Origin of the sequence: Pedobacter segetis, assembly GCF_016623585.1 — a bacterium.
Taxonomy (GTDB): Bacteria; Bacteroidota; Bacteroidia; order Sphingobacteriales; family Sphingobacteriaceae; genus Pseudopedobacter; species Pseudopedobacter segetis.
This window is the reverse complement of record NZ_JAEHFY010000013.1, coordinates 57,672-115,342: the sequence shown is the minus strand read 5'-3', so window position 1 is coordinate 115,342 and position 57,671 is coordinate 57,672. Positions and strand designations below refer to the sequence as shown.

The following is a 57,671-nucleotide window of genomic DNA, read 5'->3' as shown; positions in this document are numbered from 1 at the left end:
GAGGTAAAAAACGTATTTGATATTGCCCCTTATCAGGATTTTAATGGTAGTACCTGGAAACTTTATGGTGGTTACAGCGGGATGATTACTTTGCCCAACGGAGTAAACCAAGAGATTTATTGGTCTTTGATCAATGACGGAATAACTCCGATATTCCAATTTAAAAAGATTGATGCTGGCGAGAAAGCTAAAAATGTTTCAGAGGGCTATCAATTACAAATAGCAAGTGCTTCTAAAACAAATTTGGTTTTAAAAACGCCCTTTAAATTATTGAACGGGAATATGGCCTACATCGTTTATAATTTTAGCCCTCAATAATTATAAATAACTTATTGCATTTTAGAGACCGTTTGAAAAAACGGTCTTTTTTGTTTTAAATGAATTTTCAGAATAGATTACAATCAATCGTTTCAAAATTTTTCACATAAAAAAAGCATCATAAAAATTACGATGCTAAAAGTTTTTAAACTTAACCTATACTAAAGATGAAAATATTTACACAGGTTCTGATAAAAAATTGATGATCAAGGCAAAAATTGCTAATATCAAAAATATATGAATTAAAAATCCTGCACTAAAAACAAAGAATCCTAATATCCAACCAAGTATAAATGAAATCGCCAAAATATTCAATATCACTCTCATTCTTACTTCGTTTATAACCATTATACAAACGATATGCCATTATCTTTTATTTGTTTATTGCTTAAAGCCAAATGCGGTAGGCAACTTATAAAACAGAAAAGGGATGTTTTGGTTTAAACATCCCTTTAAATTTTAATGAAGAATTTTTGAATTAATATTTCGCTTTCTACTTTTTGCTTTGAGTTAGAAGCATCTTTCAAACCCTAATGTATTCCTGTGAATAACCTATTCCATCTTATTTTATCGAAGAAAGTACCGTTCTCGTTCCAGCTCATCCAAATAAACAATGCTTTCCCTTCAATATGGTCTTCTGGTACAAAGCCCCAATATCTAGAATCTAAAGAATTGTGCCTATTATCGCCCATCATCCAATAGTAATCCATCTTAAAGGTGTATTTATTGGTTTTTTGTCCGTTGATGTAAAAATCATTTCCTTTTACCTCAAGTTTGTTGCCTTCATAAACTTCAATGGCCCTATGGTAAAGTGGGTAGGTTAAGCTGTCTAAAGTAATTGTCCATCCTTTTTTTGGGATAATGAGAGGGCCAAAATTATCTTGGTTCCATTTATAATGTGGATCTGATGGGAATACCTGTTGTTCAAAGGTGTTTTTTTGTGCAATTACCGGGGCTACGTTTTTTACGTTAGAAAAAGCCTTGATCTTGTTCACTTCTCCCTTAGGCATAGTGATTACGTACTCATCGGTAGTTACGCGTTCTACATCTGCCTTAATATCTTCTAAAGCTTTAGGGTTAAAATCTGTACCGTCTGTTTTTACATAATATTGTGTTTGGCTCATCTTGGGCAGATCTGCCGGTTTACCATTGATAAAAACTTGTGCATCTACAATCTTTAAAGTATCGCCAGGAACTCCCATACATCTTTTTATATAATTTTCACGCTTATCAACCGGTCTGCTCAAAGGTGGATCTGCATCCATAGGATAATTAAATACCACCACATCATAGCGCTGAACCTTTCCAAATCCCGGTAAACGGTAATATGGTAATTGGATACCGTCCCAATAAGCTTTTGTATTAATAATGGGCATGGTATGGTGTGCAAAAGGAAAGGCAACCGGAGTAATCGGGGTACGGGCCCCATAACTCATCTTACTCACAAAAAGAAAATCTCCAACTAATAAAGTACGCTCCATTGATCCCGTGGGGATGGTGTAAGCTTCAATAAATAAGCCTCTGATAATGGTTGCGGCTATAACGGCAAACACAATGGCATCCAGCCATTCTCTACCTGCGCTTTTCTTCTTTTTGGTTTTGTTCTTTTTCCAGAATTTCCAGTTCATATATGTTTAAGCTTTAAGATCGTACATTTCTTTAACGGAGTAAAACCCGCTTTTACCTTTTAACCACTCTGCCGCCAATACGGCTCCCAGCGCAAAACCTTGCCTCCCATGGGCAATGTGCTTTAATTCGATCCTATCCACATCAGAGTCATAAATTACCGCATGAGTACCCGGAACCTCACCTTCTCGGTAAGATTCTATGATTAGATGCTCTGGTTTATGGATTGTTACATCATCATCACTTTTAACATCGATCCATTCGTTCTTTTTATCAAACTCATGTATAATATCCTCTGCAATGGTTATGGCGGTACCGCTTGGCGAATCTAGTTTATGGATATGATGTATCTCTTCCATACCAACATCATATTGATCTGAGAAATTATTCATCATTTTGGCTACTTGTTGGTTTATTTGGAAGAATATATTTACGCCAACGCTAAAATTAGAGCCATACATTACCGTAGCACCGGTAGCTTGGCAATTATCTTTTATTTCTTGCAAATGCCCATACCATCCGGTGGTGCCAACAACCAATGGAACTTTTGCTTTTATTGCGGTTTCTATATTTTGCAATACGGTATTAGGCGTACTAAACTCTATGGCAACATCTGCTTTTTGCAGATTCTCTGGGGTAAGTTCATTTGCATTGTGCTGGTCAATTACCAAAACTATTTCATGATTTCTGTCTAATGCGATAGACTCGATCATTTTCCCCATTCTTCCGTAACCAATAAGGGCGATTTTCATATTAATTATTTAAGCTGATAACCTGTTATTATTTAGGTGCGCTAATGTAAGTAATTATTTAAAATTTAATTTTAGACTTAGCATTGGTATTGCAGTTTTAAAACCCAAGCTTCCGTAATTTGGGATATAAATAGAAGGTTTAATTTTCAATGTCAGATCATCGCTTACATCAAAGGTGGCCAATTTAGCATCTATATAAGCATCTACCATTTGCAGGCCCCAAAAGCCGATCATGCTGTATAGAGAAAGGTCCCTGTTTCTTCTATAAAAATCTTTTGCTCCGTAAATCTGATTATCGGGAATGCCTTTATATTGTGGATAAAAAAAAGAGGTATCCCTCCCGAGGTTTGGGTTTGCTTTTCTGTACTGGCTTTCTGTAAGGGTTTCTTTGTAAAATTTATTGTTGAAATTATAAACCAAGCCCAAACCAACAAAACCTCCATAAACCAAAGGTACTTTCCACCATTTATGGTTCCTGGCTTGCCCCCAGCCCGGCAAAATAGCCGATCTTAAAACTGCTTTTCTTGGGTTTTGCAATTTTGTGCTATCCTTAAAAAGCAAACCTATCTCTTTTGTAAAACTTTTTGCCTTTTCTTTAAATCCCACTTCTTTTGCCGCATCTTTTATGGTAATAGTATCTTTTTGTGTAGATACAGCGTCATTTTGCTGGGCATAAGAACCAACTGCAATAAAAACAAAAAGAGCAAAAAAAAGCGATCTTAACATTACCAATCTAGCAATTCTAAAATGCGGGTTAAATCTTCATCAGAAAGAAAAGGGATTTCTATACTACCTTTGCCGCCGTCTTGTACTTTCATTTTGATCTTGGTGGCAAATTTAGAAGAAAGATCATCTTGTATCTTTTGATATTGAAAAGAAAAAGCATCTTGTTTTTTCTCTTTTGGTGCAGGATTAAGCCCGTTTTGTTTAATAGAGCGCACCATTTCTTCTACCTTTCTTACAGAAAGATCTTTATCTAAAATTTCTTGATAAATGTAAAGTTGTGCTGTTGGATCGCTAACGTTAATGAGCGCCCTTGCATGGCCCATAGTGATCTTATTATCCCTTATTGCGGCCTGTATGGTTGGGGGCAGTTTTAACAACCTCAAATAATTGGTTACGGTAGATCTGTTTTTAGAAACGCGATCGCCCAATTCTTCTTGGTTAATCTCGCATTCATCGATCATCCTTTGGAAACTCAATGCCACTTCAATAGCGTTTAGGTTTTCCCTTTGGATGTTTTCTATCAGTGCCATCTCTAGCATCTGCTGATCATCCGCAGTGCGTATATAGGCCGGGATTTCTGTTATTCCTGCTAGTTTAGAAGCTCTTAACCTGCGCTCGCCAGAAATCAACTGGAAACTATTTGGCCCCATTTTCCTTACGGTAATGGGCTGTATCAAACCTTGCAAAACAATGCTCTCTGAAAGTTCTTTTAATGCAACTTCATCAAACTCGAAACGGGGCTGAAATGGATTTACTTCTACCTGATTGATTTTTATAGTACTGATAGAGCCTAATGCCGCAGATGGATTTTCTGATACCGAAGAATTACTATTGGTATTTGTTTGGCTTCTTTCTCGGCTAAATTCTGGAGAATCTGTTAGCAAAGCCCCCAATCCCCTACCTAACCCTATTTTTCTGTCTTTGCTCATTATTTAACCACCTCCGTTTTATCTTTTGCACTTTCTTTGGCCATTCCGTTTTTGGTAACAATTTCTCTGGCCAAATTCAAATAATTTATCGCTCCTTTAGAGTTTGCATCATGCATAATTACAGAAACGCCAAAACTTGGGGCTTCACTTAAACGGGTATTTCTGGCAATAATGGTATTAAAAACCAAATCTTCAAAATGTGAGCGAACTTCTTCTACCACTTGATTAGACAATCTTAAACGAACATCGTACATGGTGAGTAAGATACCTTCAATCTGCAATTCGGGGTTTAAGCGGTTTTGTACGATTTTTATCGTGTTCAATAATTTACCTAAACCTTCTAACGCAAAATACTCGCACTGTACGGGGATGATCACAGAGTTGGCCGCTGTTAAGGCGTTGATGGTTATCAGGCCCAAAGATGGCGAACAATCTATGATGATAAAATCGTAATCCTTATCTATCTGCTCTAAAACCGCTTTCATTTTGTATTCCCGATTTTCCAGGTTGATCATCTCTATTTCTGCACCCACTAAATCTATATGTGCCGGTAGTAGATCTAGGTTTGGGGTATCGGTTTTTTGGATGGCTTCTTTTGCGGTAACATCATTGATGATACACTCATAGATACTGTGTTTTATGGTACGAGGGTCGAACCCGATACCCGATGTTGAATTGGCTTGTGGATCGGCATCTACTATTAAAGTCTTATATTCTAAAACCGCTAAACTAGCCGCTAAATTTATAGAAGTGGTGGTTTTACCCACTCCACCTTTCTGATTGGCAATTGCTATGATTTTACTCATTAAATGATTTCCTTTTTATGAAGCTTCTTATATGGCGTAATGTTAAAAAATTGCCCTTTTTTAGTATTTTAGACGAATTTATTATTCTTTTTAACAAGGCGGCAAGATACAAATATAAACAATATCAATTTCCACACGTTAAGGCAATTTATAAACAAACTAACATGACATTAATTGTTTCGGGAACCAACCGCCCGAATAGCAATACGCTTAAAATCGCTAAATATTATCAGAAAGCTTTAGCCCAAAAAGGAGAAAAAGCAACTATTCTTTCTTTAACTGATTTGCCTCAAGATTTAATATCAGGAGGCTATTACGGAAAAACTTTGGAGGACTTTGAGCCATTACAACAACAAATTACCAAAGCCCATAGATTTATATTTATCATACCCGAATACAATGGCAGTTTCCCGGGCATTTTAAAGTTATTTATTGATGCTTGTAAATTCCCGGTTTCTTTTATGGATAAAAAGGCTGCTTTGGTAGGTCATTCTACTGGCAAATATGGAAACATAAGAGGAATTGAGCATTTTACCGGTGTTTGCAATTATATCGGTTTACACGTGATGCCATTAAAATTACATATACCAAACATCGCTTTTGAGATTAATGATGATGGAGACTTATTTAAAGAGGATACTTTAAAGTTTACAGAGATGCAAATGGATAAGTTTTTGGTTTTTTAATTCATCATTTTTTAGTTGTAGGTTCATTAGTTCATCAATAACAGAACGGTTTGTTAGTATAAAGTGAACCATAAATTCTGCTGCTTGAGTTTTCTGCTTTTCGCTTTCTGCTTTAAGCCTTTTACATCTGTATCAAAACCCATAAGCAATCCTAAAACCCGAGTGTATTTGCCTGCTGCCATCAAAAGAAAATCCATAGAAAACTTTGATACCTGTATAAGCTAAGCCAAAATAAAGCTCTTTGTAATTGGTTAGTTTTGGTGTACTTAAATAGTTAAACCCTACCAACTCTTGTAATTTTAATTTTCTTAGCAGAGGGATCTTATTGGTAAAAAATCCTTTAAAATTATGCTCGGCATGGGCTTCAAGGTATTCATCAAAAGTACTTTCTGGGTAGTATTCTAAAAACAAAAATTGGTTTTGCCCCGGTGTGTAAGATAAGGCTTTGTTTCCTCTAAAATGTTTATAATCTGGAAAGCTTAAATTATTTGAGCTTAAAAATTTACCTGTTTCGGCACTAAACTCAAACTCGCCGTAAAAGCCTAGTTTAATATTAGATTTACGGATGCCTAAACTCGCAAAATCATAATCGGCATCAGAGCCGATGATATCTTTTATCGCTTTTTCATACTTCAAAGTTAAAACAGGCCATTTAGATGGCAAATAATATCTACCTGTTGGGTAGGTTACGTATCTGCTGCTAAAATTATAACTCAGCGATGCGTTGATATTAAAGTTTTGATACTCTTGGAATAATGGAAAATCTGCTTGTGGGGTATATGGGTTGTTTGATGTATAATCAGATTTTGGATCGTTACGGAAAGCATAGCCTGTACTATTTGGCAGCCATTTGCTATTTTGATAGGCCAAGCCTAAACTCCCTGATAATCCAAAGGGTAACCTGGATGACGAATTTACCTCAGCATATCTCTTTTGATAAAATTTAGAGTAATTACGCTCATAAAATAAAGAGTTAAAAGTATTTCCTAAGGTACTTAGAGAGCCTTTATCGTTTAGATCCAGCACATCGGAACCTAAACTTATACCCAAATTTAGTTTTTTCCCTACCGGGATATTTGCCGAGGTGTAGGCATTAAACAAATGATTGGCAAACCCATATCTAATATTTCCCCTTAAAATTAAATATCTATTGTTTAGCGTATCCACTTTTTGGGTAAAACTTGCGCCATAATTAAACCCAAAACCTTCTACGGTATTAAAAAACACCGAAGGCAGCAAGCCATCAATATGGAAAAACTCATTTTTATAACGGTTGCGAGGATTGTAACCTCCCAATAAAAGTTTACCGATCTTAAGGTTATTATTTACTTTGTCTAAGCTATCTAAATATGGTTTCGACTCTCGCCTTTTCGCAATGCTATCTTTTTTTAGGTAATTATTTGCTTCTTCTTGCGTAAGCGGAATTGGCCTGGCATTGCCCCAATAGGTAGAATCTTTTTTATTGACCTCTTTTGTGATTCTCACCACTTCTTTAAAATCTCTAGGATCAAGTTTCGGGTCTAATTCATAGTTGCTGTAAACCCCCACATAATATCCTCCAAAACGGAAACCAAAAATACCCCCTACAAACTCAAATTTAACATTTGAGGGCATCCAAACCTTTCTGGTTACAGGAATATAGGTCTGGTTTATTTTTAAGGTGTCCAATAAAGTAATATTAGATTCTTTGCTCATCACAAAATCGGTACTGTAAATGCGCCAACTATCCTCAACAATATAAATGTATCCGCGATAAGCTGGGTCATATTTTCTTTTTGGCAACAATTGTATTTTATTGATGAGCTCGCCGTTTTCTAGCGTAGTACCGATCAACTTATAATCATAATAAAACAAGGCATTATCAGCTATCGGAGAAACAAACGGGCGGTTGCTTAAGCTGCCCCAATCTTGATAATTCTCATAAAAATTCAGCAATAACTCGGTAGCCCTATTAAAACTAAAAGAACGATTTCCACCTGCAACTTTTGAGGAAATCATTTCTTCGTGATAGCTATTTGGAGGCATAAAACTTAAAACCGACTGTGATTCTGATTGATAAATTATACCTGTTCGGTTAGAATCCAAACCTAGTTCTTGGCCTGCTTTTTTAATATCAGTACCTAAAAATTTTTCTGGTGCTTTTAAAAGTCTTTGCACTCCTTTTATATAAACTTCGCAGGTATAAGCAGGCGTTTCTTTAAGGTATTTTTTGCGCTGTTTGATGGCTTTTCTGATGATGGCATAAGCGGGGTCTTCTCCATCGGCTCTTATAACAACATCTTTAAGCTCAAAAACCTGGTTACCTAATACAATATTGATTTCTGTGTTTTTTTCTACCTCAATAGGTTTAACCAATTGCTTAAACCCGATTGCGCTAAAAACCAATTCGTACTTTCCCTTATTAACCTTTAAACTATATTTCCCGTCTTTATTTGCTGATGTACCTTTTGTAGTTCTTTTAATAAAAACAGTTGCAAACGGAATTACTTGATTTTGATCGTCAGTGATTTTTCCGGTTATGGTTAGTTCTTGGGCAAAAAGAAAAGTAGTAATAAAGAGGCAAAAAAAGAGGGTAGGTATTTTTTTCATAATTAAGGTTTTCTCAAAGATGAATAATTTAAATAAGAGGTTAAAACACTTAATTCTTAAATAATGTTAAAAAGCAAAAGAAATCTTAAACCCTTGGTTTAAAAGTCCGTATTTATCAAAAGACCAAGCATAATCTGCCCTAAAGGCCCATCTTCTTAAACCCACATAGGCCTCAAAATAATCGCCCCTATCTGGTTGTGTTAAGTAGCCGCCGCCAACTAATTCCTCTAGTTTTAATTTTCTAACTAGCGGAATCCTGGCAGAGAATTTCTGATTGAAATTATGCTCGAAATGCGCTTCAACAAAAAACTTATTGGTGCTGTAAGTATAAAAATCTAGCAGGTGAAAACTCTTTAAACCTGGGTTAAAAACTAGTGCAGAGTTTCCGCTAAAATGCCTCCATTCTGGAAAATAAACATTTTTAGCATCTAAAAATTTTCCGGCCGAAATTGAATAGGAGCCGTAACCCCAAAGGCCCATATCCAGTTTTTCATGCTGGATCTCTGCTTCTATAAAATTGTAATCTGATTCTGAATGGAACAGCCCCGGTAAGCCTTTTCTGTAATTTATGATAAACCTTGGCCCTAGCGGCAGTTTGTAGATCTTAAACCCATCCTTTAAGATATAGGGCTGCTTTAGCGTATAAATTAAAGATGTATTAACGTAAAAAGCGGTATAATTGGGGAAGATCTTATTCCCAAAATTTGGCGGGATTGGGTTATTAGAACTAAACCCTCTATCCCTTATATTCCTAAAGGCATAATCCCTTGTATTATTTGCTGCATAATTTCGAGAGATTTCTGTACCAACAGATAGATAAAGGTTGCCCACCAACTCTCTACCAATACCAAAGCTTACATACTCTTTTCTATACAACTTTAAAAAATTCTGCTCAAAAAACAAGGTGTTCAAGGTGTTTTGTAAAGTACCGATAGTTCCGTTCGGGTTTAGATCACGGTAGGTGCTGCCTGCACTAAAATTTAGTACACCTCGTTTTTTTGGTTTGTACAGCCATGATAAAGAAACATCAGAATTTAGTTCTTTATTGCTTAAACCGTATCTTATTTTAGGCCTTACCGACCAGTATTTACCATCATTTGCGTATTGAACTATTTTAATCCCATAACTTATGCCCGCCCCCTCTACCGTGTTGTAAAAAAACGCCGGAACAATTGGATCAAAAAATATGGCTTCCTTTTTTTTGTCGCTTTTCCAAATTAAGTCTGAAAATAGCAAAGGGAATATCTGAACTTTTTTAGTTAAACCATCTAAAGAGTCTGCCGCTAAAGTAAGGTCCTTTTCTTTCTTTAAGGTATCTTGGTATTGATAAGAAAGTCGTTCTTGCAGCGTAAGATAAACACCTCTATCCTTTTTCAAAATATCTGCATGGTAAGCAGATGAATCATCTTTTACGATCTCGTTTTTACTAAACCTTTTCAAAGAATCTGGGTTTACGCCGGTTCTAAAATTCTTATATATCGCCTCGCTTTTGCCGTTAAAAAAAAACCTTAAAAATTCTCCGCTATAATTTAATAGCGTAAGTGTTGGCTTAAAATCTTTATAATGCTGTATTACTTTTAAGGTATCGATAAAATCAATCCCTTTTGCGCCAACTAGTTTTAAATCAACATCTTCTAAAGAATAATTGTTTTTGTTTATTTTTATATTACCAAAAAAAGTTGGCGAAAACTGGTGCTTAGGAACAACCTTAATGGTTGCTACAGAATTGCTGCTATCAACTAAAATATAACTATAATTATTAAAGGCTGTTTCTGCCAAAGGCGAAATAAATTTTTTATCGCTCAAAGCTTCAAATTTTACCAAATCATCGGCAAAATTGATTTGTAATTGAGCGGTGCTCTTAAAATCCCACGATGGGTATTTACCAAAAGTTTTGGTGCCCTTGATCAACTCTTTAAACCCTAGTTTTTTATCGCTAAATAAATCTGAAGAAGTTTCATATAGCCAAATTAATTGCCGGTCTTTTAAATTGCTTCTCAGCTGTATTTTTTTGCCCAAGATGGTGTGGGGCACTTTTTCTAGGATAAGGCTACTTTTTAAATAAGCTTTAGCTTCAAAATTCTGCAACCTGTTTAATTTTTGTACCTCAATGGTTTTTTTTATGAACCTATTTACCCACGTAGAATCGGTTGCAACCTCGCCATTAACCAATAAAGGCAGTAAAAACACCATTAAACACAAATAAAGTTTATTCATAAAAAAACATACGGGGGCATTTGTTCATTTTATAGATGCTGGCATTGTTGTAACCAAAAATGATTCCTTATTTTAAGAGCCTGTTTAAAATTTATCTAATAATTTGATTATGCTTATTTTTGGCTACAACTTCGTTAAATTTTTTGAGATAGCCATTGGGTATCTTTACAAAATTCGCTTTGTTTAGTTTAAAAACGAACTATTAAGCATTACTGCAATACAAATATAAATAGGCTCATATTTAAAAAACAATTATGTACAAAACATTAAAACCGGTTCTACAAAAAGAATTAAACGAAATAAAATCTGCTGGATTATACAAGAAAGAAAGGGTAATAGTTACCCCGCAAGGTGCAGATATTAAAGTGAACGACGGCAAAGAGGTGCTTAATTTTTGTGCTAATAATTATTTGGGGCTTTCATCGCACCCAAAAGTGATTGAAGCGGCAAAAAAAGCAATCGACACACATGGTTATGGAATGTCTTCGGTACGCTTTATCTGCGGTACACAAAACATCCATAAAGAATTGGAGCAAAAGATTTCTGATTTTTTAGGGATGGAAGATACCATTTTGTATGCTGCGGCTTTTGATGCTAACGGGGGCCTTTTTGAACCCTTGTTTGATGCGCAAGATGCCATAATTTCTGATGAATTGAATCATGCTTCGATCATTGATGGCATACGATTATGTAAAGCGCAACGCTATCGCTATCAGCATGATAATATGGAGGATCTAGAAAAGCAACTACAAGAAACCCAAAACCTAAGGCACAGAATTATTGTAACGGATGGTGCTTTTTCTATGGATGGCACCATTGCCCAATTAGATAGAATTTGTGATTTGGCCGATAAATATAACGCCTTGGTAATGATAGACGAATGCCATTGCAGTGGTTTTATGGGCAAAACCGGACGTGGAACACACGAACACCACAACGTAATGGGCAGAGTTGACATTATTACTGGAACTTTGGGCAAAGCCTTGGGCGGCGCATCTGGCGGTTTTACTTCGGGGCCAAAAGAGGTTATCGATATTTTACGCCAGCGTTCTAGGCCCTATTTATTCTCCAATACCTTGGCACCAAGTATTGTGGGCGCTTCAATTGCGGTTTTAGATATGCTAATGGAAACTACCGAATTAAGGGATAAACTAGAGGCTAACACCAAATATTTTAGGGAGAAAATGACCGCTGCAGGTTTTGACATCAAGCCTGGAGTTCATCCAATTGTACCCGTTATGCTTTATGATGCACAATTGTCTCAGGATTTTGCGTCGAAAATGTTAGAAGAGGGTATTTATGTCATCGGTTTTTATTATCCCGTAGTACCAAAAGACAAAGCGAGGATTAGGGTGCAGATGTCGGCAGCACATGATAAACATCATTTGGATAAAGCCATCAACGCATTTATAAAAGTGGGCAAAGAATTGAAGGTTTTAAAGTAAGATAGGGGTTTTTAAAACATGGATTATCGAACTAAAATCTCTTTTTTGTTAAGAAAACCAATTTGGGCGTTGATATTGGTTTAAGCTTAAGATTTAGGAGTAATGAAATCTCAAAAATATGTGCTGATAATATATTAGCAAAGATTTGTGTTTTTGAAGGCATATTTATATTTAAAAAACTATAAATACAGATCCAGCAAACCTTGGGGCAAATCAAGGATAATTGTTTTACTTATTTTATCAATATCTTTAATAAAGGCTTCGTTTAGAGGGATCAAAACTTCTTTTTGTTGGTAAAAAACAGAAGCCAAAAATTGTTGTGGATATTCTTTAACTTCTATTATCTCCCCCAATTTACCATTGTGCAGATCCTCGGCTGTAAAGCCAATCAAATCTGTATAAAAGAAAGCTCCTTTTTCTCTTTTGGGCTTTAACCTATTTGGTAAAAAAATTTTCTTTTTGGTAAGTGCCTGGGCCTTATCAATATGATCGATGTCTTCAAAATTGAAATAACCTATTTGCGGCATTGGTATTTTGTAATTTTCTACAAAATAAGGCACTAGCTTTTTATTGATTTCTAAAAAAACCGATTTGATCTTTAGTTTTTCGGGTTCATCAAAAGTAAAGGAGACCTGTACCTCGCCTTTTAAACCCCTGGTTTTTGTAATATATCCTATCTCGAAATAATTGTCCATTTGTAACTTCTCTTAACTAACCATTATCCAAGACTTATCAAAGCCCAATGTATTTAGTACTTTTTCTTTGTCAAGGATTTCTGGTTGCTTAATCCTTATCGTTAGCGTTTTTTCTGCATTATGTAGCTGGTGATTCTAATTCATATTCGTTAAAAACTAATTTCATATCTAAAGACTTGGCTACATAAGGCAATAATTTAGATATCACAGCTTTAACCAAATTAACCGGTACAGCATTTCCAGCTTGTTTTCTTGCTTGAGAGTCATTTACAATTATTTTATAACTATCGGGAAATCCTTGCAATCTAAACATTTCCCTAGGTGTTAAGCGTCTTTCGCCATTAACCAACAAATAATTATAAGAAGCCCCCGCCCTTAAAGCACATGAATAAGGATAAGAACAAACATTCCCTGATTTATTCTCATGCCAAATGGAAAGTTTATATGCTGATTTATGCTTTTCAAACCTCTTTTGTTTAATATAATCAGAAGCGAGATACTTCCTATCTACTTTTTTCTCCAATATTAACTCGAGTGGCTTAAAGGGGCGTATTGGAGAAGGAAAAGAAAACAAAATGGGCTCCCTATGCCCAACAATAATAACTCGTTCTCTCTTTTGAGGTAAGCCGTAATCTAAAGCATTTAAAACGGTATATTGTACATGATAACCTAGATCTTTTAAAGTTTTAATAATAACTTTTAAAGTTTTACCCTCATTATGGCCTACTAACTGTTTAACATTTTCTAAAACAAAGGCTTTAGGTTTTTTTTGTTTGATGATGTTTGCAATATAAAAAAACAAAGTGCCCCTAGTATCCTCAAATCCTTTCATCTGGCCAATGATACTGAATGGTTGACAAGGAAAGCCACCATATAAAATATCATGATCTGGTATTGATGTTGCATCAATTTCTGTTATATCCCCATGCGGTCTATCGCCAAAATTAGCCTCATAACTATCTTGGCAAGATCTATCAATATCAGATGAAAAAACGCAATTTGGAATAATATTATTTTCTCTACAGGCTTGATCCATGGCAACCCTAAACCCGCCAATACCACAAAACAAATCGATAAATTTTAATTCTTCCATTAATGGGTCATTTTATCAAAAGTAACATTTTAAAAATCAATTATAAACCGTTATTCTGCCAACTCCATACTTTCCCAGCTTTCTTTACGGTAGTAATTAAAACAGGTCCATGCAATAACCGTCATGGTTACGGCGGCTATCCAAATGGCTGTTTCCCATTGTGCTGCCCAATAGTGTAAGAACCCTAAACCTGCCGGTACTGCCATTATCAAAAATGTGATAAACATTTTCCCTCCTTTTTGGTTGTTTGGAGGCTGAGAAAACGGGAAGCCCTTTACCTGGAAAAGCGCAACCAACAAACCATAGAGTGTGCCAACCATAAAAACCAAAATTAAATCGTTAATTACAGCTGGTCCCCAGAAAGTGATACTGAAGATACCTATCGCTATAAAATAAGGTAGATAATATTTTATAACTACAGCTTTAAACATACCGCCTAAAATTCTCCCTGGTTGGTTATGTGGTGTGGTAAAAAACACCCACGAAGCTTTGTATTTCTCTGTCATGCTGATGTGTTGCAAAACTGTAGTCAACACAAAACCTGTTAGGTACATCAACAAAATGTACATCCTACCTTCTAATAAATGATGCCAGTTATCTGATAAGCTTCCTCCTTTTTTATTGATAAAACCGAAGTAAACAAAATAAACCGGGACATAAGCAAATGAAGGATACACCTTTACCTTAAAATCGCGGTAGCGTGAAGATAATAACCAAGTAATCTTAAAGCCTGCATTTTCTAAAGGATGTGGGGCAATTTTTTGGGCAATAATATTCATAAATCCTTTAGATGCACCTTTACCTTCTGATGAAACCACAACACCATCATCGCCACTAGCACTTATGGAAGATAATTTCTGATTAAAACCCGGTGCTAAAACCTTCACTACCAAATACAAAGAAACTATTGGTGATAAAATAGCTAATGCGGCATAAATATAGGTGGAAAGTTGTGCTATTTTTATGTTCACGACCAACTCATGCAATGCCGCCAACCAATAGGAAGGCACAATTGCTAAAACCTTAACATTAGAAATATCTATTTTTTTTATTAAACTTGATTCTATTAACCGAGGCAAGGTATAATAGGCCGCAAAAATCACGATAGACAAAATGATCTGAAAATAAGATATAAAATCCTTAAATTTTTGAGGACTTGTGATTTTTAAAACTATCAAATAAGTAATGTTCACTAAGAATATACTTAGTGTTGTAGCTATTAAAACTTCAATAATAAACATCGATCCCGATAATACTCCTTCGCCAATAAAAGAGTAAATAACGCCCGATATAGAGATAGCGAAGGCCATTTTTGCCGTATGGATACCTATGTGTAAAATCCGAGAAACGGTAAAAGTCCTGTCGTTTACAGGGCGGGGCAAAATGATGTAATTATCCCTCACATCTATCAACACATTTGTAAAATCAGAGATTAAGGTAATGGCCAACATTACCATAAAGGCCGAGAAATAAACGGTATGCGCCAAAAATGGCTGCTTTAAGGATGCCAATAAAAATGTGAAGAACAAACCCGTAAGGCCCAAGAAAAACATCACTATCCAACTGGCATTATTAACTTCTTTTTTCTTTTTCTGCCTTTGGTTGTACACATTCGGACGGCGATCGTCCATTTTCATTTTAGTTATTAAAATAATCCTAAGCTGTTCTGGATCTACCCCAAATTTCTGGAAAATGGGTTTTAATAAAAGAACAAAATTGATGATATATTTATTGAACATTTGAAACGTAGAAAATTTTAAGTTGTAAGTAACATGTTTTAAGTAGCCTAATTATTAATTTAAAGCGCTTAACACATCTGAGGCATCTTTATTTCCTTCTTCTTTGCCTGTGAGTTTTGCAAAGATATTTTCTAAGGTTTGATCGCCACCGGCTTTTAAATCTTCAAAAGTGCCATCTGCTACTATTTCTCCATTATTGATCAATAAAATACGATCAGATACTTTTTCTACCACATCCATCATGTGCGAGCAGTAAAAAATGGTTTTCCCCTCCTTGGCCATCAGGGATATAAGTTCTTTAACCATGATCACGGCATTTGCATCTAAACCAGAGAGTGGCTCATCTAAGATGATGATCTTTGGGTTATGGATAATCCCAGAAATGAGCAACACCTTTTGGCGCATCCCCTTAGAAAAAGTATCCATGCGTTGGTCTGCATTTGCGCCAATGCCAAAAGCGTTCAAAAGTTTAGTTGCTCTTGTTGCAATGGCATCTTCATCCATGCCATACAGTTTACCTATAAAATCCAAATATTCTAAAGGAGTAAGCACATCATATATCTCGGCATTTTCTGGTACGTAACCAATCTGGCTTTTTATGCTGATGATGTCATCCTTGATATTTTTACCGTACATCAAAACTTCTCCATCAAAATCATTTACCAAACCCGTTAAAATTTTAACGGTTGTAGATTTTCCCGCTCCGTTTGGCCCAATATAACCAATTACCTGCCCCGGATAAACCTCTAGGTTTATACCTTTTAACACCTGTTTTTCTCCGTAGTTTTTACTTAGGTTTTTTATGCCGATGACGGGTTGTTGTGTCTCTTCCATTAGAATGATTTAATTGTTTAAAGATAATAAATACCTAATTAAAGGTATCTTTTACAGTTTATATTACCACAATAAATCAAATAATTACTTAAAAATATGGGGTAAATGTTTAAGGTTTTAGATTGTTAATGAAATAGACGTTCTGTTTGTTAACAAAAAAGCTTTCTTAAACGATTAAATGCTTGATGTACCTTTGGGCTAAATATTTAAGTACAGATTGCCGGCCAGCCAAATTGTTTTAATTTTGGATTTTTTCAGTTTTGCTTCCGTTGCCAACAGCTTTTCCCTAACTTCTATCAGCTTGCTTTCCCTAGAATTTATCAAAAACAATGAACTATCGCCAAATTTGAACTTTAGCTCCTCTCCGTTTAATAGTTGCATAGAAGATTTGTAGGTTTGGTTCAAGATATTCACTTGGTTTTGGAGCGTGAGGATCTCAAAATTGTTTTGCCTCATTTTATTAACCAACTCGTTCCTTACCATATCTTGTTCTAGTTGGGTTTGCCTTATTTTAATCTTTGTTTCGGCAAGGTCAGCTCTTGCTTTTGCAAACGTTAGCGGAAATGAAAAACGGATATTGACCTTGTTGTTATCCTGCCAATAATTACCATTTATATTTCTCAATAAAGATTTCCCCTGGTTAAGTACCCCTAATTGCAAACCCAGTTCAGGTTTCAAACTTTCTGCCTTCAGCCTTCTCTCCACATTTAAATCGTTGATCTTAAATTCGTAGCTCAATAATTTAGGGTTGTTACTGGTTTGTAGATCAGCATTTAGAGGTATATCCAAAGAATCCGGGGGGACAATGTATAATTTGTTTGCATCAACGGCTTGGTTGTTTTGTAACCATAGATAGTTGCAGAGCATTAATTTTGAATTTTGCAGCTCTAGTTGGGCTTGTTGTAGCATACCTTCCCTTTGTTGCACCATCAATAGAGCCTCAACGGTATCAATTGCAGGTTTATCGCCATTTTTAAAACCGGTTTTTACGGCATCAAAACGTGTTTTTGCTAAGCTTAATGCTTCTTTATGTATCTGGGTAATTTTATAGTTATTGTACCATTCTATATAATTAGTTGCCGCTTCTAAAAACAGATCGTTTAATATTTTGCGCTTTTCGTTTTGCGATGATTGTTCAAATATTTTAGCTTGCTTAATTGCCGCCCTTCTCTCATCAATAAACAAACCTTTACCAACATTAAAGTTGATACCAACATAGCTTAAACCTTGCTTTGGCAACTTACTCTCTGGATTTAAGTAAGCCCCTTCTGCCTGCGAGTAAGAGCCTTTTAATTCTACACCATACCATAAAGGCAATTTTATCTGTGGGGTAAAAAAAGTATAGTATTCTGTGCCGTCGTAATATTTTTGGTCAAAATCTGCCTCGATCTTAGGATCAAAACCGCCCAATGCTTTTGTCCTTTTCACTTTCGCCAGATCTACTAACAAATTGGCTTGTTGGCTTATAGGGTGGTATTTTTTGATGATATTGAAAAAACCTGACCAGCTTAAAGTATCTACTGCCTGTTGTGCCCTTAAAGGTAAAAACCAAAAAAAAGATAACGCTAAATAGATTAGTTTACTTTTCATCTTTATCTGCTTTAGGAGATTCATAAAAATCTGGTGGGAAACCATTTATCTGCCGCCAAAGCTCATACCCTAAGGGTACATTCTTTAACAAAGTGATGTTTTTGGTCCCAGATCCATATCTTATTTCTTTTGGCCATGGTTTTTTCCCACCCGGTGAAACCCAAACCCTAAATTGCCCGTTTTTATTTATAGATTGATCAATAGCAACCACCTTACCTTCAAAAATACCATAAGATGCCTCTGGCCAGCCAGAAAAAACAATGGCGGGAAAACCATCAAACTGGATTTGAACTTTCTCACCGATATTTATTAAAGACAGATCTAAAGGGTTGATAAACATTTCTACCGCAGGCTCAAACTCGGTAGGTACAATCTGCATCAGTGGCTCACCATCTTTAACCGTTTCGCCAATGCCAGCTTTTACCGATCGCAATACTTGCCCATTTTGAGGTGCGGTAATGATATAAAAACCTTGTCGTTTTTTATAGTTGGCATATTGGTTTTTCAGCTTTGCAACTTCGCCCTCTGTGGCAGAAACTTGAGATAACGCGGTAAATTTATCTCCTGCTGTTTTTAATATTTTTTCTGAATATTCTTGCTGTGCTGCCAATAGATCTAACCTTATGTTTAACAACTCATTTTTTGTATTAAAAAATTTGCTTTCTGCACTTATTTTTTTGGATAGCGCATCTTGTAAATATTGTTGCTTTTGCTCTAGATCTGTTAAAGATTTTAAGCCTGCATCAAACATTTGCTTTTGCCTGTTAAGCTGTTCTTTAGCTATTTTATATTGATTTGTAGCGGCAATTAAAGCTATGCTATCCGATTCTACTTTTAAGTTGAATTGCTTTAACTTGTTCTGGATCTGTTGCAATTTAAAATCTAAAGATAATTTTAATGCCGATTGTTGCCGAACCGCAGTATTTGCTTTTTGATCATAAAAATCTATGGCTTCTGTTTTAGCTTTTATCTGGTCTTCAACCCTAGCCAGTAAAGATTCGTCAAGATAATCCTCCTTAACTTCGCTGATCCTCAACAATGTATCTCCCTTTTTCACATACTGCCCGTCTTGGATATACCATTTTTCTATCCTCCCGGCAATAATGCTGTTGATCTGTTGCGGTCTTTGGTTTGGACTTAATGTAGATACACTGCCCTTAGACTTGATGTTCTGTGTCCAAGGTAAACATAGAACAACCACGCTACAAATTAGGGCAATGGTAAATATAGTTACCAAACTGTTTGATTTTTTTTCTTTGATTACCTTCGCAAAAGAATCAAATTCCATCAATTTATCGGTATTTGCTTTAGTTTGTAAGAACATATTAAACAATTTTGATGTTACCGCTATTCATGCTAAAAACCTTATCGCACTTGGCAGAAAAAATATCATCATTACTGATAACAATAAGTGTTAAGGGATTATTTTTGGATACCAAGTGGTTTTCTATTTTAACTTTTGATAGTTGATCTATACCAGAAAAGCCTCCTTCTATTAGCATCAACGAAGGTTTTTTAAATAAGCACCTCGCAATCAATATCTTTTTTGCAACATTGAAAGATAATCTTTTACCCTGCGGATCGATCAAAGTATCAAGCCCTTTTTGTTTCGTGTTAACAAAATCAGACAGGCCTACCAAGCTTATTATTTTTTGCAACTCATCTATGTTCACATCGGTATCGCCAACCGTAATGTTTTCTAATATAGTCCCAGAAAAAAGTTCGTCCTCACTTAGGTAAAACGCTACCTCTTTATGTAAAATCCCTTGTGATAGGTTACTAAGAGGTATGTCATTATAAGTTAACTGTCCGATATAATTTGGCCACATACCGGTTAAAACTTTTATCAACGTAGATTTACCCGATCCTTCAAAACCTTTGATACATATTTTTTCTCCCGCCTCAACAGATAAATTCAAATCTTTTAGCACCAAACCGTCTTCGCCATATCCAAAATTTAAGTTTTTAGCGGTAATTTTTATACCTGCTGTTTTTGGCCAGTTTTTAAGGCCGATCAAAGCATTTTCATTATCTTGAGGCTTATCCAATACCTTGTTTATTTTCTCTAACGATGTTAATACATCATAAACCACCTCTAAACTAACGATCAATTTTTCTATGGCGTTGATGATGGTTATAATAATGATCTCTGTGGCTATGAACTGGCCAAGGTTAATGATTTGGTTGATAAAAAGAAAAGCGCCAACGATCAACATCGCCGCCGTTATGATTACCTTAAAGCCAATGATTACCCGATATTGAAATATCAAAACAGAAAAATGCTGGTTTCTAGAATCGAGATAGCCCTTTACCAATTCATCTGTTTTTTTTAAGTGCAGGTCTGATTTTTGGTTAAATTTGAAGGTTTTGATGCTTCTGCTAATTTCTTCTAACCAGTAGGCTACTTGATACTTAAAATCCGACTCTTGGATGCTGCTAGTAAATCCTTTTGAGCTGCTCATATAAAATATAACCACACCGATAATTAAGAGTAAAACCCCAAATAATATAAATATGGGATGATAAAAGCCTAATAATATAAGCCCAAAAAGTACTTGGATGGTAGCTGTTGGTAAATCTAACAGTAATTTAGAAAGGCCCTTTTGCAAACTGGCGGTATCAAAAAACCTATTTACCAATTCTGGCAGATAATATTTATCGATGCTTAACAAATCGATCTTGGGGATGCGGTAAGCATAAGAAAAGGTTAACCGGGTAAAAATGCGCTGTTGCAAATTCTCTATTACCCTCATTTGTTTAATTTGAAAAACACCATTCATGAAAACCCCAAAAATAACCAAGGCGATCATTACCACTAAAGAGGTGCTTATGGTAACCCCAAACATTAAGTTTATAATAGCTTGGATACCCAAAGGAAGCGATAATATTATTGCCCCATTTAAAACGGCATAGATGTAAACATTTTTAATCTCGTTCTTTTCGAGATTGATCAATTGAAATAGCTTTTTAATTGCAGCTCTTAATGATTGTTTATCCGTCATGTTGGTATAGCTATCTTACAAAGATATAAATTACTTTTACTATTAATAGCATTACTATCACAAACAAAAGTAACGCTTAATTTTATGTCGAAAAGATATATATTTGCAGCAAAAGATAGGAATTTATGGAGTGGCAGTTACATCCTAAAATGAACGGCAAGCTTTATCTGAAAGATCCCGAGCAGAGCGAGATTGGAAAGCGTATTATCATCAAAGGAACGTACCTAATAAGGAAAATTGGTTTTGAGGCCTTTACCTTTAAAAAATTGGCGGAAGAAATTGGTACTACAGAAGCTACCATATATCGTTATTTTGAAAACAAGCACCGTTTATTAAACTACATTGTGTCTTGGTATTGGCATTGGTTAGATTATCAGGTGCTTTTTAATACCAATAACGTTGCCGATGCCTCCATAAAAATAAAGACCATCATAAAGATATTGACCTGGCAATTAGAAGAGAACCAAAGCAGTATCCACGACATCAATTTAGAAGACCTTCATGAAATTATTATCGCAGAAGCATCTAAGGTATATTTGACAAAGCATGTTTCTGAAGATAACAAAGAACAATTATTTAAACCTTACAAAAATCTCTGTCAGCGTATTAGCGATGTTATACTATCTTATAACCCAAATTATACATACCCACGCTCTTTATCTAGCACATTAATAGAAATGGCGCACTTTCAAGATTTTTTTATGAGAAACCTACCTTCTTTAACCGACTCGTCAAAAGAAGAGAGCCTAGGTTTTGTGAGAGCATTTTTAGAAAACCTAGCATTTTCTGCGCTAGAAAAAGGTAAAGCATAAAGCATAAAAAAACCACCCAAAAGGTGGTCTGTTATTCTAAGTTTTGTGTTTATCAATCTACATTATCATGTAAAAAAGAATTGTTTTGCCTTATCTCTGTTTGGCCATCTTCATTGCTTAAAGTAAACCTAGAAACATGAGAATCTGAAGAATGCGGTACTTCCTTTAGCTGTGTTTGCCTTCTTTTATAAGCAGGTTCGTTCTCTAGTTCTTGCAAGCCAGAGGTAGAACGCAACTTCATGCTTAAATCTTTAAGGCGTAAAATACGTTCTTTAGATTTGCGCAATTGCTCTTCCATAGATTCATCGGTTTTGTGATCATCAACACTAGCAGTGATAACTTCCTCCTCCTCTTCTTCTTCTTCTTGTGTTTCTTCAAGCTGAGCTAATGGTTGTGCAAATTCAGATTCAGAAAGTTTCATGCTGAAACCAAAGTTATCTGTTTCTGTTTCTTGTTCTTCTTCCTTTTCTAAATCAAACAACTGATGCTTAACCACATCTTCTAATTTTTCTTCTGTTTGTTGCTTTGCAGATACAAACGGAATCTCTGCAAATAAGTCGGCTTGTTTTTTGGCCTCTTCGTCTTTTGCTAAAACAACCGGCTGATTTTCTTCCTTCTCAACAATTGGCTCTACTTTTTTAGAGAACTCATTTATTGGCCTTATCAAAGGAGTATCTGTTGTTAAGAATTGTTTCTTTGGTGCACTTTGCTTGCTTTGCTCTCTTTCTTCTTGCGTTTGGAAACCAGTAGCGATAATGGTTACGGAAACATTATCTCCCAATTCTGGATCGGTACAATTTCCCCAAATTAAATCGGCAGAAAGGCCTGCTTGTTCTTGTATAAAATCTGTGATGATACTAACCTCATCCATGGTTACTTCCTTATCTCCAGAGCTGATATTCAACAAGATATATCTTGCGCCTTCAATCTCGTTATCTTTTAATAATGGAGAAGCCAAAGCCCCTTCAACCGCTCTTAAAGCCCTGTTTTCGCCTTCGGCAGAAAAACTGCCCATAATGGCTACACCGCTATCTTTCATTACGGTACGCACATCTTTAAAATCCACGTTTATATAACCGGGAACGGTAATGATTTCTGCAATCCCTTTTGCAGCGGTAGTTAAAATATCATCGGCTTGGCCAAATGCAGAACCTAAAGTTAGGTTGCCAAATATCTCGCGTAGGCGATCATTAGAGATAACCAAGTAAGAATCTACATATTTTTTCAGTTCTTCCAAACCTTCTTCGGCTTGCATTTTTCTACGTTTGCCCTCAAAAGAAAACGGAGTTGTAATTATAGCAACAGTAAGGATATCTAATTCTTTTGCCGCTTTGGCAATAATAGGACTTGCCCCGGTTCCGGTGCCGCCGCCCATTCCTGCTGTTATAAAAAGCATGCGGGTGTTTGCGCCCAGCATTTCCTTCACATCGTCGATATTCTCTATTGCAGAGTTTTTACCCACTTCCGGGATAGAACCTGCTCCCATACCCTCTGTTAAACTAGCACCCAATTGCACCTTATTAGGGATTGGGCTTAGCTCTAAAGCTTGCGCATCGGTATTACAGATAATAAAATCTACACCTGTAATTCCTTGCCTGTACATGTGGTTTACCGCATTACCACCGCCACCGCCCACACCAATTACTTTGATGATGGATGACTTTTCTTTTAACATTTCAAACTGCATATCCTTAATTATCAGTTAGTAAGTTTTTATTTTAATCTGACTTAATCTACCCGTAATATTAAATAATTTTCCACATTAGTTTTCCACAAATGTTAATTGTGTGGAAAACTTACGCCATGTTGAAAACTACTTTAAAAAATCCTGGTCGGATATATCATCCTTAATGAATTTTTTGGTGCCTTCTAACAATGAAGCAAACAGCCCTCTGTTTTTGCGGGGTGTTTCTACCGCATCTATTTTTTTAGCTGGCCTGTTTTCTAATTGCGAGTTTAGCTCTTCTTTTTCAATCCCCTTGATCAACAAGCCAATACCGGTGGCATACATCGGGCTTTTTAGATCTTCATAAATGTTCTTTGATAAAGTCTCGTTTTTAGCCAGATGCTCATTTGGATAACCAACCCTACAATCTAAACCTGTTACATACTCAATTAATTGTGGCAGATGTTTCAATAATGCGCCACCACCAGTTACCACTATACCGCCGATCAGTTTTTTCTCATAACCAGAAGATTTAATCTCGTAATGTACATGGTCTATAATTTCTTCCATCCTGGCTTGGATCACAAATGCCAAGTTTTTTACAGAAATCTCTTTAGGTTCCCTGCCTCTTAAACCCGGCACACAAATAATCTCGTTCTCTTTATTTTCTTCTGCCAAGGCAGATCCAAATTTTACCTTCAACAATTCTGCTTGGTTGCGCATTACAGAGCAACCTTCCCTAATATCTTCGGTTACGCTATTTCCCCCGAAAGGGATAACGGCAGTATGCCTGATGATGCCTTCATGGAAAATGGCCACATCTGTTGTACCGCCGCCAATATCAACCAAAACAACCCCCGCCTCTTTCTCTTCTTCGCTCAATACAGATTCTGAGGATGCCAAAGGCTCTAAAATTAGGTCTTGGGTTTCTAAGCTGGCTTGATCTACGCATTTCATGATGTTTTTGATTGCCGTAACCTGGCCTGTAATGATATGGAAGTTTGCCTCTAACCTTACTCCCGCCATGCCCACGGGATCTTTTATCCCTGGCTCGTTATCAACCGTAAACTCTTGAGGTAAAACGTGTATGATCTCCTCGCCCGGGTTCATGGCCAGTTTGTACATATCGTCTATCAATTTATCGATGTCTCTTTTAGAGATTTCGTTGCTTAAATCTTTTCTGGTTAAAATACCCCTGTGTTGTAAACTTTTAATGTGTTGGCCTGCAATACCAACGTTCACTATTTTAACATCCACATTAGATTGGGCACTACCTTCTTCTACCGCTTGTACAATTCCTTTCACGGTTTTGGCAATATTAGAAACGATCCCCCTGGTAACGCCAGCGGATTCGGCCTTGCCCAAACCTAAAACTTCGATTTTACCATGCTCATTGCGCCTGCCAACGATAACGCAAATTTTTGTTGTGCCAATATCTAGCCCTACAACTATAGATGAGCTTTTTGATGGTTTGGTTATACTTTTTTCCATGATCAGTATATATTATTTGTTGAATCTTTTGATATAATTTGGTTTGCTGCACTATCGGGCTTTATCTCGATAGGTTTCTTTTTTATTAAAGTAGAATCTGCTTTTACACAAACAATTTGATTTTTAAATTTTAAGTTTATGGTACTGTAAGCGTCCCAGCCAACTTTTGGTATAGCTTGTTTATAAAAAATTAGGAGATTTCTAAACTTCTCATCAATTAAATCTGCATTGCCCAAAATTATTTTTTGCTTCCCTACCCTTGGCACCAACTCCATGTCTTTTTGGTTGTTAACATAAATCTGTACAATTTGCCTGCTCCATAAACTATCTGCATCTATAAACTTGGCGGTTGTAAATAAATCTTTTGCCACCTGTGTTTTTAAAGTATCTATTTTATCGTTATAACTTTCTAATATTGCACCGTTAGCCACCAAAACCCTTGCGGTAAAGTAATCTGATAAAGGGATTTTTAAACCATTTTGATCAACGTAAAAATCTTGCCCAACCATGTTCAAAATCCTTAAAACAGGTACCCTTTGCTTAACATCAGCATGAAGTACCCCATCCATATCTATATATACTTTCGCATATTCTATAAATGGGTTGGCCTTTAATTTATCTTCTAATTTTTGGATATTGATATTCTCTAAACGCCTACCCACCAACAAACCATTTTTATCTTTTAATATATCATCAATCTCTGCCCGCTCTACAAAAAACTGGTTGCCGGGCAATATTACTTCTACCTTTTGGCAGGTGTTTTCTGCTTTCTTTATTTTGATAAAACTCATCAAAGTAATTACGCCAGAAAGGCTTAAAAGCCAAACAAACATAATCCCTACCGCTTTCCAATTGATACGTTTAAACATGGTTCATTACGTTTTTGATAGGTAAAACCAAAGTATCGATATCGCCCGCACCAACCGTTAAAAGTAGCGGTGGGTTTTCATTTCTGATAATTTCTAGCGTTTCTTCTTTTCCACAAACCCTTACCTTATCGCTATCCATCTGATTGGCCAAAACCTGGCTGCTAACACCTATGATCGGTTTCTCCCTTGCAGGGTAGATGTCCAATAAAATCAATTCATCAACCGTGTTTAAGACTTTTACAAAATCTTGTTCAAAATCTCTTGTTCTAGAGAAAAGATGCGGTTGAAAAATAACCGTCAGTTTCTTATTTGGGTATAATGACCTTACAGCCTCAAAACAAGCTTTTAACTCGGCCGGATGGTGTGCATAATCATCAATGTAAATTCTCTCAGCTTTTACATGATACTCAAACCTGCGTTTTACTCCTTTAAATGAAGATAATCCTAATCTTATTTGATCAACATTCAATTTCATTTTTAACGCAATTTCTACCGCAGCAACCGCATTTTCTACGTTGTGTTTCCCCGGCAAGCCTAATTCTAGATCTTTTATGCTGGTGTTTTCATTTTCAAAATCGAAAAAGAAGATGCCATCCTCAATTCTTACATTTAATCCTTTGGCTTTCGCCGATGATGATAAAGCGTAAGTTGTACCATTCTCAAGGTTTAACCCTTCCCTATAAATTAATCCGCCTTTATCTTTTACCTGCTTTGCAAACTGCAGAAAAGATTCATGTAATTGTTCTTCTGCCCCATAAATATCCAAATGATCGGCATCCATAGAAGTGATAACCGCCAAATCTGGATGTAGCGTTAAAAAAGAACGGTCAAACTCATCTGCTTCAACCACCAATACATCGCTTTTACCGATCAAAAGATTAGAATTGTAATTGGTTGCGATACCTCCCAAAAATGCAGAACAATCAATATCCCCGCATTTTAATAGATGTGTGATCAAGCTGCTTGTAGTGGTTTTGCCATGCGTTCCGGCTACGGCGATGGTAAACAAACCTTTAGATATCATCCCCAAAACTTGGGAACGCTTATAAAGCTCGAAACCATTAATCTTAAAATATTTTTGGATTTTGCTGTCTAAAGGGATGGCGGGTGTATAAACGATCAGCGTTTCATTATCCTTCTTTTGGAAAGATATAGGGATAAGATCTGCCTCATCCTCATAAGAAATACAGATACCTTCTTTCATTAAAGACTGTGTAAGGCCCGTTGGTGTTTTATCATAGCCGCAAACCAGGTATCCTTTTTGATGAAAATAACGAGCGAGCCCACTCATCCCGATCCCGCCTATACCGATCAGGTAAACTCGTTTTATGTTATTCAAATCCATCATTTATTTTGCGATATTAATTACTTGGTTAGCTATCAATTCATCGGCTTTGGCCAAACCCATTTTTGCGATATTATTAGCAAGAGAAACCATTTTATCCTCGTCCCTTAATAATTTCATCGTTTGATCCACCAATTCCGACTCGGCATGGCGATCTACTATTAAAATAGCGGCATCTTTACTTACCAACGCATTTGCGTTTTTAGTCTGATGATCTTCTGCCACGTTTGGCGAAGGCACTAAAACCACTGGCTTATTCACCAAACAAAGCTCGGCAATGGTGCCCGCACCGGCCCTAGAGATAATTACATCTGCAATGGCAAAGGCCAAATCCATTCTGTCTAAGAACTCATAAATCCTGATTCCCTCTGCTTTTGATTGATTGCCATATCTTTCGATGATGCTTTTATAATAGAATTTGCCTGTTTGCCAGATCAATTGTACTTGGTTTTCTTTAAAAGTTTCGAGCCCGGCCATCATACTATTATTTAAAGTGCCTGCGCCTAAACTGCCGCCAACAACCAAGATTGTTTTTTTATCGGGGTCTAGCCCAAAATATTCAATAGCTTCTTCTCTTTTACCCTCTACCGCAATAGCATTTTCCCTAACTGGGTTTCCGGTTTTTATGATTTTATCTGCGGGGAAAAACTTGTTCATCCCATCAAACGCGACACAAATTTTCTTTGCCGATTTACCTAAGAATTTATTGGTTACCCCAGCATAAGAATTCTGTTCTTGTATTAGATAAGGTATTTTTTTTAACGATGCCGCATATAACAATGGCCCTGAAGCATAGCCCCCTACACCAACCACGGCATCTGGTTTAAAATTATTGATGATCTTAAACGATTTTAACAAGCTGCCAATGATCTTAAATGGCAACAATAAATTTTTTGCCAAGCCACTTCTTTGAAAACCTTGAATATCTAACCCAATGATTTGATAGCCCGCGGCCGGAACTTTCTCCATCTCCATTCTTCCCAAAGCACCAACAAATAAAATCTCTGTTTTGGCATCAAGCTTTTTCAAAGCATTGGCTATAGCGATAGCAGGGAAGATATGTCCTCCGGTGCCGCCTCCGCTTATGATTATTCTTTTTGCCATTAGCCTCATCCTAAATCCTTCTCTAAAGGGAGAAGGGCTTTTTTATTTTGTTTTGTTCCTTTTTATTAATAATTTTCAAAATAATACATCATCAAATCAAATTAGGCCATTGCTGGTATTTCTCCAATTATCACCTTTTCTGCTTTACCGCTGTTTTCTTCTTTATATTCTTCTACATCTTTGCTTACCGATAAAATGATCCCGAGCGCAATACTGGTAAACAAAATAGAGGTACCCCCCATGCTTATTAAAGGTAAAGGAACCCCAGTTACCGGAAACAAATTAACCGCCACGGCCATGTTTGCCAATGCTTGTATAGTTAAACTAAACCCCAAACCAGCCGCCAATAATGCCCCAAATGCTTTAGGTGCCTGGGTTACAATTTTCATGATGCGGTACATGAGCACCACGTATAATAATATCACTACAAAACCTCCGAAAAGGCCATATTCTTCTACGATAATTGCAAAAATAAAATCTGAATAAGGGTGCGGAAGAAAGTTTCTTTGGGTGCTGTTACCCGGCCCTTTTCCCATCAACCCACCTGTTGCAACTGCAATTTTTGCTTGGTTTTGTTGAAAAGTTTTATCAGAATTTTGCATCTCGGGATGTAGATATGCTTTAACCCTATTGATGTAAACCCCTCTTCTTGGCCCCAGTAACACCACAATCAATAACAAGATCAGCAATCCACCACCCACCACGCTAATTTGTTTAAAGCTTACCCTACCGATCAATAGTAAAAGAACACCAACACCAGCAAGCATCATTGCGGTAGATAAATTGGCATAAGCAATTAAGATAAAAATAGTTCCCATTGGCAATAAAAGCCATAAAACCGTACTCCTAAAATCTTTGATGTTGGTTTGATGTTTGGTTAAGGTACGGGCTAAATAAGTAATTAGGGCCAGTTTTGCTAAATCTGAAGTTTGGAAGGTTAAACCCGTTCCCGGGATGGCTATCCATCTACTTGCATCGTTTACGTGGCTACCAAAAACCAAAGTGTAAACCAATAATGGGATGGTAAGCACCATTAACACTTTAGAAATCCCGGCGTAATATCGGTAATCTAAAAGGTGCGCAAAATATATCAATACAAAACCCAAAACAATAAAAAGTAAATGCTTAAACATTAACGATTCTGATCCTACTCCTCTTTTATAGGCCAAAGTGCCGGTTGCACTATAAACCGCCAGAACAGAAATTAGGGAAAGCAAAATGATGATAAGCCAGATCCACCTATCGCCTTTTGTTTGGTTAAGTATTGCCTTTATCATGTTATAATTCTTTTACGGCGGCCTTAAATTGGTTGCCCCTGTCTTCGTAGTTTTTAAACAAATCAAAGCTTGCACAGGCTGGTGAAAGCAAAACAGTACTGCCTTTTTTTGCCATGTGGTAAGCAATTTGTACTGCTTCGTTTGCAGAAAAAGTATTTACCATTACTTCAACATCGTCTTCAAAAGCATCGTGAATTGCCTTGTTATCTTTACCTAAACAGATAATGGCTTTTACTTTTTGGCGCACCAGTTCTTTAAGCATGGTATAATCGTTCCCTTTATCTACCCCTCCCATAATTAAGATCACATCGGTATTTAAACTTTCTAGCGCATACCAAACAGAGTTGACGTTGGTTGCCTTAGAATCGTTTATAAAAGTTATACCAGAAATATTGGCCACAAATTCTAAACGGTGATCAATATTTTTATAATTTCCCATGCTCTCTCTTATAGATTCATTTCTGATCTCTAAAGTTTTAGCTAAGATGCCAGAGGCCATAGAATTATAGGTATTGTGCTTACCTTGTAATGCTAGGTCTTGGATAGTCATTTCAAATTGATCGGAGTTGCTGAGGTTTATCATTAGATTATTTGCTTTTAAATATGCGCCATTCTTCAATTCATGCTCTATCGAAAAAGGATGTTTCTGACTTTTTATATCGGCCTTGGCCATGTAATTCTTTATTTCTGGATCATCATCACAATAAATGAAATGATCTGCCGAGGTTTGGTTTTGCACAATCCTGAATTTAGATTTTACATAGTTTGCCATTTTGTAATCGTACCTATCCAAATGATCGGGGGTTATGTTCAATAAAACCGCTAGATCGGCTTTAAACCCATACATATCATCCAACATAAAACTGCTGATTTCCAATACGTAATAATCAAAGTTTTCTTGGGCAACCTGCCTTGCAAAACTTTTGCCGATATTGCCCGCCAAGCCCACGTTTAACCCTGCGTTTTGCAGAATATGATAGGTTAGCATGGTTGTGGTAGATTTACCGTTAGATCCCGTAATGCAAATCATTTTGGCATCGCTATATCTGCCAGCAAATTCTATTTCAGAGATGATAGGGATATTCTTTTCTTTCAGTTTTTTAACGATGCTCACTTTATCTGCAATACCCGGGCTTTTTACCACTTCGGTTGCATTTAAGATCAGTTCTTCTGTATGCTTACCAGATTCAAAAGAAATTTGATAATGGTTTAATTCATCCTGATAAACTTGTTTTATCTCGCCAAAATCAGATACAAAAACTTCAAAACCTTGTTTTTGTGCCAAAATTGCAGCACCAACACCGCTCTCGCCGGCACCCAAAATAACGAGCCTCATCCCAGCCTTCTCAGAAGGAAAAGGAGTTATTGTTGGAATATTTTGGTTATTATCTTGCATTTTTTGTTTCTTGATTCTTTGTTCTTGATTCTTATCTCTTGAACTTTAATTTATCTCAATTTCAAAGTCACTATCGTGATGATTGCCAGTAAAATACCCACGATCCAAAACCTACTTACGATCTTAGATTCGTGGTAACCTTTCTTTTGGAAATGATGGTGCAACGGCGACATCAAAAATATCCTACGCCCTTCCCCATATTTCTTTCTGGTATATTTGAACCAGCTTACTTGCATAATTACCGATAGGTTTTCTATCAAAAACACGCCACACAAAATGGGTATCAATAGTTCTTTACGAATCATGATCGCAAAAACGGCGATGATCCCTCCGATGGTTAAACTTCCCGTATCGCCCATAAAAACTTGTGCGGGATAAGCGTTATACCATAAAAAACCTATACAGGCCCCAACAAAAGCAGCCGCAAAAATTACCAGCTCGCCAGAATTTGGGATATATATGATCTTTAAATAATCTGCGATAATGGTATTACCAGAAACATAGGCCAACAATGCCAAGGTGATACCAATTATTGCAGATGTGCCCGTGGCCAAACCATCTATGCCATCGGTAATATTTGCCCCATTAGAAACTGCCGTGATGATCACTATTACAAAAAGCAGGAATACCACCAATGAATATTTCTGATAATCTTTTCCCAAGAATTTCAATACCTTGGCGTAATCAAACTCATTGTTTTTGTAAAAAGGGATATTAGTGATGGTAGATTTTACGTCTTTGGCATAATAGATCCCGTTGCTTTTTTCTACCCTAATCAGTTTCTCGCCTTTTTCGTTATAGATCTCTTCTTTAAAAGTGTTATTCCCTTTCTGTAGTTTAACTACTGAGGGGACTTCGCTTACGGTTTGCCTCACCAAAATATCGGGATGGAAAAACATGGTCCAACCTATGATCAACGATAAACCAACCTGCCCAACAATTTTAAATTTACCGGCCAAGCCCTCCTTATTTTTTTTAAAAACCTTGATGTAGTCATCTAAAAAACCTATTGCACCCATCCAAACGGTGGTTATGATCATCAAGATGATGTATATGTTTTCTATCCTTGCAAACAATAAAACCGGTATTAAAATTCCTGCTATAATGATCAGCCCACCCATTGTTGGTGTTCCTTGCTTTTGGTTTTGACCTTCTAAACCTAAATTCCTAACTGTTTCGCCAACTTGCTTATACCTTAAATAGTTGATCAACCTATTGCCGTAAACCGTGGTAATGATCAAAGAAAGTATCATGGCCATACCAGCCCTAAAAGAGATAAACTGAAACAGGCCTAAACCAGGGAAATCAAACTGTTTATCTAAATATGTGAAAAGGTGGTATAGCATATCCTGATTAGCTGAGTTGATTAAAGCATTCCATTAATATTTTTTTATCGTCAAAATCGGTTTTTACGCCTTTAATGTCTTGGTATTTTTCATGCCCTTTTCCGGCAACCAAAATAATATCGCCGGGCTTTGCCAAATGGCAGGCAGTTTTAATAGCCTCTTTTCTATCGGTAATGGAAATCACTTTCTTTAGATTTACCGGAGAAACGCCTGCTTGCATATCTTTGATGATGGCTTCAGGTTCTTCAGAGCGTGGATTATCAGAAGTAAGGATAACCTTATCGCTCCAATCGCAAGCAGTTTGCGCCATAATTGGGCGTTTTGTTTTATCCCTGTCGCCACCGCAACCCACCACCGTTATTACCTGTTCTGTTTTTGTGCGGATATTATCAACGGTAGTTAATACATTTTCGATAGCATCTGGCGTATGTGCGTAATCAACTATTGCGATGATCCTATTTGGGGAAATCAGATAATCAAACCTGCCTTCGGCTCCGCTCAATTTGCTCAAAACCGTTAACACTTTGGTTTTATCTTGATCTAATAACAAAGCCGTACCATAAACCGCCAGCAAGTTTGACGCATTAAAACTCCCAACCAGTTTGAAATAAACATCTTCGCCATCAATATCTAAATGCAAACCAGAAAATTGGTTCTCTATAATCTTGGCCTTAAAATCTGTCATCGATTTTAAACCATAAGTTTTTTTGTGAGCCGCGGTGTTTTGCAGCATAACCATTCCGTTTTTATCATCGGCATTGGTTAATGCAAAAGCAGATCTATTTAAACCATCAAAAAAAGCTTTTTTTGCTTTGATGTAGTTATCAAACGTTTTATGAAAATCTAGATGATCATGGGTAATATTTGTGAAAATCCCTCCTGTAAAGTTTAAGCCTTCTATCCTTGCTTGGGCAATTGCATGAGAGCTTACTTCCATAAAACAGTATTCACAGCCCTTAGCAACCATATCGCCCAATAATAAATTTAGCGCAATTGGATCTGGCGTAGTATGTGTTGAAGGGATAATTACATCATTGATTTGATTCTCTACCGTAGAAATCAAACCTGCTTTATAACCTAATTCCCTAAATAACTTAAAAAGTAAAGTGGCAACCGTGGTTTTACCGTTTGTACCAGTAACGCCTACTAATTTCAAATCTTTAGAAGGGTTCTGATAAAAATTAGCGGTAATTATCCCTAAGGCTTTCGCCGAATCTTTTACTTTTATGTAGGTAATCCCATCCTTTAAATGGGTAGGCATCACATCGCAAACGATAGAATTTGCCCCTAGATCTATGGCTTTATCAATAAAATCATGCCCATCAGAAAGCGTTCCTTTTACGGCAACAAAAAGACTTTGATCTGTTACTTTTCTCGAATCAAATTGCACAGCAATAATAGCTACATCTGTAGAACCAATAACTTGTTCTAAAGAAACATGATATAATATGTCTTTTAATGTTGCCACTTATTGTAATTCTATTAAAATTCTTGTTCCTTTATAAATTGGTGTTCCTGCTGCTAATGATTGGGATTTCACTTCGCCTTCTCCTTTAACAATCGGCTTTAAGCCAGAATTGCCCAAAACAAAAAGCGCATCTTCTAAACCCATCCCGCTTACATTGGGCACTAAGCCTTTATTCATCTTAATTTCTTGGTATGCAATACCATTACTGCTATCTATCCCAATTTCGTTCTCATTTGTTGAGGCATATAAAGCTTTTATGCCCAATGATTTATAAACAGATTGGGAAGATTTTTTGTAGCCTTGCTTAACCGAAGGCAGTTTTGTGTTACCAACTAATTGTGGCAATTTGTGGTTATTATCTAGCTCTAAGTCGCTACCGATAACTACATCGGCCACTTCTCTAAACACCGGCCCGGCCACAGAGCTTGCGTAGTAAGAACCCTTGGTTGGGTTATTAACCACTACTATCATTGAGTACTTTGGGTTGTTGGCCGGGAAATAACCACAAAAAGAAGCTTGATATTTCCTTTTTCCCTTATAGCCATTTGCGCCATCCGCTACCTGTGCAGTACCCGTTTTACCCGCAATTTGATATAAAGGGTTGTTGATTTCTTTAGCTGTACCCTCTGTAACTACGCCTTCCAACATTTCCTTTAGCAGGCCCAAGGTTCTATCAGAACATATCTTATCTTTTATAACCCTAGCTTTAAATAGCTCTACTGTGTTTCCTAGCCTTCTTATCTCATGAACAAATAACGGTGCGATCATTTTCCCATTATTGGCAACTGCATTGTATAAGGTTAAAAGTTGGATTGGCGTTATCTTTAACTCATAACCATAAGCCATTTGTGGAAGCGTTAAACCGCTCCAAGATTTACTTTGCGGTGTTTTTATCAAGGGCGTTCCCTCGCCCGGGATTTGTAAGCCCAGCTTATCGCCCAAATGCAATGCCCTTAATTTACTGGTAAAAGCACTTGGATCATCTTTATAGTTTTTATAGATCTGTTTAACGATGGCAACGTTTGATGATTTCTCAAACGCTACTTTCATTGGGATGATACCTTCATTCTCATGATCCCTAATGGTATGGTTATAAATCTTATAATTACCTCCATCGGTATTTACAATATCGTTTAGCCCAAATTTCCCATCTTCAATGGCCACTAGATAAGTAGCTAGCTTAAAGGTAGATCCAGGTTCTGCGCTTTGCGCAATGGCATAATTAAAGGTTTCTTTATACTCGCCGTCGGCAACTTTATTAAAATTAGATATGGCCTTGATCTCACCGGTTTTTACCTCCATTACAATTACGCACCCAAAGTCTGCGGCAGATTTTATCAGTTGCTTTTTGAGTGCATTTTGGGCTAAATCTTGCATATTAACATCAATGGTAGAGATAATATCCGCACCCTCTTTTGGTGCTATCTCATCATCATCGTTTACGGGCATCCAAACACCGCCGGCAATTCTTTGAACCAATCTTTTGCCGGTTTCACCGTTAATATAATCGCCATAAGCACCCTCAAGACCCACGGCAGCTTTAGAATTTGCATTGTAATAGCCAATTGTTCGGCTGGCCAGGTCTCTAAACGGAAGAATTCTTTTGTTTTCTTGAACGGCTATCATCCCACCTTTATATCTCCCCAGATTGAAAATCGGAAATGTTTTAACCGCTTTTAAATCTTGGTAACTGATGTTTCTTTTGATCAAGAAATATCTATCGCCTTCTTTTCTTGCGTTTCTTAAGGCCCTTGAGTATTCCCTTTCAGATTTATCTTTAAAATAATCTGACAAGCTGCCCGCCAAAGAATCTACTTTAGCATAGAAAACTTGATTATCTGCAATTGCACCGGCTTTTAAATCCATACGGATATCATATTCTGGGACAGAAGTAGCCAAAAGGCTACCATCAATAGAGTAAATATTACCTCTGGCCGCTTCCACCTCGGCGTATTTAGTGCTTAAACTATCGGCCATAGCCCTGTATTTATCGCCTTGTACCAACTGAACGTTGGCCATTTTAACCAAAACAGCAACAGCAAATAAAATGATGAGGCCAAAGGCCGCGTACACTCTAAGCAATATGTTGGTTCTGATATTCATCTTTAATTTGCTTTCAATTTTATTGGTGGCTCTACCGATACTTTTAGCCCTAAAAGGGAATCAACCTCTTTTATGACCTGGGTTTGCCGACTTTTGAACATTAAATCTGCCTTTAACGTCTTAAAATCCCAACTCAACTCTTTTACCTCTTTCTTTAAACCTTCTATTTTTCTGATGTTATCTTCTGCACTATGCCGGTTTCCGATATAGATCATCCCCAAAAAAGAAAGAAAAAGCACAAATGGCAATGCTTCGGTTGCCGCTTCTTTAGAAACCGCTCCTTTAAAAAAATCAGTAAAGGCATTGTTCATCGGTTCTTTTTTAACCTTTGCCTTGCGCTCCTTTAGCTTGGCTTCTTCCAGCTCGCGTTCTTCCTTTTCTATTTCAGATCTTAACCTATTTGTCATCTCTTAATAGCTATCCTTAATCTGGCACTTCTTGCCCTATTATTTAATTTTATCTCTTCTTCTGATGCCGTAATCGATTTTTTTACCACTAAATCAAAAGGTTTAATCTCATTGCCAAAAAAATCTTTTTCTACAGCACCAGAGAATTTGCCTTTTGCCAAAAAGTTTTTTACCAACCTATCTTCTAAAGAATGGTAAGACATGATTACCAATCTGCCCCCTTTTGCCAAAACATCAACCGTTTGGCCTAAAAACTCTTTTAAGGCTTCCATTTCTTGGTTAACCTCTATCCTTAAAGCCTGAAAAACCTGGGCTAAATATTTATTCTCTTTCCCTTTAGGTATGTTTTTGGCTATCGCCGATTTTAGATCGTTAATTGTTAGGATTTGATTTGCCAAACGAGCGGTTACGATGGCTTTTGCCAGGGATTTTGCGTTTTGTATCTCGCCATAAATCCCAAAAATTTTGTGCAGTTTTTCTTCCGGATAATTGTTTATTACATTTTGAGCAGTCAAATCTCCGTTTTGATCCATCCTCATATCCAGGTTGGCATCAAAGCGGGTAGAAAAACCACGTTCAGGAACATCAAATTGATGAGAAGAAACACCTAGATCGGCAAGGATACCATCAACAGGCAATAGATCATGCGCCCTGAGGTTGTTTTTTAAATGCCTAAAATTTTGATCTATAAAAACAAAGCGATCATCATTTAAGCTATTTTTTTTGGCATCTTCATCTTGATCAAAAGCAGCCAAAACACCGTCTTTTTCTAACTTCTTCAAAATTTCTTTAGAGTGCCCACCGCCACCGAAAGTAACATCAACATAAATCCCGTTTGGCTTGATGGCCAATGCGTCCACACACTCTTTCAACAACACAGGAACGTGGTAACCTTTATCCATTTACGCTCCTTCCTTTGTTGCCCATAACTTCTTCCGCAAGGTTTGCGAAATTTTCTGGCTCATCATCCATTTGCACTTCATAAGCTTCTTTTGCCCAAACCTCAATTTTGTTAAACTGGCAAGAAAGCACTACTTCGTTGCCTATACCGGCATACTCCAACAATGCTTTTGGCATTAAAACCCTTCCCGAAGCATCTAAACTTAACTCTGAAGATCCACGGGTAAAATACCTGATAAATTCACGGTTCTTTTTTTCATAAGGATTTAACTGGGCAAGCTCCTCGGTTATTTTATCCCATTCTGCCTTAGAATAAATGGTCAAATGTTTCTCAAAACCTCGGTTAATTACCAAGCCTTCTGCATCAACTAAAGGCAATTGCTTTTTAAGACCGGAAGGAACCATTAAGCGGCCTTTCGCATCAAGCTTGCAATCAAATTCCCCGATTAGATGAGACATAGTTTAACCTAAAACTTTATTATAATGTAAAAGTAATGATTGTTACCACTTTTTCCCACTTTACCCCACAAAAAGTTTTCAACAGCTAAAACCATTCTCACAGCGATTTAAAAAGCATTTTTTATCTAAAAGAAATAAAATTTCGATAAGTATTTTTAGAAAATTGATTCTATAAGGTTCTGAAAGACAGTTAAATTATCCCTTTTTGAGCTGCGGTGGGAAAGCTTGCTCAGAAATTTTTAGTTTATGAAAAAAAGTGGGAAAAATTTATTTTTTTGAAGAATTAAGGCATTTTGCTGGATAGCGTAAAGTTTAAATCACACACTTTATAATTTACATTTTATTATGGTCTTTTTATATAAAGATGTTTAATTTTATGGTTAGATTTATTTAAAAAAAACAGAAATTATGATTGCGTTACATCCACAATATATAAAAGATACCAATGGGGATAAATCTTTAGTGATTTTACCCGCAAAAGAATTTGATGCTTTAATGGAAGAATTGGATGAGATTGAAGATATTAGGTTATTTGATGAAGCTGAGAAGAATGATGACGGAGAAAGAATACCCATGACTGATGCCTTTAAAATAATTGAAGACAAAAGAAACAACAAATGACCTACTCTTTAAATTTTAGTAGTCAAGCGTTAAAAGAATTAGCGAAAATAAACGACCCTTTTTACTCAAACATAAAACAAGCTATTTCTAATCTTAAAGATGACCCTAGACCACAAGGATATATAAAATTAAATGGTAGAGAGGGTTATAGAATAAGAACTGGCAATTATCGTATAATTTACAAAATTTTTGATAAAGAATTAGTTATTGAGATAATCAAACTTGGGCATAGAAAAGATATTTACGACTAAAAAATTTCGTTCTATTCCATTTATGTTTTAGGTAGAGAAACTCTTTTCTAATTGCAAATCTTTAGTCATATCTGCTTTTCCTTAATAAGGAAACTACTAATAGATGGAGCCAAAAAAATTTATAACTTTTTAACCCAATAAAGCCTCTCAAATAAAAGAATCGAATACAAAAAAAACGCCCCGGAAAACCCAGAACGCTTTCTAAAATTCAATGGATTAAACCTTAATCCATTATTGCTTTAACACCAGGCAATTCTTTACCTTCCATATATTCTAACAAAGCACCTCCGCCAGTAGAAACGTAACTCACTTCATCTTCTAAACCAAATTTAGCAACCGCGGCGGCAGAATCTCCGCCTCCAATTAAAGAGAAAGCTCCGTTTTCTGTTGCTTCTACCACTGCATGTGCAACTTGTTTGGTGCCGTTCTCAAACTTAGACATTTCAAAAACGCCCATTGGGCCGTTCCATAAAATGGTTTTGGATTTTTTAATGATCTCAGAAAATTTATTGATGGTATCCTCGCCAATATCCAAACCCATCCAGTTGTCTTTGATATGATCATTATAAGCGTTCCCAGTTTCTGCATCGTTAGAAAAAGAATCGGCAATTACAGAATCTGTAGGGATGATCAATTTTACACCTTTTTCATTTGCTTTTTTCATAAGTTCTTTGGCTAGATCTAGTTTATCTTCTTCTACCAAAGATTTGCCAATGCTACCGCCATTAGCTTTTATAAAAGTGTAAGTCATGCCGCCACCAATCAAAAGATTATCAACTTTATCTAAAAGTTTCTCGATCAATAAAATTTTATCCGAAACTTTTGCACCGCCCATAATTGCGGTAAAAGGGCGTTTAGGGTCGTTTAAAACCTTTTCTGCATTGGCCAATTCGGCGCCCATTAAATAACCGAAGTATTTAGCATCTGGGAAAAACTTTGCGATTACAGCTGTTGAGGCATGGGCCCTATGTGCCGTACCAAAAGCATCGTTTACATAAACATCGCCCAATTTAGACAGTTTTTCTGCAAATGCTTCATCGCCTTTTTCTTCTTCTTTGTAGAAACGTAAGTTTTCTAACAATAAAACGCCACCAATTTTTAAATCTTTAGCTTTTTGTTGCGCCTCTGCTCCTATACAATCGTCAGCAAACTGAACCTGGGTACCTAAAAGTTTTGAAAGATGTGGTACGATGTGTTTTAAAGAATATTTATCCGTAGGCCCATCTTTTGGGCGACCTAAGTGCGACATTAGAATTACGCTTCCGCCATCTTTTAATATCTTTTTAATTGTTGGTAAAGCAGCGGTTATCCTCTTATCATCAGTAATTTTGAAGTCTTTATCTAACGGGACGTTAAAATCTACCCTTATTAGGGCTTTTTTGCCCGAAAAATTTATATCGTTTATTGTTTTCATTATTTTTTAAATTATGCCCTAAACTAAGAATAGTATAAGGAATATTATAATAGAATTGACAATAATATTGATAATGAGATTTAAAACAGATTGTAAAACAGAGAAGCTTTAGAACTAAAAAGCCAATTTTATATGTGGTTTATAGGTGTCTGTTTTAACTTTTGCGCCAAGCTCATGCAAGATATTATACAAACCAAAGTTGGTGCGGTTTACATAAATAAAGTGTTTAACACCTCTAGCTTGCTTAAATTCTGGCATTTTTGCAATTTTTTCTCCAAAACCGTATAAAGAATCAAAAAATTCTGTTTGGCTGAAATCAAATTCTCCTTTAATATAAGGTTGGGCAAAAAGAGCGATCATTTCTTTATAATTCTGGTAATAGAATTCTACTTGTGCAGGATTATCTTTGGGTAAAATCATTTCTAAGGCCTTAAAAGCCTTAATGGTTTCTCCTTTGTTATCTAGTAGATCTGTTGATGTGGTAGAGAAAAATGGATAGTAAAAATCGTCTGGCAGTTCTTTGATACAACCAAAATCGATCACTCCCAATTTTCCATCTGGAGTGATCATAAAATTCCCCGGATGTGGATCGGCATGGACTGCCCTTAACTCATGTTGTTGGAAATTATAAAAATCCCACAATGCCTGGCCAATTTTATCCCTTAATTGTTGCGATGGATCTGTTTTTAAAAATTCTTTCAGGTGCAAACCTTCTACCCAACTCATGGTAATGATGCGTGGACCAGAAAGTTCTTTATAATATTTAGGAAAAACGATATTGGGCAAATTAGCGCAAGCTTTAGAAATTTTTAGAGAGTTTTCTACTTCTAGCTCATAATCAGTTTCTTCTACCAAGCGTTCTTCTACCTCTTTCATGTAAATATCCAACTCTTTTTCGCTCATCCCTAACAACCTGAAAGCAAATGGTTTGATTAACTTTAAATCTGATGAGATAGAATTACCCACACCGGGATATTGAATTTTAACCGCTAGTTTTTCTCCATTTAACTCGGCTTTATGAACTTGCCCAATCGATGCTGCATTTGTGGATTTTAAATCGAATTTATCGAATATTTTATCGGGAGTTTTACCAAGATGCTTTTTAAAAGTTTGCATAATCAGTGGCCCACTTAAGGGTGGCGCACTGTATTGGGATAATGAAAATTTATCTACATAGGCTTTAGGGAGGATATTTTTATCCATGCTCAACATTTGCGCAACCTTTAATGCGCTACCTTTTAATTCGCTTAAAGAGCTGTAAATATCTGCTGCATTATCTTCATTTAACTCGTCTTTACTTAATTCTGGATTGAAAAGCTTTTTAGAATAATGTTTGATGTAATTGCCCCCAATCTTAAACCCTGTACCTACAAATTTTGCCGAACGGGCCACTTTACTTGCTGGGATACTATTTTGTTCTTTCATTTTTGTTTTAAGTGATAGGTTGTAAGTAGTAGGTTGTGAGTAATGATATTGGTTTTACGATTTTTTTGTACGCTTATTTTTTTAGTGTTTTAACACTCTGCCAACTGATGGATATATCCTTTTTTGCTATTTGCATTATGGTAACATCAAAAAAGCCTGTAAATTCATATTTAAAATCATGCTACTTATCAGAAGCTCATTTTAAAACCAGCATTCTGGGCTAAAAATTTCCCGTAATCTAAGAGGTTATCTATTGGTGTTCTTTGGAATAGATCGAAGGTTACGTTTACGCCTTTTTCAATGGCTTCATCCGTTTTCTCGAAACCTGCCGAATAATCCTTTAACCAAAACTTAAGCACAAAGGCCAATTGCATCCATAACGCATCTTTATATCTATCGCTGATGAATTTCCTGTCTGTAATTTCTCCTGTTTCTAAACCTTCTTGGATAATTTCTATGCTAAACTCTTCAAATGCCGTTTTGCTTTCTTTTAGTTGAACGGGCGTATGCAATCCTTTTTTGAAATGGCCTGTGCTGTAATTGACAAAACTTCTATTGCTTTTTAAAAGCTCAAAAAAACTATAGAAAAAAGACAGCGCTTTCTCGCGGGCAGAATATGTACCCCAAACTTCTTGAGACTTTATTTCTTTGATGGTTTGCCTAAATAAATCTGCCCAAACTTCTGCTTCTATGCCATCAAAAGAACCAAAGTGCTTATAAAACTCTTCTTCTTGAAACTTATTTTTCTTTGCAAACGCAAAAACCGTTGCAGGCTTTTTACCTTCTGTTAGAACATGGTTGATGTAATCGTTTTGGATTTTTTGCTTGGTTGCCATTTTTATAAAGTTTAATTAGAAAATTTTAAGTTAAAAGCCTAAAGTCGGATTTGTTGTATAAAAAAAGTCTGATGTCTGTAGACCGAAGTCGGCAGATTGTGTGTTATAAAAATTTGATATTCTGAAAACCTACAATAAATTTTCTCTTGTTTTTTGCGTTAGGGATTGGAATGACATCCTTTTTAAATGTTTCCTTCCACTCCGCTCAGGATGACATTTAAAAAGATATAATGGAAAGCCCGCCCGAACGCCCAAATTTTATTTATTAATCTTCATTATTGTTAACAACCAGCTCTTCAACTTGTTTCCCAGGTTTGGCATAGCTAAATCTATTGATTAAACTTGTGCTATAATAAGCATCTAAACCTGCAGATGTTACCGAACTGGCGGCAGCCAAATCTACAAAGCCGTCGTCTTTTATTAAATCATCATCTATTAAAATATGCTTGATCTCGCCTATTACTATTTTAGTTTTGTTCAATAAAAAAGGAAGATATTCTTTAAATTCTAAGCCGATCTTTATACTAGATTCTTTAACGAAAGGAGCGGCAAAATCTTTTACATATTCTTCGGTAAAACCACATTCTTTAAATTCTGATTGGCCTGCCAAATACCTTGCACTTGTTTGATGGGCATTTTTAACCTTCGCGATTGTTACGTTATTGAGCGTATAACATTTGTTGAACATGATATTCTGGATGGTTTCATGTTCGTTACCATCTGGCCTAACCACCATACCCAAATAAGGAGGGTTTGCGCCCACGTGGAAGATTGAGCTAAATAGCGCTAAATTGGTATTGCCCTCGCTATTGATCGTACCCACCATTTGTAAACTTTTAAACCCCGAAATGCTATTGATAAAAGTTGTGCGGAAACGTTGTTCCATTTGTGAAATCTCTGCGGAGCTAATTTCTCTCATTTATATGTTCTTGATGGATGACATACCGCCATCGATACCCAAGATTTGTCCTGTTATCCAAGAACTTTGTGGCGAGATTAGGAAAAATGCTGCCTCCGCAAGTTCTTCTGCTGTGCCTATTCTGCCCAAAGGGTGCCTTTTATCTGATGCTTCCCTACGTTCTGGAGTAGAAATGAGCTGTTGTGCCAACGGCGTTGCGGTTAGAGAGGGAGCTAATGCGTTTACACGTATTTTAATGCCCACAAATTCTGCCGCCAAAGATTTTGTTAAACCTTCTATTGCACCTTTTGCTGCTGCAATACTAGCATGGAAACCCATACCTTGTTGTACCGCAACTGTACTAAATAATACGATTGAGGCATTTTTAGCATTTTTTAAATGGTTGATCGTTGCTTGGATTACTTTAACGGCACCCAAAACATTTATTTTATAGTCGTTTAAAAAATCTTCTTCCTTTAACCTCCCAAAAGGTTTTAAATTGATGGTCCCCGGGCAATATGCTAATCCATCCAATTTTTCTGGCAAAGCCGATTTTAATGTTTCGATGTCTTCTAGGATATCCAATTCTATAAATCTAGCTTCTTGCGGTAAATCTCCTTGATGGCGGGATGCTGCGTAAACATTATTCCCCTCTTTCAATAATTTTTTAACCAATTCTAAACCAATCCCAGAGCTGCCGCCTATTACTAAGTAGTTCATCCAATGTATTTTAAAAATTCGTTTCGTGTTTCTGCTTCTAAAAATTTACCGCCATATTCTGCCGTAACGGTAGAACTTGTGGTATCCCTAATTCCTCTAGAAGAAACGCACAAATGATCGGCCTCTATAATAACCGCCACATCTTCTGTGGCTAAAACCTTCTTTAATTCGTTGGCTATCTGGATATTCAAACGCTCTTGTACTTGTGGCCTCCGAGAAAAATATTGTACGATCCTGTTTAACTTAGAAAGCCCAATAACTTTGCCACTGCTAATATAGGCCACGTGTGCCTTGCCAATAATTGGCACAAAATGATGTTCGCAATTGCTAAAAAGGGTAATGTTCTTTTCTACCAGCATCTGGTTGTATCGATATTTGTTATCGAACAACCTTGCTTCTGGTTTATTTGCGGGGTTTAAACCACTAAAAATTTCTTTGATGTACATTTTGGCAACTCTTTTAGGGGTGCCCTTTAAACTATCATCGGTTAGATCTAAACCCATAATTTCCATAATGCTCTTGAAATGCTTTTCGATCATTTCAATTTTTGTGGCATCATCAATTTTAAAAGCATCTTCCCGTAAGGGAGTAGCGTAAGCAGTACCCACATGGTCGTTACCAATAGCGTCAATTAAAATATCCTCTTGCGGATAGGTGTTAAGCGGGGTATTCAACATAGTTTCTTTCGGTTTCAAATAAGGTTATCTTTAAGTCTAAATCTGGGCTTATCTCTGTTCTCAGATTATCGTATATTACCATTGCGATGTTTTCTGCCGTTGGGTTTAATGCCTTAAATTCTTCTACATCCAAGTTAAGGTTCATGTGATCAAACCTGTCCAATATTTTTTCTTTTATCAAATCTGATAATATTTTCATATCCATCAGGTAACCAGTCTCCTTATCAACAAAACCACTCACCTTTACAATCAAATCATAATTATGGCCATGATAGTTTGGGTTATTGCATTTCCCGAAAACAGATTTGTTACGGTGATCACTCCAATTGGGGTTGTTTAACCTGTGGGCGGCGTTAAAATGCTCTTTGCGATAAACCGCAACTTTTTGTTTCAGATTCATTGGTCTATTAACGATTAAATGAATTGTTTTGTTTAGGCTTTTTAAAAAAAAGTTAAACATATTTTTTTTTTATTTCGATTATGAAAACGGTACGTTCTGTAGAAATTATAAAACAAAAAATCCGAGAAATCATCTCGGATTTTAAATAATCATTTTAAATAATTTGTTAATTGACTCTATATATGTAAGCGTCTTTAATAAAAACACCGTTGATTACATTACGCGAAAGTCTGATACCTGAAATCTCATCGCCTGTTTTTACAAAACTTTTGAATGTTTTATTTAATGTATCAGAAATACTTATTACAGATATTGCTTGTAAAGGAATTTCAATTTCTGGTTTTTCTTTTAAATAGTCTAGAATTTTTCTGTAAGTTTTCTTAGGTCCGTTTATATCAACTTCTTCAGAAGCAATAATCAACCTCCACACTTCAGGTTCTTCCATGAAATACCAAAATGCACTTTCTATATTAAATTGCTTACTATCCAAGAATTGAACAAGTTGTTTTCCTTGTTCAATGTCTAAATTTACCAGTGTAGCTGTATCCATTTTAATATTCCATTATTAATATCCGATATAGAGTTATATATATCTAGCGCTTTACGCTTTGAGTTTTTACTATACCTGCTTGTTTCGTTCCAGTCCCTTAGAATGTTCAAATTGATTTTAAATTCTTCACTATCTTCTTTATTAAGTTCTGATTCTAATCCAGCTGTTTTCAACAATTTAAGTAAGTCATGAGTATAACTTTGATCTATTATTTTTTTATCAGGAAAATCGAATTTTTTAGTATTCTTAGCAATACATGCTTTTAAAGCGCATTCAATACTGTAACCACAAAGATAATAAGCACCATCGAAACATTTATTATCAAGTAAAACTTTCGCTTCTCTTAATCGAATTTTAGAAAGTTCTTGTAAGTCTCTTCTGTTCACTAATACAAAACATTGGTTATCAATATATTCACTTCAAATATAAAATTATTTTATCAGATTATACAACTCATCCAATTTGGGCGAAAGTACAATTTCTATCCTTCTGTTTTTACTTCTATCTTCTGGGGTGTTCCCTAAAGCAATCGGTTGGTATTGGCCTTTGCCGGTGGCGGTTAATCTTTCTGGGCTGATGTTCTGTAGTTCTGTTAGGTACCTAACCACCGATGTTGCCCTTAATACGCTTAAATCCCAATTATCTTTAATCTGGCCCAGATTACCCACTTTTTGGTTATCTGTATGGCCTTCTACCGCAATATTTATTTCTGGTTGTGTATTTAAAACCTTAGCTAGTTCTTTTAGGGCTTGTTTTCCCTTATCATCTATCACTATTGATCCTGTGCTAAACAATAGCTTATCGGTTAAAGAAACATAAACCTTACCGTTTCTGATCTCTACGGTTAAACCGCTTTGTTGAAACCCTAAAAGCGCCTGTTGCAATTTTTCTTTTAATGCGTTTGTTGCCGCATCACGCTTTTTCAAAATCTCTTCTACCTCTTTTAACCTTGCTTCCCTTTTTTCTAGATCGGCAGAAAGCTTATTGATTTCTGATGAGGTATTATTTCTTAGGGTAGCATAATTGCTATTTAAACCTTCTAATTGGGTTTGATAATCGGCGATTTTAGCTCTTAGATTAGCCGTATCTGTTTGTAGAGACTTAATTTGCTCTTGTAACGAAGCAACTTTAACTTGATCTGCATCCCAACCTGTACTTAAAGAATCTTTTTGGGCGATCAATTTTTCATATTTCTTTTTAGATAAAACCACACAAGAGCTTAGAAACAAAAGTGTGATTACCGCTATCAATACTGATTTTTTCATTTATCTTTTGGGTTGAGAATGTTAGCCGTTGCCTATTGCTTGCTTTAAAAACAAAGTTAAGGGAAATATCTGTTTTAATGATGCAATGATAAGTTGGACCGATTTTGAAGAGCTTAAATCGCTATCCTTAAACTTTTCTGAAACCGTAAAACTTTTTAACCTTAATAACTCTATATGATCATGGTCTGCATCATAACCTTTTGGCGTGGTCTTTAGCTTATCTTGTTGGCTTAAACCACCAAAATGAGCCATAAACTCTTTAGCCTCAATTATCTTTAATAAATCTTGGGTGTTATAGTCAATCTCTTGTCTGATTGCTTTGAGATGATCTGCTTGGGGCATCCAATACCCTCCGGCAACAAAGCTTTCTCCGGGTTGGATGTGGATATAATATCCTGGTGTATCGCCTCCTTTCCCTGCCGATGAAATACCTATCCCAAAGTTGTTTTTATAAGGTAATTTATTTTTACTGAACCTTACGTCTCTGTAAATTCTCATCATTGTTTTTTTGCCAGGCAATTCTGATGGGATGGATAAATCTATCTTTTTTATTTCCTTTAGGATTTCATCTGCAAACTCTTCTACGTTTTGCTTAGCTTCTTCATACCTAGATTTGTTATCTTGAAACCAATCTCTGTTGTTGTTATCGATTAAATCTTTTAGAAAATTAAAAGTTTCTTTTTTAATCATGGTCATAATTTTCCAAGTATTTTATCTTCGGCGAAAGCCAAAACAATAATATAACTCTTGAGTATCTGAAATTAGCAGGGGCAAATGCCAAGGCACCTATAAAAATAGTAATAACGTAAAGCCATGGGGATTCTAATTCACCAGTGAACCAATAGGTAATGATGCCTATGGTAACGGCCAATGCAACATTTAAGGCGTAACCCACATACATTGCGGCATAAAAATAACCCGGCTCTACCTCAAAACGCAAATTACATTTGGGGCAATTATCATACATTTTTTGGGATTTAAAACCGTACATACTCGTTTTAAACATATCTCCCCTTCTGCATCTTGGGCATTTTGCATGGAGCATCGCTTGCATTTGAGGTGTTTTTGCCATTTTTATTTCAGAGAAGAGTACCATACTGTTTGCCAACTAATGATCCAGTATTTTATAAAGAAACGGTTAAATTACAAAGTGAAAAGCAATTTCGATGGTATTCTGAAAATGAATCTAGTGTGACAAAATTTCAAGAAAACTCGACATTAGCAAATCAATTCAAATTGATCTTTTGTTCTTTTATATCTATGGCAACGTCTTTTTTCCTGTATTTTTTATACCATAACAAGCCTATACCCAATATCATAACATACGGTGCTGCCAATAAATACATGATCCCTTTATTTAAACCGGTAGCGGCGGTTCCTCCACCTTTGAGATTAGACTCTACCGTTGCTTGGCACATAGCACATTGTGCAAAAGAGCTATTGCTTATTAATATTAATCCTCCAATAAAAAAAAGGATACTTAAAACTTTTAAAATTTTCATGATGATATAAATTAAAAATTATAGTAAGGCGAAATCATTAAATAAACTACCACGCCAGTTACCGTTACGTAAAGCCAGATTGGAAAGCTCCAACGCACTAACTTTTTATGTCTTTCTACCTGCATTTTTAAACCCCTAAAAAAGCTCAACAAAATTAAGGGTAACACCCCCGCGGCCAAAATAATGTGTGTAATTAAAATAACGTAATAAACATATCTTAAATTACCCGAAGCTACTATTTCTTGTGCACTTAAAACACCATCGTGGTTTAAATCTCCAAACTTGGTTTCTGGTGCGAAATAATGGAACAATATATAGGATACCAAAAACAAAGAAGACAATATAAAAGTAATGATATTGGTTCTTTTGTGAGCCGTAATGTTTTTGTTTTTGATAAAATAGAGAGAAATCAGCAATAAAATGCTGCAAGTACCATTTAATATGGCATTTACCTTAGGTAGCAAATAGATGAAACTTGGAGTTTGTATGGTTACTGGGATGATCTTACGGTTTAAAACCAATACAACCAAAAAAACAAAGATTGAAATCCCGATGATCAATCTAAAAATAAATTTATCTTTCATTACCCAACAAACATTTTAAAAACACTAAGGTTTTTTTATTCTAATTTAATTTTTCTTAGTTCTTCTGTTATCAAAACCTTGATCTCATCACTCAATCTTTTAATTTCATTAAATGAGGTAGCGGTATAATAGCCCCTAATTCTTTGATCTGCGTCTAAAAGTATCAATTTATCGCTAAAAATAAATTTAGATGTATCTTGAGGATCATGTAAAACGTTGACAAAAAATTGATCCCTAATTAAAGGATAGGTAATGGATGTATCTGCGGTACCGATTTCCCATTTCCCTTTTTTTGCTTTTAAAGCCTTGGCATAATCCTTTAAAGCTTTAACACTATCAGACCGTGGATCTACAGAGATAGACAAGAATTTAATCAGTTTATTGTCCTTAAACTCATCGTAGATACTAGAAAGACCTTCATTAATTTGAGGCAAAACATTTTTGTTTTTACTATAGAAAAAATTAACGACGGTAATTTTTCCTTTAAAGTCTTTAATATTTATAGAATCGCCGGTTGAAGATATTAATTGGGTAGCAGGGATCTGATGATAAATAGTGTCTGGTATTTTTTTACCACGTTTGGTATAGAATGTGGCAGCAACTTCTTTTGGGCCAAAAATTGGCAAAGGCTTGTATCTGTTTTTACCTTTTGCTTGGAGTAAATAATACAAAAATCCTGGAACCGCTAATATGGTTACCAGGATCAATATTTTAGCTAACGGAAATTTATTTTTATACATTCATGTGCAGGTGTAAATAATTACCTTCTGTAAGCATCAAAATAATAAAATAAATAATAAATATGAAAGAAACAGTAACACCAACTATCATAGTATATTTCTCGAATTTTAGGTGCATAAAAAAAGCTACTATGTAAAACGCTTTAACAAGAGTTAATGTTATGTATGCAAAGTTTTTAAAATGTTGCGGAATAACGGTGTCTGGTATTGCCAATGCTAAAATAAATTCAACTACGGTTACGCCTAAAAGAATAAAAAATACTTTCCATATTTGTTTTTTAGACATGGTTTCATGCTGATCTGCATGTTCTAAATCGCTGTGTTGTGTTGACATTATAATTGAATTAAAATTATACTAAATAAAAGAAAGTAAATACAAATACCCAAACCAAATCTACAAAGTGCCAATAAAGTCCAACTTTTTCTATCATTAAGTAATGACCTCTTTTTTCAAACACTCCGGCTATTGTCATAAATAAGATAATGATATTAACAACAACACCTGTAAATACATGGAAGCCGTGGAAGCCCGTTATGGTAAAAAACAGATTAGCAAATTGCTGACAACTCATATTACTGGCTGTAATACCCATTTCCTTAAGAGTTTCTGCAGTTGGGATTGCTCCCCACCAGAAACCCTCGTGGTGTAAATGCGCCCATTCTAAAGCTTGGCAGCCTAAAAACATAAAACCTCCAATAATGGTAGCAACCATCCACCAGATTACCTCTTTTTTAGCCTTACGATGACCTGCTTCTACGGCCAATACCATTGTAACAGAACTAGCGATCAATATAAAGGTCATTAAACCCACAAAAACTAAGGGTGCATTGTCTGATATCCCTGGGAAAGATTTAAAAATAATTTCGGGATCTGGCCAGGTCATTTTACTGAAGCGTTGTGCCCCGTAATAAATTAAAAATGCAGAGAACGTAAATGCATCTGATAATAGGAAGAACCACATCATCAATTTCCCGTATTCTACTTGGAAAGGAGACTTTCCACCTGCCCAAGGTGTGGTTTTAACTTCGTCTAGTTTTGCTGTTGTATCCATTAAATATTGAAGGTTGTAAATTCTGAGTAAAATTTTACTGGCTCAAAAGTAAGAAAAGGTATAAATATATCCATAGAATATCTACAAAATGCCAAAAAATAGAAGCAATCTCCATTCTAAAACTATTAGTTACGTTCGGTAATTTACCGTAACTACTTACTAATGCGGCAATTAAGACCCCTAAGCCAGCAATTATATGTATAATGTGTAAAAAAGTAAAAGCATAAACAAAACTTATAGAGGCATTAGAATTGATAAAAAACACGCCTAAATTAGTCCAAACTGCCCATCCATATACTTGTAATACAATAAATAATATCCCTAAAACAAAAGTGAGCCACAAGCCAACTTTTTGTTGGGTAAATTTTAATTTTTTTGATTGTAAATAAGACCAGTGTAGCGTAAAACTACTCAAAATAATAACCGCTGTACTGTATATGAATACGTGGGGTAGTTGTACATTCAATTTTTTTCCTGCATCACCGGTATATACGATAAAACCGCTTGTTAAACCTGCAAAAAATATAATTGAAGATACGATGAACAACCAAAGGATAAACTTTTTTGGTTGAAAATTATGCCTATCTATATCTTTATTCAAAACCATAATTTGTTTACGTTAAATTAAATAATAAAACTAATTGCACTATTGGGAGATAAAGAAAACTTCCAAACATTAAGCTTCTTGCCGCTTTTATATCTAGTCTGTTTACCAAAACCAAAGCTTGGTAAGAAAAAGCCAATCCAATTATGACCGATACCACCGCTATTATGTTACCTCCAAAACCATAAAATGTTGGCAACAAACTTACAGGGATTAATATCAAGGTAGCCATAAAAGTAATGATTGCGCTGGTTTTATCTCTTTTGGTGGTTGGCAATAACCTAAAGCCCGCTTTTTTATAATCATCATCTAGTACCCAGGCAATTGCCCAAAAATGAGGGAACTGCCATACAAACTGTATCGCAAAAAGAACCAATGCTATTTGATCGATATAGCCATGGGCAGCAACGTAACCGATCAAAGGTGGTAAGGCACCAGGAATTGCCCCAACAAATACTGCTATGGGTGATTTGCGTTTTAACGGTGTATATATAAAAGCGTAAAAAAATATCGAAAAAACAGATAGTAAACCAGTTAGTATATTTAAACTTCCTAATAAGAATGTGCCAGATATGCCCATAACCAAGCTTATTACCAAAGCTTGGCCGTTAGTCATCCTTCCAGAAGGTAAAGGGCGGTCTGCCGTTCTTTGCATCAATTTATCTAAATCCTTTTCAATGATTTCATTAAAGCCGTTTGCCGCAGAGGTTACCAAAAAACCGCCGATCACCAATTTTATCCAATTGCCCCAATGTATGGCAAGCTGGCTTTCTGCTGCTATCAAAAATGAAATAGAAGCAGAAAAAACCACTAAAAAAGTTAGCCTTAGTTTAACTAAATTCTTGAAATCTTTTAAAAACGTATTCAATTGCTATTAATTAAAAAAGGTTTTTTTAATAAAATAAGTAGTAAGTAAAATTGTGCGCCAAAAATAAGTGTTGCCAATAAAACATGGGGAGCTTGCCCCCAAGGAGTCAAACTAAAATTAGATAATATCAAACCTGTTATAAATTGTAATCCTAATAAAAGGAGAATATACTTACCATAAACCGTGGTTCTTTTATTATAATTGTTTCCCTTCATCAGTAAAAAGAAAAACACCCCATTGGCGATAACTAACAACAAAGCCAATTCTTTGTGATGTGAAAAAACCTGTCCTACTTCATTAAGCCACTCGCTCCTTGATAATTCTTTATAATTACTTTGCACAGCATCAACCTCTTCTCTTACTTCTGTACCAACGGCTATTTGAACAATGGATAACAGAACTAAAATTACTGCAAATATCTTCATTACTAAACTTACTTTATTGTTGGTAATGTCATTATTCTTAAAAGTTTTTAAGTCGAAATAGGTATAAATGGTTATTGCAAGTATCAAAATGGCAACTAACATGTGTACAGTAATTATCCAGGCCATTAAATTTGTAGAAACCACAATAGATCCTAGCCATGCTTGGAATACAACCAATAAAAGATTAATGCCACTTAACCAAAATAATCTCTTCCTAACCTTTAATAATCTTATAGATATAATAAAAGTTAGCAATAATAATAAGCCAGTAATTGCGCCAATTAACCGGTTTATATATTCTGTATAGGTTTTGATTGCATTGAATTCTTCCGGGAGTTTTATGGTCTCATCATTTCTTACTTTATTGGCCAAATCGGGATATCCGGATTTATCTAAAAGATTGGCGAATTTTTTGTTCTTTTCCAATCTTTGAGCAACGTATTTCTGCTTATAATCCTTTGGTAATGCAGACACATCGGTTGGAGGAATATAATGATCGAAACATCTTGGCCAATCTGGGCATCCCATACCAGATCCCGAACTTCTTACCACCCCTCCTGCAAGGATCAACAAGAATAAAGATATGATGGAAATTAAATTTACTCTTAAAAAAGACTTTTCTATCTTAGAATACATTACTGTTGTATAAAATTGGGGTATCTACTTATAGTATGATACCCCAATCAAATATAAATAGCAGAAATATTACTTTACCTCTTCTCTACTATCGATGTTTTTATGTTCGATATTCCATTGCTCTTGGATTCTTTCAGCTTCTTCGTTTCCTGCAAAATCATGAGGAAGGTTAGAACTCATCGTTTCAGACAATGGCGTGTTTTGGGTAATAAAATCGGCATCGTGACCTGGTTTGCTATAATCATAAGCCCACCTATAAACAGTAGGTATTTCTCCTGGCCAGTTACCATGGATACGCTCTACAGGAGTTGTCCATTCTAAGGTATTGGCTTCCCAAGGGTTTTGGGTAGATTTCTCGCCGAAGAAAATCGAATAAAAGAAGTTAAACAAAAATGCAACTTGAGCAACTGCACCTAAAATTGCGGCCCAAGTAATGAAAACGTTTACCGATAACCATTTTTGCATCGACTCGAATTCTGTAAAAGCGTAGTATCTTCTCGGCACACCATCTAAGCCCATAAAGTGCATTGGAAAGAAAACCAAATATGCAGAAGCAAAGGTTAACCAAAAATGCAGATAACCTAACTTTGGGTTCATTAGCCTGCCAAACATTTTAGGATACCAATGGTAAATACCTGCTAGCATACCAAAAATTGCGGCAGAGCCCATTACAAGATGGAAATGGGCCACAACGAAATAGGTATCATGCAGATTAATGTCTAAGGCTGCATTTCCTAACCAAATACCGGTTAATCCGCCAGAAATAAAGAAAGAAACCAAACCGATAGCAAATAACATTGCGGGGGTAAACCTTATATTTCCTCGCCATAATGTTGCTAACCAATTAAAAGTTTTTACGGCTGAAGGAACTGCGATTATTAAAGTGGTTATCATAAACACCCCACCTAAGAAAGGGTTCATACCTGTAACAAACATATGATGCCCCCATACTATGAAAGATAATACGGTAATACCTATTAAAGAATATACCATTGCATGGTAACCAAAAATTGGCTTTCTAGAATTAACAGACATTACTTCTGAAGCAATACCCATTGCCGGCATAATTACTATATAAACCTCTGGATGCCCTAGGAACCAAAATAAATGTTCCCATAAAATAGGGCTACCACCTTCGTTTGCCAATGCTTGCCCACCTATGTATATATCAGAAAGATAAAATGAAGTTCCAAAACTTCTATCGAAAACCAATAGAACGATACCTGCAACTAATACCGGGAACGATAAAATCCCTAAAACGGCGGTTAAGAAGAAAGCCCAACAGGTTAATGGCATTTTCCATAAATCCATCCCTTTGGTACGCATGTTAAGGATGGTAGAAACATAGTTAATACCTCCTATCAAAGATGAAGCAACAAATAGTACCATCGATACCAACCAAAGTGTCATTCCTAAACCAGACCCTGGCATTGCTTTTGGCAAAGCAGATAAAGGTGGATAGATAGTCCAACCTGCGCCTGCTGGCCCAGATTCTATGAAAAATGTGGATAACATGATTACACTAGCACTAAAAAACAACCAATATGAAAGCATGTTCATAAACGGAGATGCCATGTCTCTAGCGCCTAATTGTAGGGGGATAAGAAGATTAGAGAATGTACCACTTAAACCGGCCGTTAACACAAAAAATACCATGATGGTACCGTGTATGGTTACTAAAGACAAGTAAAAGTTAGGGTCTAACCTTCCGTCTGGAGCAAATTTTCCCAACAAAACCTCTAATAAGGGGAAATTATGATCTGGGTAGGCTAGTTGTATCCTAAACAAAATAGAAAGCGTCATAGCGATAACGCCCATAATGATACCAGTAATCAAAAATTGTTTGGCAATCATTTTATGATCCTGACTAAAAACATATTTAGTTAAGAAAGTTTCTTTATGGTGGCCATGAGAATGGTCATCATGATGATGCATCGTAGCTGAGGTATGAATTGCAATTGTTGACATAATCTCTTTCAGTTTTAATCTTAATTATTTAATGCAATTTTATTATTCTTTGGTGCTAAATTATCTTTCATGGCCAATTGATATTGCTTTTTCATATCTTCAGTAACAATTGGCTTTTGTTGTTTAATCCATTCTTTATATTCTTTCTCTGAAACAACCCTAACTGCAAATTGCATGTTATAATGTGAAGCACCGCAAATTTTTGCACAATACAATTTGTAATTATATTTTGGGTTTCCGGTTTTCTCTCGCATTTCTGCAGTGGTGATCGTAGGAGTAAATTGAAAAAAAGTTGCCATACCTGGCACACAATTCATTTGAACTCTAAAATCTGGCATATAAAAACTATGGATAACATCTTGTGAGCCTAAAGTAAACCTTACCGATTTGTTTACGGGTAGTACAATTTCGCTCACTTTTAAATCGTCATAATTTCTTTTATCAGAAAGATCTAAACCTAGGGTATTTAAGCCGTTAAGGCTCCCAATTAATTTGTAATTTTTATTGCCCGCAACGTTATCTTTTCCGGCATATCTTACTTCCCAAGCAAATTGATGTGCTGTTACATCGATTTGGATGGCACTTGCCATATCGCTTTTAGATATGTTGGTAATCCCTCTCCAGGTAAAAAATCCCATTAAAACTAAAATTGTTAAAACAATTGCAGGGGTAATAGTCCAATATTTTTCTAAAGTATTGTTATGAGGATAATAGTAAGCTTTTTTCTTTCTATTAAATTTGTAACGATAAGCGAAAGTGAAAAGCAAAATATGAGTAATTACAAACACAATGGTTGTCAAAATCAATGTTACGTTCAACATAGAATCTATCTTAGCTCCATGTATAGAGGCCGCATCTGGTAAAATCTGTGCGCCTTGCACCGTGTAACACCAATATGCTCCATACAGGCCCAAAACCAAAAAAACAGCGAAAATAAGCCCATTGATGTTGTTCCATTTTATTCCCTCTTTTTTACCTTGGATTTTTTTTGTTAGGTCATATACTTGGAGAATTTTACCTACTATACCGATAAATATGCAAAGCAATAAGAAAAGTAACAGATAATATCCAACCATTTTAGCCAAACCATCAGTTTTGCTTACCTCTTCTGCGGCACCTGCAACTGTATCTTGCGCCATTACCTGATTAAAAGCCAATGCTATTAGTGCAAATAATGAAAAGATTTTTTTCATATTAAAAAACTTATAAATTTTCATTCCGAATATCAAATTATATTTGATGATTTAAACTTTCTTCTAAAAAAGGATGGTTTTTTGGAGCAAGTGATAATTTACTTAATGATGCCATTACCGTAAAAGCAAACAAACTCACAAAACCCACAATTGTTCCAATTTCAATAATTCCAAAACCTGCTGCATCACCTAATGTCCCAGGCATGATCATCATATAATAATCTAACCAATGTCCGCACAGAAGTATAATACATACAAATAATAACATATTTCGTTTTCTTTTTGCGTCTCTTGACATTAAGATTAAAACTGGCGACATAAAGTTGATGATCAGGTTTAACCAAAACAGAGGCATATAAAAACCTTCCAATCGTTTATAGAAATAAACGGTTTCTTCGGGCATATTTGCATAATAAATCAATAAAAATTGAGCAAACCAGATATAAGTCCAAAAAATGGAAAAACCAAAAACAAACTGTCCCAAGTTATGGAAATGATTGTCATTGATCCAGCTCAAATAGCCTGCTTTTTTTAATAAAATTAAAGTAACGGTAATAGCTGCCAAGCCAGAAACCCACATTGCGGCAAAGTTATACCATCCAAACATGGTAGAGAACCAATTTGCTTCTAAAGACATAATGGTATCAAATGCCCATACGGGAGTAGTGAAACCAAAAATCACTAAAAATATAGCCGAATATTTGATACTTCTCTTATAGCTATTTAACCCCCCGTGAAGATCTTCATTTACAGATGCTTTTGTTAAAATACCTGCAAAAATACTGTAGGCACCTAAAAACAATACGATCCTAACCAAAAAGAAAATTGGGCTTAGGTAGAAAGATTTAGACGGACTGAACTCTTCTGAACCTTCTGGTGTGTTCCAATGATAAAGGTTATGAGAAAATAAACCAGAGGCTACAACTATAAGTAAAATTATACTAGCTAATGGCAAAACTTTGCCAAACGCTTGGGGTACACGTAACAATGCAGCAGACCATCCGGCTTGTGCAACAAATTGTATGGCACAAAAGAAAACACCGGCTGCACATACGCAGGTAAAATAATAACTCATCAATAGTAAGTTAAGGAAAGTACGCTCGCTATGGCCTGTTAAAAAACCAAAAGCTACTGCAATAATGCCAATGATAATACCAACGATGCTTAATGTTTTAACTTTACCACTAAAGTCAAATTTTTCTGAAAAATTATATGAATGATGATGAGCTCCCATATTTTTGTTAATCGATTATTGTGGTTTTTGTAATTGGTGAACGTACATGATAACTTTCCATCTTTCTTCTGGAGAAAGTTGGGAAGCATAAGACCCCATTAAATTTAATCCATATTGG

At 35.9% G+C, this 57,671-nt stretch carries 58 protein-coding genes (2 of these 58 cut by a window edge); 6 read left to right on the top strand and 52 right to left on the bottom strand.

Annotation, left to right across the window (positions count from 1 at the left end; translation table 11 throughout):
- Nucleotides 1-318: the 3' portion of a hypothetical protein gene (locus I5M32_RS10550; RefSeq protein WP_234461934.1), read on the top strand. 177 nt of this gene lie to the left of the window's left edge; only the last 318 of its 495 coding nucleotides appear in the window; the start codon falls outside the window, past its left edge; it ends in the stop codon at nucleotides 316-318.
- A gap of 177 nt (nucleotides 319-495) precedes the next feature.
- Here the strand turns inward: I5M32_RS10550 and I5M32_RS10545 are convergent, their stop codons facing one another.
- The 6 genes from I5M32_RS10545 to I5M32_RS10520 all read right to left on the bottom strand — a co-directional run bounded on the left by I5M32_RS10545 (nucleotide 496) and on the right by I5M32_RS10520 (nucleotide 5,157).
- Nucleotides 496-645 (bottom strand): lmo0937 family membrane protein, encoded by a 150-nt coding sequence (locus I5M32_RS10545; protein WP_200586229.1) that lies wholly within the window; start codon nucleotides 643-645, stop codon nucleotides 496-498.
- Nucleotides 646-848: 203 nt separating this feature from the next.
- Entirely contained in the window at nucleotides 849-1,946 is a 1,098-nt protein-coding gene (gene lepB, locus I5M32_RS10540; protein WP_200586200.1) for a signal peptidase I, read from the bottom strand.
- A 6-nt stretch (nucleotides 1,947-1,952) separates the two neighbouring features.
- On the bottom strand, nucleotides 1,953-2,696 hold the full coding sequence (gene dapB, locus I5M32_RS10535; RefSeq protein WP_200586199.1) for a 4-hydroxy-tetrahydrodipicolinate reductase: 744 nt from the start codon (nucleotides 2,694-2,696) through the stop codon (nucleotides 1,953-1,955).
- A 54-nt stretch (nucleotides 2,697-2,750) separates the two neighbouring features.
- Nucleotides 2,751-3,422: a DUF5683 domain-containing protein gene (locus I5M32_RS10530; protein WP_200586198.1), complete on the bottom strand. Its 672-nt coding sequence runs from the start codon at nucleotides 3,420-3,422 to the stop codon at nucleotides 2,751-2,753.
- Nucleotides 3,422-4,354 (bottom strand): ParB/RepB/Spo0J family partition protein, encoded by a 933-nt coding sequence (locus tag I5M32_RS10525; RefSeq protein ID WP_394370319.1) that lies wholly within the window; start codon nucleotides 4,352-4,354, stop codon nucleotides 3,422-3,424. Before I5M32_RS10525 ends, I5M32_RS10530 begins: the two co-directional genes overlap by 1 nt.
- A complete protein-coding gene (locus I5M32_RS10520) occupies nucleotides 4,351-5,157 on the bottom strand; it encodes a ParA family protein (protein WP_200586196.1) in 807 nt (268 codons plus the stop codon). Before I5M32_RS10520 ends, I5M32_RS10525 begins: the two co-directional genes overlap by 4 nt.
- A gap of 17 nt (nucleotides 5,158-5,174) precedes the next feature.
- Here I5M32_RS10520 and I5M32_RS10515 point away from each other — a divergent pair, with 17 nt between their 5' ends.
- Nucleotides 5,175-5,843 (top strand): NADPH-dependent FMN reductase, encoded by a 669-nt coding sequence (locus tag I5M32_RS10515; RefSeq protein ID WP_317193124.1) that lies wholly within the window; start codon nucleotides 5,175-5,177, stop codon nucleotides 5,841-5,843.
- Nucleotides 5,844-5,975: 132 nt separating this feature from the next.
- On the opposite strand, the gene I5M32_RS10510 is transcribed toward I5M32_RS10515, so the two are convergent.
- Both I5M32_RS10510 and I5M32_RS10505 read right to left on the bottom strand, forming a co-directional pair.
- Entirely contained in the window at nucleotides 5,976-8,432 is a 2,457-nt protein-coding gene (locus I5M32_RS10510) for a DUF5686 and carboxypeptidase regulatory-like domain-containing protein (protein ID WP_200586195.1), read from the bottom strand.
- 66 nt (nucleotides 8,433-8,498) lie between these two features.
- Entirely contained in the window at nucleotides 8,499-10,649 is a 2,151-nt protein-coding gene (locus I5M32_RS10505; RefSeq protein WP_200586194.1) for a DUF5686 family protein, read from the bottom strand.
- A gap of 254 nt (nucleotides 10,650-10,903) precedes the next feature.
- On the opposite strand from I5M32_RS10505, the gene kbl reads away from it, so the two are divergent.
- Entirely contained in the window at nucleotides 10,904-12,094 is a 1,191-nt protein-coding gene (kbl, locus tag I5M32_RS10500) for a glycine C-acetyltransferase (protein ID WP_200586193.1), read from the top strand.
- A 179-nt stretch (nucleotides 12,095-12,273) separates the two neighbouring features.
- Here the strand turns inward: kbl and rimM are convergent, their stop codons facing one another.
- From rimM to I5M32_RS10465, 7 genes are all read right to left on the bottom strand, one after another.
- A complete protein-coding gene (gene rimM / locus I5M32_RS10495; RefSeq protein WP_200586192.1) occupies nucleotides 12,274-12,789 on the bottom strand; it encodes a ribosome maturation factor RimM in 516 nt (171 codons plus the stop codon).
- Nucleotides 12,790-12,907: 118 nt separating this feature from the next.
- Nucleotides 12,908-13,882 (bottom strand): DNA cytosine methyltransferase, encoded by a 975-nt coding sequence (locus I5M32_RS10490; protein WP_200586191.1) that lies wholly within the window; start codon nucleotides 13,880-13,882, stop codon nucleotides 12,908-12,910.
- A gap of 50 nt (nucleotides 13,883-13,932) precedes the next feature.
- Nucleotides 13,933-15,621, bottom strand: coding sequence for a hypothetical protein (locus I5M32_RS10485; RefSeq protein ID WP_200586190.1), 1,689 nt, complete (start codon nucleotides 15,619-15,621; stop codon nucleotides 13,933-13,935).
- Between the two features lie 54 nt (nucleotides 15,622-15,675).
- Complete coding sequence (locus tag I5M32_RS10480) at nucleotides 15,676-16,455, bottom strand: ABC transporter ATP-binding protein (protein ID WP_200586189.1); 780 nt, start codon at nucleotides 16,453-16,455, stop codon at nucleotides 15,676-15,678.
- Between the two features lie 198 nt (nucleotides 16,456-16,653).
- Complete coding sequence (locus tag I5M32_RS10475) at nucleotides 16,654-18,045, bottom strand: TolC family protein (RefSeq protein ID WP_200586188.1); 1,392 nt, start codon at nucleotides 18,043-18,045, stop codon at nucleotides 16,654-16,656.
- Nucleotides 18,035-19,369 (bottom strand): HlyD family secretion protein, encoded by a 1,335-nt coding sequence (locus I5M32_RS10470; protein ID WP_200586187.1) that lies wholly within the window; start codon nucleotides 19,367-19,369, stop codon nucleotides 18,035-18,037. The genes I5M32_RS10475 and I5M32_RS10470 overlap by 11 nt, the downstream gene beginning before the upstream one ends.
- 1 nt (nucleotide 19,370) lies before the next feature.
- The gene (locus I5M32_RS10465) at nucleotides 19,371-21,047 is read right to left on the bottom strand and encodes a peptidase domain-containing ABC transporter (RefSeq protein WP_200586186.1); all 1,677 of its coding nucleotides are present in this window, start codon (nucleotides 21,045-21,047) and stop codon (nucleotides 19,371-19,373) included.
- 125 nt (nucleotides 21,048-21,172) lie between these two features.
- Between I5M32_RS10465 and I5M32_RS10460 the strand changes: the two genes are divergently transcribed.
- Complete coding sequence (locus I5M32_RS10460) at nucleotides 21,173-21,859, top strand: TetR/AcrR family transcriptional regulator (RefSeq protein WP_200586185.1); 687 nt, start codon at nucleotides 21,173-21,175, stop codon at nucleotides 21,857-21,859.
- 52 nt (nucleotides 21,860-21,911) lie between these two features.
- On the opposite strand, the gene ftsZ is transcribed toward I5M32_RS10460, so the two are convergent.
- The 13 genes from ftsZ to mraZ all read right to left on the bottom strand — a co-directional run bounded on the left by ftsZ (nucleotide 21,912) and on the right by mraZ (nucleotide 37,690).
- On the bottom strand, nucleotides 21,912-23,546 hold the full coding sequence (ftsZ, locus tag I5M32_RS10455; RefSeq protein WP_200586184.1) for a cell division protein FtsZ: 1,635 nt from the start codon (nucleotides 23,544-23,546) through the stop codon (nucleotides 21,912-21,914).
- Nucleotides 23,547-23,672: 126 nt separating this feature from the next.
- Complete coding sequence (gene ftsA, locus I5M32_RS10450; protein WP_200586183.1) at nucleotides 23,673-25,016, bottom strand: cell division protein FtsA; 1,344 nt, start codon at nucleotides 25,014-25,016, stop codon at nucleotides 23,673-23,675.
- Between the two features lie 2 nt (nucleotides 25,017-25,018).
- The gene (locus I5M32_RS10445; RefSeq protein ID WP_200586182.1) at nucleotides 25,019-25,885 is read right to left on the bottom strand and encodes a cell division protein FtsQ/DivIB; all 867 of its coding nucleotides are present in this window, start codon (nucleotides 25,883-25,885) and stop codon (nucleotides 25,019-25,021) included.
- Nucleotides 25,878-27,233: a UDP-N-acetylmuramate--L-alanine ligase gene (gene murC / locus I5M32_RS10440; RefSeq protein WP_317193123.1), complete on the bottom strand. Its 1,356-nt coding sequence runs from the start codon at nucleotides 27,231-27,233 to the stop codon at nucleotides 25,878-25,880. Before murC ends, I5M32_RS10445 begins: the two co-directional genes overlap by 8 nt.
- Complete coding sequence (gene murG, locus I5M32_RS10435; RefSeq protein WP_200586181.1) at nucleotides 27,234-28,334, bottom strand: undecaprenyldiphospho-muramoylpentapeptide beta-N-acetylglucosaminyltransferase; 1,101 nt, start codon at nucleotides 28,332-28,334, stop codon at nucleotides 27,234-27,236.
- Between the two features lie 101 nt (nucleotides 28,335-28,435).
- Entirely contained in the window at nucleotides 28,436-29,611 is a 1,176-nt protein-coding gene (locus I5M32_RS10430; RefSeq protein WP_200586180.1) for an FtsW/RodA/SpoVE family cell cycle protein, read from the bottom strand.
- Nucleotide 29,612: 1 nt separating this feature from the next.
- Nucleotides 29,613-30,947, bottom strand: coding sequence for a UDP-N-acetylmuramoyl-L-alanine--D-glutamate ligase (gene murD / locus I5M32_RS10425; protein WP_234461936.1), 1,335 nt, complete (start codon nucleotides 30,945-30,947; stop codon nucleotides 29,613-29,615).
- 110 nt (nucleotides 30,948-31,057) lie between these two features.
- Entirely contained in the window at nucleotides 31,058-32,353 is a 1,296-nt protein-coding gene (gene mraY, locus I5M32_RS10420; protein ID WP_200586178.1) for a phospho-N-acetylmuramoyl-pentapeptide-transferase, read from the bottom strand.
- A 7-nt stretch (nucleotides 32,354-32,360) separates the two neighbouring features.
- Entirely contained in the window at nucleotides 32,361-33,821 is a 1,461-nt protein-coding gene (locus I5M32_RS10415) for a UDP-N-acetylmuramoyl-L-alanyl-D-glutamate--2,6-diaminopimelate ligase (protein ID WP_200586177.1), read from the bottom strand.
- Nucleotides 33,822-35,924 (bottom strand): penicillin-binding protein, encoded by a 2,103-nt coding sequence (locus tag I5M32_RS10410; RefSeq protein WP_200586176.1) that lies wholly within the window; start codon nucleotides 35,922-35,924, stop codon nucleotides 33,822-33,824.
- 2 nt (nucleotides 35,925-35,926) lie between these two features.
- Entirely contained in the window at nucleotides 35,927-36,331 is a 405-nt protein-coding gene (locus I5M32_RS10405) for an FtsL-like putative cell division protein (protein ID WP_200586175.1), read from the bottom strand.
- Nucleotides 36,328-37,233: a 16S rRNA (cytosine(1402)-N(4))-methyltransferase RsmH gene (gene rsmH, locus I5M32_RS10400; protein ID WP_200586174.1), complete on the bottom strand. Its 906-nt coding sequence runs from the start codon at nucleotides 37,231-37,233 to the stop codon at nucleotides 36,328-36,330. Before rsmH ends, I5M32_RS10405 begins: the two co-directional genes overlap by 4 nt.
- A complete protein-coding gene (gene mraZ / locus I5M32_RS10395; RefSeq protein ID WP_200586173.1) occupies nucleotides 37,226-37,690 on the bottom strand; it encodes a division/cell wall cluster transcriptional repressor MraZ in 465 nt (154 codons plus the stop codon). Before mraZ ends, rsmH begins: the two co-directional genes overlap by 8 nt.
- Before the next feature lie 408 nt (nucleotides 37,691-38,098).
- On the opposite strand from mraZ, the gene I5M32_RS10390 reads away from it, so the two are divergent.
- Both I5M32_RS10390 and I5M32_RS10385 read left to right on the top strand, forming a co-directional pair.
- Nucleotides 38,099-38,311, top strand: a complete 213-nt coding sequence (locus tag I5M32_RS10390) for a hypothetical protein (protein ID WP_200586172.1) — start codon at nucleotides 38,099-38,101, stop codon at nucleotides 38,309-38,311.
- Nucleotides 38,308-38,562: a type II toxin-antitoxin system RelE family toxin gene (locus I5M32_RS10385; protein WP_200586171.1), complete on the top strand. Its 255-nt coding sequence runs from the start codon at nucleotides 38,308-38,310 to the stop codon at nucleotides 38,560-38,562. Before I5M32_RS10390 ends, I5M32_RS10385 begins: the two co-directional genes overlap by 4 nt.
- Before the next feature lie 223 nt (nucleotides 38,563-38,785).
- On the opposite strand, the gene I5M32_RS10380 is transcribed toward I5M32_RS10385, so the two are convergent.
- From I5M32_RS10380 to I5M32_RS10265, 24 genes are all read right to left on the bottom strand, one after another.
- Nucleotides 38,786-39,976, bottom strand: coding sequence for a phosphoglycerate kinase (locus I5M32_RS10380; RefSeq protein ID WP_200586170.1), 1,191 nt, complete (start codon nucleotides 39,974-39,976; stop codon nucleotides 38,786-38,788).
- A 114-nt stretch (nucleotides 39,977-40,090) separates the two neighbouring features.
- Nucleotides 40,091-41,401 (bottom strand): ABC1 kinase family protein, encoded by a 1,311-nt coding sequence (locus tag I5M32_RS10375; protein WP_200586169.1) that lies wholly within the window; start codon nucleotides 41,399-41,401, stop codon nucleotides 40,091-40,093.
- A gap of 188 nt (nucleotides 41,402-41,589) precedes the next feature.
- Nucleotides 41,590-42,237, bottom strand: coding sequence for a TetR family transcriptional regulator C-terminal domain-containing protein (locus tag I5M32_RS10370; protein WP_200586168.1), 648 nt, complete (start codon nucleotides 42,235-42,237; stop codon nucleotides 41,590-41,592).
- Between the two features lie 265 nt (nucleotides 42,238-42,502).
- A complete protein-coding gene (locus tag I5M32_RS10365) occupies nucleotides 42,503-43,156 on the bottom strand; it encodes a flavin reductase family protein (protein ID WP_200586167.1) in 654 nt (217 codons plus the stop codon).
- Entirely contained in the window at nucleotides 43,157-43,855 is a 699-nt protein-coding gene (locus I5M32_RS10360) for an SDR family NAD(P)-dependent oxidoreductase (RefSeq protein WP_200586166.1), read from the bottom strand.
- Nucleotides 43,852-44,550: a GTP cyclohydrolase I FolE gene (gene folE, locus I5M32_RS10355; protein WP_234461933.1), complete on the bottom strand. Its 699-nt coding sequence runs from the start codon at nucleotides 44,548-44,550 to the stop codon at nucleotides 43,852-43,854. Before folE ends, I5M32_RS10360 begins: the two co-directional genes overlap by 4 nt.
- Entirely contained in the window at nucleotides 44,513-44,932 is a 420-nt protein-coding gene (locus tag I5M32_RS10350; protein WP_234461932.1) for a 6-pyruvoyl trahydropterin synthase family protein, read from the bottom strand. Before I5M32_RS10350 ends, folE begins: the two co-directional genes overlap by 38 nt.
- 166 nt (nucleotides 44,933-45,098) lie before the next feature.
- Nucleotides 45,099-45,482 (bottom strand): hypothetical protein, encoded by a 384-nt coding sequence (locus I5M32_RS10345; RefSeq protein ID WP_200586165.1) that lies wholly within the window; start codon nucleotides 45,480-45,482, stop codon nucleotides 45,099-45,101.
- Nucleotides 45,461-45,868, bottom strand: a complete 408-nt coding sequence (locus tag I5M32_RS10340; RefSeq protein WP_200586164.1) for a HEPN domain-containing protein — start codon at nucleotides 45,866-45,868, stop codon at nucleotides 45,461-45,463. Before I5M32_RS10340 ends, I5M32_RS10345 begins: the two co-directional genes overlap by 22 nt.
- A 45-nt stretch (nucleotides 45,869-45,913) precedes the next feature.
- Nucleotides 45,914-46,747 (bottom strand): OmpA family protein, encoded by an 834-nt coding sequence (locus I5M32_RS10335; RefSeq protein ID WP_200586163.1) that lies wholly within the window; start codon nucleotides 46,745-46,747, stop codon nucleotides 45,914-45,916.
- A 21-nt stretch (nucleotides 46,748-46,768) separates the two neighbouring features.
- Complete coding sequence (locus tag I5M32_RS10330; protein ID WP_200586162.1) at nucleotides 46,769-47,437, bottom strand: DUF2461 domain-containing protein; 669 nt, start codon at nucleotides 47,435-47,437, stop codon at nucleotides 46,769-46,771.
- Nucleotides 47,430-47,819 (bottom strand): DUF983 domain-containing protein, encoded by a 390-nt coding sequence (locus I5M32_RS10325; protein ID WP_200586161.1) that lies wholly within the window; start codon nucleotides 47,817-47,819, stop codon nucleotides 47,430-47,432. Before I5M32_RS10325 ends, I5M32_RS10330 begins: the two co-directional genes overlap by 8 nt.
- Nucleotides 47,820-47,973: 154 nt before the next feature.
- Nucleotides 47,974-48,249: a hypothetical protein gene (locus I5M32_RS10320; RefSeq protein ID WP_200586160.1), complete on the bottom strand. Its 276-nt coding sequence runs from the start codon at nucleotides 48,247-48,249 to the stop codon at nucleotides 47,974-47,976.
- A gap of 11 nt (nucleotides 48,250-48,260) precedes the next feature.
- Nucleotides 48,261-48,833: a DUF420 domain-containing protein gene (locus tag I5M32_RS10315; protein ID WP_200586159.1), complete on the bottom strand. Its 573-nt coding sequence runs from the start codon at nucleotides 48,831-48,833 to the stop codon at nucleotides 48,261-48,263.
- 35 nt (nucleotides 48,834-48,868) lie between these two features.
- Nucleotides 48,869-49,573: an SCO family protein gene (locus I5M32_RS10310; protein ID WP_200586158.1), complete on the bottom strand. Its 705-nt coding sequence runs from the start codon at nucleotides 49,571-49,573 to the stop codon at nucleotides 48,869-48,871.
- Nucleotides 49,566-49,907 carry a cytochrome C oxidase subunit IV family protein gene (locus I5M32_RS10305; protein WP_200586157.1) on the bottom strand — a complete coding sequence of 114 codons (342 nt, stop codon included), beginning with the start codon at nucleotides 49,905-49,907 and terminating at the stop codon, nucleotides 49,566-49,568. The genes I5M32_RS10310 and I5M32_RS10305 overlap by 8 nt, the downstream gene beginning before the upstream one ends.
- A 16-nt stretch (nucleotides 49,908-49,923) precedes the next feature.
- Nucleotides 49,924-50,625, bottom strand: a complete 702-nt coding sequence (locus tag I5M32_RS10300) for a cytochrome c oxidase subunit 3 (protein ID WP_200586156.1) — start codon at nucleotides 50,623-50,625, stop codon at nucleotides 49,924-49,926.
- Between the two features lie 34 nt (nucleotides 50,626-50,659).
- Nucleotides 50,660-51,232: a cytochrome c oxidase subunit 3 gene (locus I5M32_RS10295; RefSeq protein ID WP_200586155.1), complete on the bottom strand. Its 573-nt coding sequence runs from the start codon at nucleotides 51,230-51,232 to the stop codon at nucleotides 50,660-50,662.
- A gap of 7 nt (nucleotides 51,233-51,239) precedes the next feature.
- Nucleotides 51,240-52,097 (bottom strand): heme o synthase, encoded by an 858-nt coding sequence (gene cyoE / locus I5M32_RS10290; protein ID WP_200586154.1) that lies wholly within the window; start codon nucleotides 52,095-52,097, stop codon nucleotides 51,240-51,242.
- Entirely contained in the window at nucleotides 52,094-53,158 is a 1,065-nt protein-coding gene (locus I5M32_RS10285) for a COX15/CtaA family protein (RefSeq protein ID WP_200586153.1), read from the bottom strand. Before I5M32_RS10285 ends, cyoE begins: the two co-directional genes overlap by 4 nt.
- A 69-nt stretch (nucleotides 53,159-53,227) precedes the next feature.
- Nucleotides 53,228-55,126: a cytochrome c oxidase subunit I gene (locus I5M32_RS10280; protein ID WP_200586152.1), complete on the bottom strand. Its 1,899-nt coding sequence runs from the start codon at nucleotides 55,124-55,126 to the stop codon at nucleotides 53,228-53,230.
- Between the two features lie 20 nt (nucleotides 55,127-55,146).
- The gene (locus tag I5M32_RS10275) at nucleotides 55,147-56,319 is read right to left on the bottom strand and encodes a cytochrome c oxidase subunit II (protein ID WP_234461931.1); all 1,173 of its coding nucleotides are present in this window, start codon (nucleotides 56,317-56,319) and stop codon (nucleotides 55,147-55,149) included.
- 37 nt (nucleotides 56,320-56,356) lie between these two features.
- Entirely contained in the window at nucleotides 56,357-57,553 is a 1,197-nt protein-coding gene (locus I5M32_RS10270) for a quinol:cytochrome C oxidoreductase (RefSeq protein WP_200586150.1), read from the bottom strand.
- A 15-nt stretch (nucleotides 57,554-57,568) separates the two neighbouring features.
- On the bottom strand, nucleotides 57,569-57,671 hold the 3' portion of the coding sequence (locus tag I5M32_RS10265; protein ID WP_200586149.1) for a c-type cytochrome. 491 nt of this gene lie beyond the right edge of the window; only the last 103 of its 594 coding nucleotides appear in the window; its start codon lies off the right edge, out of view — the gene reads right to left on this strand; its stop codon occupies nucleotides 57,569-57,571.

Bases quoted from the DNA above. Each gene is read 5' to 3' on its own strand.
- I5M32_RS10385 (WP_200586171.1), top strand. From the start codon at position 38,308: ATGACCTACTCTTTAAATTTTAGTAGTCAAGCGTTAAAAGAATTAGCG.
- dapB (WP_200586199.1), bottom strand. From the start codon at position 2,696: ATGAAAATCGCCCTTATTGGTTACGGAAGAATGGGGAAAATGATCGAG.
- I5M32_RS10350 (WP_234461932.1), bottom strand. From the start codon at position 44,932: ATGAATCTGAAACAAAAAGTTGCGGTTTATCGCAAAGAGCATTTTAAC.
- I5M32_RS10515 (WP_317193124.1), top strand. From the start codon at position 5,175: ATGAAGCTTCTTATATGGCGTAATGTTAAAAAATTGCCCTTTTTTAGT.
- ftsA (WP_200586183.1), bottom strand. From the start codon at position 25,016: ATGGAAAAAAGTATAACCAAACCATCAAAAAGCTCATCTATAGTTGTA.
- I5M32_RS10335 (WP_200586163.1), bottom strand. From the start codon at position 46,747: ATGAAAAAATCAGTATTGATAGCGGTAATCACACTTTTGTTTCTAAGC.
- I5M32_RS10325 (WP_200586161.1), bottom strand. From the start codon at position 47,819: ATGGCAAAAACACCTCAAATGCAAGCGATGCTCCATGCAAAATGCCCA.
- I5M32_RS10545 (WP_200586229.1), bottom strand. From the start codon at position 645: ATGAGAGTGATATTGAATATTTTGGCGATTTCATTTATACTTGGTTGG.
- murD (WP_234461936.1), bottom strand. From the start codon at position 30,947: ATGAGGCTCGTTATTTTGGGTGCCGGCGAGAGCGGTGTTGGTGCTGCA.
- mraY (WP_200586178.1), bottom strand. From the start codon at position 32,353: ATGCTATACCACCTTTTCACATATTTAGATAAACAGTTTGATTTCCCT.
- I5M32_RS10270 (WP_200586150.1), bottom strand. From the start codon at position 57,553: ATGGGAGCTCATCATCATTCATATAATTTTTCAGAAAAATTTGACTTT.
- I5M32_RS10405 (WP_200586175.1), bottom strand. From the start codon at position 36,331: ATGACAAATAGGTTAAGATCTGAAATAGAAAAGGAAGAACGCGAGCTG.
- I5M32_RS10510 (WP_200586195.1), bottom strand. From the start codon at position 8,432: ATGAAAAAAATACCTACCCTCTTTTTTTGCCTCTTTATTACTACTTTT.
- ftsZ (WP_200586184.1), bottom strand. From the start codon at position 23,546: ATGCAGTTTGAAATGTTAAAAGAAAAGTCATCCATCATCAAAGTAATT.
- I5M32_RS10490 (WP_200586191.1), bottom strand. From the start codon at position 13,882: ATGGAAGAATTAAAATTTATCGATTTGTTTTGTGGTATTGGCGGGTTT.
- I5M32_RS10375 (WP_200586169.1), bottom strand. From the start codon at position 41,401: ATGAAAGAACAAAATAGTATCCCAGCAAGTAAAGTGGCCCGTTCGGCA.
- I5M32_RS10520 (WP_200586196.1), bottom strand. From the start codon at position 5,157: ATGAGTAAAATCATAGCAATTGCCAATCAGAAAGGTGGAGTGGGTAAA.
- I5M32_RS10315 (WP_200586159.1), bottom strand. From the start codon at position 48,833: ATGAAAGATAAATTTATTTTTAGATTGATCATCGGGATTTCAATCTTT.
- I5M32_RS10370 (WP_200586168.1), bottom strand. From the start codon at position 42,237: ATGGCAACCAAGCAAAAAATCCAAAACGATTACATCAACCATGTTCTA.
- I5M32_RS10280 (WP_200586152.1), bottom strand. From the start codon at position 55,126: ATGTCAACAATTGCAATTCATACCTCAGCTACGATGCATCATCATGAT.
- I5M32_RS10410 (WP_200586176.1), bottom strand. From the start codon at position 35,924: ATGAATATCAGAACCAACATATTGCTTAGAGTGTACGCGGCCTTTGGC.
- I5M32_RS10360 (WP_200586166.1), bottom strand. From the start codon at position 43,855: ATGAACTACTTAGTAATAGGCGGCAGCTCTGGGATTGGTTTAGAATTG.
- I5M32_RS10330 (WP_200586162.1), bottom strand. From the start codon at position 47,437: ATGATTAAAAAAGAAACTTTTAATTTTCTAAAAGATTTAATCGATAAC.
- I5M32_RS10485 (WP_200586190.1), bottom strand. From the start codon at position 15,621: ATGTTCAATAAATATATCATCAATTTTGTTCTTTTATTAAAACCCATT.
- I5M32_RS10430 (WP_200586180.1), bottom strand. From the start codon at position 29,611: ATGATAAAGGCAATACTTAACCAAACAAAAGGCGATAGGTGGATCTGG.
- I5M32_RS10305 (WP_200586157.1), bottom strand. From the start codon at position 49,907: ATGTCAACACAACACAGCGATTTAGAACATGCAGATCAGCATGAAACC.
- I5M32_RS10285 (WP_200586153.1), bottom strand. From the start codon at position 53,158: ATGTATTCTAAGATAGAAAAGTCTTTTTTAAGAGTAAATTTAATTTCC.
- kbl (WP_200586193.1), top strand. From the start codon at position 10,904: ATGTACAAAACATTAAAACCGGTTCTACAAAAAGAATTAAACGAAATA.
- I5M32_RS10390 (WP_200586172.1), top strand. From the start codon at position 38,099: ATGATTGCGTTACATCCACAATATATAAAAGATACCAATGGGGATAAA.
- I5M32_RS10445 (WP_200586182.1), bottom strand. From the start codon at position 25,885: ATGTTTAAACGTATCAATTGGAAAGCGGTAGGGATTATGTTTGTTTGG.
- murG (WP_200586181.1), bottom strand. From the start codon at position 28,334: ATGGCAAAAAGAATAATCATAAGCGGAGGCGGCACCGGAGGACATATC.
- I5M32_RS10460 (WP_200586185.1), top strand. From the start codon at position 21,173: ATGGAGTGGCAGTTACATCCTAAAATGAACGGCAAGCTTTATCTGAAA.
- I5M32_RS10320 (WP_200586160.1), bottom strand. From the start codon at position 48,249: ATGAAAATTTTAAAAGTTTTAAGTATCCTTTTTTTTATTGGAGGATTA.
- I5M32_RS10310 (WP_200586158.1), bottom strand. From the start codon at position 49,573: ATGTATAAAAATAAATTTCCGTTAGCTAAAATATTGATCCTGGTAACC.
- I5M32_RS10465 (WP_200586186.1), bottom strand. From the start codon at position 21,047: ATGACGGATAAACAATCATTAAGAGCTGCAATTAAAAAGCTATTTCAA.
- I5M32_RS10530 (WP_200586198.1), bottom strand. From the start codon at position 3,422: ATGTTAAGATCGCTTTTTTTTGCTCTTTTTGTTTTTATTGCAGTTGGT.
- mraZ (WP_200586173.1), bottom strand. From the start codon at position 37,690: ATGTCTCATCTAATCGGGGAATTTGATTGCAAGCTTGATGCGAAAGGC.
- I5M32_RS10300 (WP_200586156.1), bottom strand. From the start codon at position 50,625: ATGGATACAACAGCAAAACTAGACGAAGTTAAAACCACACCTTGGGCA.
- I5M32_RS10505 (WP_200586194.1), bottom strand. From the start codon at position 10,649: ATGAATAAACTTTATTTGTGTTTAATGGTGTTTTTACTGCCTTTATTG.
- I5M32_RS10345 (WP_200586165.1), bottom strand. From the start codon at position 45,482: ATGGATACAGCTACACTGGTAAATTTAGACATTGAACAAGGAAAACAA.
- rimM (WP_200586192.1), bottom strand. From the start codon at position 12,789: ATGGACAATTATTTCGAGATAGGATATATTACAAAAACCAGGGGTTTA.
- murC (WP_317193123.1), bottom strand. From the start codon at position 27,233: ATGATGGATTTGAATAACATAAAACGAGTTTACCTGATCGGTATAGGC.
- I5M32_RS10480 (WP_200586189.1), bottom strand. From the start codon at position 16,455: ATGGAAGAGACACAACAACCCGTCATCGGCATAAAAAACCTAAGTAAA.
- I5M32_RS10475 (WP_200586188.1), bottom strand. From the start codon at position 18,045: ATGAAAAGTAAACTAATCTATTTAGCGTTATCTTTTTTTTGGTTTTTA.
- I5M32_RS10380 (WP_200586170.1), bottom strand. From the start codon at position 39,976: ATGAAAACAATAAACGATATAAATTTTTCGGGCAAAAAAGCCCTAATA.
- lepB (WP_200586200.1), bottom strand. From the start codon at position 1,946: ATGAACTGGAAATTCTGGAAAAAGAACAAAACCAAAAAGAAGAAAAGC.
- I5M32_RS10275 (WP_234461931.1), bottom strand. From the start codon at position 56,319: ATGAAAAAAATCTTTTCATTATTTGCACTAATAGCATTGGCTTTTAAT.
- I5M32_RS10295 (WP_200586155.1), bottom strand. From the start codon at position 51,232: ATGGTTTTGAATAAAGATATAGATAGGCATAATTTTCAACCAAAAAAG.
- I5M32_RS10365 (WP_200586167.1), bottom strand. From the start codon at position 43,156: ATGAGAGAAATTAGCTCCGCAGAGATTTCACAAATGGAACAACGTTTC.
- rsmH (WP_200586174.1), bottom strand. From the start codon at position 37,233: ATGGATAAAGGTTACCACGTTCCTGTGTTGTTGAAAGAGTGTGTGGAC.
- I5M32_RS10470 (WP_200586187.1), bottom strand. From the start codon at position 19,369: ATGTTCTTACAAACTAAAGCAAATACCGATAAATTGATGGAATTTGAT.